This window comes from Actinopolyspora sp. BKK2, from assembly GCF_011291845.1.
GTDB lineage: Bacteria > Actinomycetota > Actinomycetes > Mycobacteriales > Pseudonocardiaceae > Actinopolyspora > Actinopolyspora saharensis.
The window spans coordinates 572,297-629,967 of record NZ_JAANTE010000002.1 but is presented as its reverse complement, the minus strand read 5'-3'; the positions used below and the strand labels follow the sequence as shown (position 1 = coordinate 629,967).

General features: G+C 70.4%; 48 protein-coding genes, 1 tRNA gene and 1 pseudogene. 21 read left to right on the top strand and 29 right to left on the bottom strand.

What is annotated here, in order from left to right; all coding sequences use genetic code 11:
* Nucleotides 1-382: 382 nt before the first annotated feature.
* Together G9Q41_RS06730 and G9Q41_RS06725 are read right to left on the bottom strand one after the other, a co-directional pair.
* A complete protein-coding gene (locus tag G9Q41_RS06730; protein WP_165631774.1) occupies nt 383-691 on the bottom strand; it encodes a nucleotidyltransferase domain-containing protein in 309 nt (102 codons plus the stop codon).
* Between the two features lie 46 nt (nt 692-737).
* Nucleotides 738-1,535 (bottom strand): exodeoxyribonuclease III, encoded by a 798-nt coding sequence (locus G9Q41_RS06725; RefSeq protein WP_165631775.1) that lies wholly within the window; start codon nt 1,533-1,535, stop codon nt 738-740.
* A gap of 192 nt (nt 1,536-1,727) precedes the next feature.
* Between G9Q41_RS06725 and G9Q41_RS06720 the strand changes: the two genes are divergently transcribed.
* Nucleotides 1,728-3,353, top strand: a complete 1,626-nt coding sequence (locus G9Q41_RS06720) for an adenosine deaminase (protein WP_165631776.1) — start codon at nt 1,728-1,730, stop codon at nt 3,351-3,353.
* A 70-nt stretch (nt 3,354-3,423) separates the two neighbouring features.
* Here the strand turns inward: G9Q41_RS06720 and G9Q41_RS06715 are convergent, their stop codons facing one another.
* The 6 genes from G9Q41_RS06715 to G9Q41_RS06690 form a co-directional block, all read right to left on the bottom strand.
* The gene (locus G9Q41_RS06715) at nt 3,424-3,957 is read right to left on the bottom strand and encodes a DUF488 domain-containing protein (RefSeq protein ID WP_165631777.1); all 534 of its coding nucleotides are present in this window, start codon (nt 3,955-3,957) and stop codon (nt 3,424-3,426) included.
* A gap of 156 nt (nt 3,958-4,113) precedes the next feature.
* The gene (locus G9Q41_RS06710) at nt 4,114-4,953 is read right to left on the bottom strand and encodes an SDR family oxidoreductase (RefSeq protein ID WP_092526347.1); all 840 of its coding nucleotides are present in this window, start codon (nt 4,951-4,953) and stop codon (nt 4,114-4,116) included.
* A 100-nt stretch (nt 4,954-5,053) separates the two neighbouring features.
* Nucleotides 5,054-6,634: a hypothetical protein gene (locus tag G9Q41_RS06705; protein WP_165631778.1), complete on the bottom strand. Its 1,581-nt coding sequence runs from the start codon at nt 6,632-6,634 to the stop codon at nt 5,054-5,056.
* Nucleotides 6,624-8,477 carry an NAD(P)/FAD-dependent oxidoreductase gene (locus G9Q41_RS06700; protein WP_165631779.1) on the bottom strand — a complete coding sequence of 618 codons (1,854 nt, stop codon included), beginning with the start codon at nt 8,475-8,477 and terminating at the stop codon, nt 6,624-6,626. The genes G9Q41_RS06705 and G9Q41_RS06700 overlap by 11 nt, the downstream gene beginning before the upstream one ends.
* Before the next feature lie 111 nt (nt 8,478-8,588).
* The gene (locus tag G9Q41_RS06695; protein WP_207630544.1) at nt 8,589-9,335 is read right to left on the bottom strand and encodes a TetR family transcriptional regulator; all 747 of its coding nucleotides are present in this window, start codon (nt 9,333-9,335) and stop codon (nt 8,589-8,591) included.
* A 191-nt stretch (nt 9,336-9,526) separates the two neighbouring features.
* The gene (locus G9Q41_RS06690) at nt 9,527-10,318 is read right to left on the bottom strand and encodes an AraC family transcriptional regulator (RefSeq protein WP_165631780.1); all 792 of its coding nucleotides are present in this window, start codon (nt 10,316-10,318) and stop codon (nt 9,527-9,529) included.
* 49 nt (nt 10,319-10,367) lie between these two features.
* Here G9Q41_RS06690 and G9Q41_RS06685 point away from each other — a divergent pair, with 49 nt between their 5' ends.
* Entirely contained in the window at nt 10,368-10,799 is a 432-nt protein-coding gene (locus G9Q41_RS06685; RefSeq protein WP_207630545.1) for a DUF2000 domain-containing protein, read from the top strand.
* Nucleotides 10,800-10,882: 83 nt separating this feature from the next.
* On the opposite strand, the gene G9Q41_RS06680 is transcribed toward G9Q41_RS06685, so the two are convergent.
* Nucleotides 10,883-10,954: transfer RNA gene (locus G9Q41_RS06680), tRNA-Val, on the bottom strand.
* 95 nt (nt 10,955-11,049) lie between these two features.
* Here G9Q41_RS06680 and G9Q41_RS06675 point away from each other — a divergent pair.
* Nucleotides 11,050-11,484 carry a thioesterase family protein gene (locus G9Q41_RS06675; protein ID WP_092526329.1) on the top strand — a complete coding sequence of 145 codons (435 nt, stop codon included), beginning with the start codon at nt 11,050-11,052 and terminating at the stop codon, nt 11,482-11,484.
* Between the two features lie 112 nt (nt 11,485-11,596).
* On the opposite strand, the gene G9Q41_RS06670 is transcribed toward G9Q41_RS06675, so the two are convergent.
* From G9Q41_RS06670 to G9Q41_RS06655, 4 genes are all read right to left on the bottom strand, one after another.
* Nucleotides 11,597-12,583, bottom strand: coding sequence for a hypothetical protein (locus G9Q41_RS06670; RefSeq protein WP_165631781.1), 987 nt, complete (start codon nt 12,581-12,583; stop codon nt 11,597-11,599).
* A gap of 295 nt (nt 12,584-12,878) precedes the next feature.
* Nucleotides 12,879-15,119: an MMPL family transporter gene (locus G9Q41_RS06665; RefSeq protein ID WP_165631782.1), complete on the bottom strand. Its 2,241-nt coding sequence runs from the start codon at nt 15,117-15,119 to the stop codon at nt 12,879-12,881.
* 6 nt (nt 15,120-15,125) lie between these two features.
* Nucleotides 15,126-15,719, bottom strand: a complete 594-nt coding sequence (locus G9Q41_RS06660; protein WP_347567456.1) for a helix-turn-helix domain-containing protein — start codon at nt 15,717-15,719, stop codon at nt 15,126-15,128.
* 390 nt (nt 15,720-16,109) lie between these two features.
* Nucleotides 16,110-17,330 carry an NADP-dependent isocitrate dehydrogenase gene (locus G9Q41_RS06655; RefSeq protein ID WP_092526317.1) on the bottom strand — a complete coding sequence of 407 codons (1,221 nt, stop codon included), beginning with the start codon at nt 17,328-17,330 and terminating at the stop codon, nt 16,110-16,112.
* Nucleotides 17,331-17,620: 290 nt separating this feature from the next.
* On the opposite strand from G9Q41_RS06655, the gene G9Q41_RS06650 reads away from it, so the two are divergent.
* The 4 genes from G9Q41_RS06650 to G9Q41_RS06635 all read left to right on the top strand — a co-directional run bounded on the left by G9Q41_RS06650 (nt 17,621) and on the right by G9Q41_RS06635 (nt 20,484).
* Nucleotides 17,621-18,451 carry a metal-dependent hydrolase gene (locus G9Q41_RS06650; RefSeq protein WP_165631783.1) on the top strand — a complete coding sequence of 277 codons (831 nt, stop codon included), beginning with the start codon at nt 17,621-17,623 and terminating at the stop codon, nt 18,449-18,451.
* 121 nt (nt 18,452-18,572) lie between these two features.
* Nucleotides 18,573-19,100: a hypothetical protein gene (locus tag G9Q41_RS06645; protein ID WP_207630546.1), complete on the top strand. Its 528-nt coding sequence runs from the start codon at nt 18,573-18,575 to the stop codon at nt 19,098-19,100.
* Between the two features lie 121 nt (nt 19,101-19,221).
* A complete protein-coding gene (locus tag G9Q41_RS06640; protein ID WP_092526308.1) occupies nt 19,222-19,416 on the top strand; it encodes a DUF1918 domain-containing protein in 195 nt (64 codons plus the stop codon).
* Nucleotides 19,417-19,638: 222 nt separating this feature from the next.
* A complete protein-coding gene (locus G9Q41_RS06635; protein WP_092526305.1) occupies nt 19,639-20,484 on the top strand; it encodes a DUF4253 domain-containing protein in 846 nt (281 codons plus the stop codon).
* Nucleotides 20,485-20,576: 92 nt separating this feature from the next.
* Here G9Q41_RS06635 and G9Q41_RS06630 read toward each other — a convergent pair whose 3' ends face one another.
* The 3 genes from G9Q41_RS06630 to G9Q41_RS06620 form a co-directional block, all read right to left on the bottom strand.
* Complete coding sequence (locus tag G9Q41_RS06630) at nt 20,577-20,870, bottom strand: DUF3017 domain-containing protein (RefSeq protein ID WP_092526302.1); 294 nt, start codon at nt 20,868-20,870, stop codon at nt 20,577-20,579.
* A gap of 172 nt (nt 20,871-21,042) precedes the next feature.
* On the bottom strand, nt 21,043-21,894 hold the full coding sequence (locus tag G9Q41_RS06625) for a bifunctional methylenetetrahydrofolate dehydrogenase/methenyltetrahydrofolate cyclohydrolase (RefSeq protein ID WP_092526299.1): 852 nt from the start codon (nt 21,892-21,894) through the stop codon (nt 21,043-21,045).
* A complete protein-coding gene (locus G9Q41_RS06620; RefSeq protein WP_347567457.1) occupies nt 21,875-22,900 on the bottom strand; it encodes a DMT family transporter in 1,026 nt (341 codons plus the stop codon). The genes G9Q41_RS06625 and G9Q41_RS06620 overlap by 20 nt, the downstream gene beginning before the upstream one ends.
* Before the next feature lie 309 nt (nt 22,901-23,209).
* Here G9Q41_RS06620 and G9Q41_RS06615 point away from each other — a divergent pair, with 309 nt between their 5' ends.
* Nucleotides 23,210-26,026 (top strand): TNT domain-containing protein, encoded by a 2,817-nt coding sequence (locus tag G9Q41_RS06615; protein WP_165631784.1) that lies wholly within the window; start codon nt 23,210-23,212, stop codon nt 26,024-26,026.
* A 597-nt stretch (nt 26,027-26,623) separates the two neighbouring features.
* Here G9Q41_RS06615 and G9Q41_RS06610 read toward each other — a convergent pair.
* Nucleotides 26,624-27,094 (bottom strand): universal stress protein, encoded by a 471-nt coding sequence (locus G9Q41_RS06610; RefSeq protein WP_245695908.1) that lies wholly within the window; start codon nt 27,092-27,094, stop codon nt 26,624-26,626.
* Between the two features lie 514 nt (nt 27,095-27,608).
* Here G9Q41_RS06610 and G9Q41_RS06605 point away from each other — a divergent pair.
* Together G9Q41_RS06605 and G9Q41_RS06600 are read left to right on the top strand one after the other, a co-directional pair.
* The gene (locus G9Q41_RS06605) at nt 27,609-28,526 is read left to right on the top strand and encodes an NmrA family NAD(P)-binding protein (RefSeq protein WP_165631785.1); all 918 of its coding nucleotides are present in this window, start codon (nt 27,609-27,611) and stop codon (nt 28,524-28,526) included.
* Between the two features lie 62 nt (nt 28,527-28,588).
* Nucleotides 28,589-29,383 (top strand): DUF1963 domain-containing protein, encoded by a 795-nt coding sequence (locus G9Q41_RS06600; protein WP_165631786.1) that lies wholly within the window; start codon nt 28,589-28,591, stop codon nt 29,381-29,383.
* 88 nt (nt 29,384-29,471) lie between these two features.
* On the opposite strand, the gene purH is transcribed toward G9Q41_RS06600, so the two are convergent.
* The 7 genes and pseudogenes from purH to G9Q41_RS06570 all read right to left on the bottom strand — a co-directional run bounded on the left by purH (nt 29,472) and on the right by G9Q41_RS06570 (nt 38,735).
* Entirely contained in the window at nt 29,472-31,043 is a 1,572-nt protein-coding gene (gene purH, locus G9Q41_RS06595; protein ID WP_347567477.1) for a bifunctional phosphoribosylaminoimidazolecarboxamide formyltransferase/IMP cyclohydrolase, read from the bottom strand.
* A gap of 42 nt (nt 31,044-31,085) precedes the next feature.
* A pseudogene (gene purN / locus G9Q41_RS22620) lies at nt 31,086-31,634 on the bottom strand (phosphoribosylglycinamide formyltransferase); the annotation flags it as partial.
* A gap of 240 nt (nt 31,635-31,874) precedes the next feature.
* Complete coding sequence (locus G9Q41_RS06590; protein WP_165631788.1) at nt 31,875-33,443, bottom strand: DUF6350 family protein; 1,569 nt, start codon at nt 33,441-33,443, stop codon at nt 31,875-31,877.
* Between the two features lie 189 nt (nt 33,444-33,632).
* On the bottom strand, nt 33,633-34,574 hold the full coding sequence (locus tag G9Q41_RS06585) for a DUF5336 domain-containing protein (RefSeq protein WP_165631789.1): 942 nt from the start codon (nt 34,572-34,574) through the stop codon (nt 33,633-33,635).
* 238 nt (nt 34,575-34,812) lie between these two features.
* Nucleotides 34,813-35,697: a succinate--CoA ligase subunit alpha gene (gene sucD, locus G9Q41_RS06580; protein WP_092526275.1), complete on the bottom strand. Its 885-nt coding sequence runs from the start codon at nt 35,695-35,697 to the stop codon at nt 34,813-34,815.
* 13 nt (nt 35,698-35,710) lie between these two features.
* Nucleotides 35,711-36,877, bottom strand: a complete 1,167-nt coding sequence (gene sucC / locus G9Q41_RS06575) for an ADP-forming succinate--CoA ligase subunit beta (RefSeq protein ID WP_092526272.1) — start codon at nt 36,875-36,877, stop codon at nt 35,711-35,713.
* A 163-nt stretch (nt 36,878-37,040) separates the two neighbouring features.
* Nucleotides 37,041-38,735 carry a hypothetical protein gene (locus tag G9Q41_RS06570; RefSeq protein WP_165631790.1) on the bottom strand — a complete coding sequence of 565 codons (1,695 nt, stop codon included), beginning with the start codon at nt 38,733-38,735 and terminating at the stop codon, nt 37,041-37,043.
* A 779-nt stretch (nt 38,736-39,514) separates the two neighbouring features.
* On the opposite strand from G9Q41_RS06570, the gene G9Q41_RS06565 reads away from it, so the two are divergent.
* Nucleotides 39,515-40,249, top strand: a complete 735-nt coding sequence (locus G9Q41_RS06565) for a M23 family metallopeptidase (protein WP_092527971.1) — start codon at nt 39,515-39,517, stop codon at nt 40,247-40,249.
* 299 nt (nt 40,250-40,548) lie between these two features.
* Here the strand turns inward: G9Q41_RS06565 and G9Q41_RS06560 are convergent, their stop codons facing one another.
* Nucleotides 40,549-41,046, bottom strand: a complete 498-nt coding sequence (locus tag G9Q41_RS06560; RefSeq protein ID WP_092526266.1) for a MarR family transcriptional regulator — start codon at nt 41,044-41,046, stop codon at nt 40,549-40,551.
* Between the two features lie 432 nt (nt 41,047-41,478).
* On the opposite strand from G9Q41_RS06560, the gene G9Q41_RS06555 reads away from it, so the two are divergent.
* Both G9Q41_RS06555 and G9Q41_RS06550 read left to right on the top strand, forming a co-directional pair.
* Nucleotides 41,479-42,405: an ABC transporter ATP-binding protein gene (locus G9Q41_RS06555; protein ID WP_165631791.1), complete on the top strand. Its 927-nt coding sequence runs from the start codon at nt 41,479-41,481 to the stop codon at nt 42,403-42,405.
* Nucleotides 42,402-43,997, top strand: a complete 1,596-nt coding sequence (locus G9Q41_RS06550; RefSeq protein WP_165631792.1) for a hypothetical protein — start codon at nt 42,402-42,404, stop codon at nt 43,995-43,997. Before G9Q41_RS06555 ends, G9Q41_RS06550 begins: the two co-directional genes overlap by 4 nt.
* A gap of 62 nt (nt 43,998-44,059) precedes the next feature.
* Here the strand turns inward: G9Q41_RS06550 and G9Q41_RS06545 are convergent, their stop codons facing one another.
* Nucleotides 44,060-44,371 (bottom strand): hypothetical protein, encoded by a 312-nt coding sequence (locus G9Q41_RS06545; RefSeq protein WP_165631744.1) that lies wholly within the window; start codon nt 44,369-44,371, stop codon nt 44,060-44,062.
* 211 nt (nt 44,372-44,582) lie between these two features.
* Nucleotides 44,583-47,081 carry a UvrD-helicase domain-containing protein gene (locus G9Q41_RS06540; protein WP_165631793.1) on the bottom strand — a complete coding sequence of 833 codons (2,499 nt, stop codon included), beginning with the start codon at nt 47,079-47,081 and terminating at the stop codon, nt 44,583-44,585.
* Between the two features lie 376 nt (nt 47,082-47,457).
* Between G9Q41_RS06540 and G9Q41_RS06535 the strand changes: the two genes are divergently transcribed.
* Complete coding sequence (locus tag G9Q41_RS06535) at nt 47,458-47,766, top strand: chorismate mutase (protein ID WP_165631794.1); 309 nt, start codon at nt 47,458-47,460, stop codon at nt 47,764-47,766.
* Between the two features lie 224 nt (nt 47,767-47,990).
* Here the strand turns inward: G9Q41_RS06535 and G9Q41_RS06530 are convergent, their stop codons facing one another.
* Nucleotides 47,991-48,782 (bottom strand): 3-hydroxybutyrate dehydrogenase, encoded by a 792-nt coding sequence (locus G9Q41_RS06530; RefSeq protein ID WP_092526246.1) that lies wholly within the window; start codon nt 48,780-48,782, stop codon nt 47,991-47,993.
* Between the two features lie 160 nt (nt 48,783-48,942).
* On the opposite strand from G9Q41_RS06530, the gene G9Q41_RS06525 reads away from it, so the two are divergent.
* The 6 genes from G9Q41_RS06525 (at nt 48,943) to G9Q41_RS06500 (ending at nt 55,470) form a co-directional block, all read left to right on the top strand.
* Entirely contained in the window at nt 48,943-49,260 is a 318-nt protein-coding gene (locus G9Q41_RS06525; protein ID WP_165631795.1) for a hypothetical protein, read from the top strand.
* 411 nt (nt 49,261-49,671) lie between these two features.
* The gene (locus G9Q41_RS06520) at nt 49,672-49,836 is read left to right on the top strand and encodes a hypothetical protein (RefSeq protein WP_165631796.1); all 165 of its coding nucleotides are present in this window, start codon (nt 49,672-49,674) and stop codon (nt 49,834-49,836) included.
* A 29-nt stretch (nt 49,837-49,865) separates the two neighbouring features.
* Nucleotides 49,866-50,903: a hypothetical protein gene (locus tag G9Q41_RS06515; RefSeq protein ID WP_165631797.1), complete on the top strand. Its 1,038-nt coding sequence runs from the start codon at nt 49,866-49,868 to the stop codon at nt 50,901-50,903.
* Between the two features lie 155 nt (nt 50,904-51,058).
* On the top strand, nt 51,059-51,697 hold the full coding sequence (locus tag G9Q41_RS06510) for a hypothetical protein (RefSeq protein WP_165631798.1): 639 nt from the start codon (nt 51,059-51,061) through the stop codon (nt 51,695-51,697).
* A gap of 447 nt (nt 51,698-52,144) precedes the next feature.
* Nucleotides 52,145-53,626, top strand: coding sequence for a serine/threonine-protein kinase (locus G9Q41_RS06505; RefSeq protein WP_165631799.1), 1,482 nt, complete (start codon nt 52,145-52,147; stop codon nt 53,624-53,626).
* 131 nt (nt 53,627-53,757) lie between these two features.
* Nucleotides 53,758-55,470 (top strand): serine/threonine-protein kinase, encoded by a 1,713-nt coding sequence (locus G9Q41_RS06500; protein ID WP_165631800.1) that lies wholly within the window; start codon nt 53,758-53,760, stop codon nt 55,468-55,470.
* 62 nt (nt 55,471-55,532) lie between these two features.
* Here G9Q41_RS06500 and G9Q41_RS06495 read toward each other — a convergent pair whose 3' ends face one another.
* Complete coding sequence (locus G9Q41_RS06495; RefSeq protein WP_165631801.1) at nt 55,533-56,423, bottom strand: LysR family transcriptional regulator; 891 nt, start codon at nt 56,421-56,423, stop codon at nt 55,533-55,535.
* 111 nt (nt 56,424-56,534) lie between these two features.
* Between G9Q41_RS06495 and G9Q41_RS06490 the strand changes: the two genes are divergently transcribed.
* On the top strand, nt 56,535-57,509 hold the full coding sequence (locus tag G9Q41_RS06490; RefSeq protein WP_347567458.1) for a DMT family transporter: 975 nt from the start codon (nt 56,535-56,537) through the stop codon (nt 57,507-57,509).
* Nucleotides 57,510-57,671 lie beyond the last annotated feature (162 nt).

Below are 57,671 nucleotides of genomic sequence, written 5' to 3'. Positions count from 1 at the left end.
GCAGATGCAGAAGTGCAGCCCGCAGACCGGGCATTTCGGCGGAGTCTTGTGCGCCAGCATGCGAACGCCTCCAGAGGCAGCGACACGGTTTTGTGTATCGGACGACGCACCCCGGTCCACGGTGGGTTGCACTCCCGACTAAACCACCGGACAGGTGAGGCCGACTCCCCGATTATCACCCGTTCGGGTGGGTACGCACCTCACGATTCGGAGTCCGTCGGCACGCCCGGAAAGCTCGCCGCTGCCGGTGTGCCGGCTTCGCGCACACGAGGACTCCGCGGACGCGGGCTCCACAGGCACGCGCGGTCACCGGCACGACCTGCCCGGTCCTCATCCGGCATGGCACCGCCGCCCAGTTCGGATCAGCACGGATCAGCGCTGATCAGGCCGCGTACAACTCTTCCCGGGTCTCCAGTACACGCTGCCGGAAGTACGGGTTCCGCAGACTGGAGGAACTGACCACGTCGACCGGCCTGCCCAGTATCCGTTCGAGTCCTTCCTTCAGGCCGAAGTACGCGCCGAAGTGGTCGAAATCCGGTCCCGCTTCGAACTCGACGAGGACGTCGACATCGCTGGAGACGGCATCGAAGGAACCGTCGACGGCCGAACCGAAAAGATCGAGGCGACGCACCGACAGCATCGAGCACAACTCCTCGATCTCCTGCCGCTTCTCCTCGATCAGCTCGTGCACGCCGCCGTCCACTCACCCCTTCGAGGGATGCTCGTCCCGGACGAGCTCAGAAGTCGTAGGAGACCGTCACCGGCGCGTGGTCGCTCCACCGCTTGTCGTAGGAGGGCGCCTTCTCCACCACCGCCTCGGTGGCGCGCCCGGCCAGCCCACCGGTGGCCACGTGGTAGTCGATCCGCCATCCGGAATCGTTGTCGAAGGCCTTCCCCCGGTAGGACCACCAGGAGTACGGCCCCGGCCCCTCGGGGAACAGGCCCCGGACCACATCGGTGTAGCCCGCCTCGTCGAACACCCTGCTCAGCCAGGTCCGTTCCTCGGGCAGGAAACCGGCCGACTTGCGGTTGTTCTTCCAGTTCTTCAGGTCGATCTCCTGGTGCGCGATGTTCCAGTCACCGCAGACCAGCACCTCCTTGCCCGCCTGCTCGGCCCGGGCGCGGAGCTCCTGCAGGTACGGCAGGAACTCCTCCATGAAGCGCTCCTTCTCGTCCTGCTTCGGAGTGCCCGCCTCCCCGCTGGGCAGGTAGAGACTGCCGATGATCACGCCGTCGAACTCGACCTCGGCGTACCGGCCGCTGGTGTCGAACTCCGCGGAACCGAAGCCGATCCTGCTGCTCACCGGCGCCGAACGACTGTAAACGGCGACTCCGCTGCGTCCCTTGTCCGAGCTCGGGGCGAGCAGGGTGTGCCACCCCTCGGGGGCGCGCACCGCGTCCGAGAGCTGGTCGTACTCGGCACGCGTCTCCTGCATGCACACCACGTCGGCTCCGGTGGCGGCGATCCACTCCACGAAGCCCTTCTTGGCCGCGGCGCGCAGGCCGTTCACATTCACCGTCGAGACAGTCAGCACGCCCCGAGCATAACCATGCCCACCGGGCGGCCCGGCCGCACGCCCACCCCCTCTCCCGCCAGGGGACTACCCGAGTGGGTGAAGATCTCCACGCCTCCTGGTGCGTCGGATCATCGTGCGCGAAGGTGATCGACTCGGATGGTCGCGAAACACCGACCCGCACCGACCTTCGAGCACACCGGAGGAACACGCATGAGCCCGACCGGCCGACTTTTCCGGCCCTTCTCCCGCGGCAGACACCACCACGGCAGGGCGGCCGGCATCGCGGTGGCCGCACTCGTCACCGCCACCTCGCTGCCCGCGATGACGGCGCAGGCGCAGGCACAGCCGCAGCAGGGCTGCGCCCCGTGGGACCGCGAGTGCCAGGTGAACCGGCACCTGGACGAGATCCGCTCCCAGCCCGAGCAGCTGACCGAGTTCGCCCGGCAGATGCCCAAGGGCGGGGACCTGCACAACCACCTGTCCGGGGCCATCTCCACTGAGTCGCTGATCCGCTACGCGGCCGAGGACGGCCGCTGCATCGACACCGCGACGCTGGCGGCCTCGAACGGCCCCTGCACCACGGGCCAGCGCCCGGCCTCCGACGCGGTGAGCGATCCGGAGTTCCGCAGGCAGGTCATCGAGGCCTGGTCCATGGAGGGCTTCGAACCGGGCGGCGCCGAGTCCGGCCACGACCACTTCTTCGCCACCTTCGGCAAGTTCGGCGCGGCCACCCAGGGGCGGGACGGCGACATGCTCGCCGAGGTGGCCGGAGACCTCGCCGAGCAGAACCAGTACTACCTCGAGACCCTGCTGTCCAAGCAGTCCGCGGAGCTCGGCGAGCTCGCCGAACGGGTCGGTTTCGCCCCGAAGACCACCGGCGACTTCCGCAAGCTGCGGAACGCGCTGCTGAGCAACGGTCTCGGCGAGCTCGAACGCGCAGCGCGCACCGACACCGCGCAGGACTTCGCCCGCTACCGGAACCTGCTGAACTGCGGGACCCCGGCGGCCCGACCCGGTTGCGAGGTGGAGGTGCGGCTGGACTACCAGGTGTCCCGGGCACACCCGCCGGCCAACGTCTTCGCGCAGCTGCTGCTCGGCTTCGAGCTCGCCCAGAGCGATCCGCACTTCGTCGGGCTCAACATGGTCCAGCCCGAGGACGCCGAGATCTCGCTGCGGGACTACACGCTGCACATGCGCATGATCGAGTACCTGAGTGCGCACTACCCCGAGGTCTCGGTGACGCTGCACGCCGGTGAACTGGTCCCGGGGCTGGTCAAGCCCGAGGAGCTGACCCACCACATCAACCAGGCCGTCAACATCGCCGGTGCCGAGCGCATCGGGCACGGTGTCGACCTGCGCCACGAGGACGACTGGCGCGCGCTGGCCAGGAGCATGGCCGAACGGGACATCGCGCTGGAAGCCCCGCTGACGAGCAACTGCCAGATACTCCGGGTGTGCGGGCCGCAGGAGCACCCGCTGACGTCGTACCTGAAGCACGACGTTCCGGTGGCGCTGTCCACCGACGACCCCGGGGTGTCCCGCAGCAACATCACGGCCGAGTACCGGCGCGCGGCAGCCGACTTCGGGCTCAGTTACTCGCAGCTCAAAAGCAGCGCGCGCAACTCGCTGGAATACGGCTTCCTCCCCGGAGAGAGCCTGTGGGCAGATGCGGACTCCCACAGGATGAAGCCCGCGTGCACCGTGGCCACCCCGGGCAGGGGCAACCTGCCCGCTGCCTGCGCGAAGCTGTTGAAGTCCAGCCCGAAGGCCGAGCTGCAGTGGCGCCAGGAGAAGGCGTTCCGCGCCTTCGAGGCCCGCTACGCGGCGCGCGCCTGACTCGCCACTTCGGCGGGGAACCGTTCGAACCGGTGCGGCGGGAGCCCGCGCGTTCCGCCGCACCGGTCGCTCACGGCATCCGCCAGTCCCCGTCGTAAACCAGCAGACCGTCCGCGCGCAGCCGCGCCGCCCCCATCGGGGAGTGCTCCCGCAGGCTGCCGTCGGGCATGAGGTGGGCGGCCTGGACACCGCGGGCCAGCATCACGTGATCGGCGATCAGGCGCCGGTGGCAGCGCCACCACACGCTCTCCGCGCACATGACCGCGGTGCTGGTCCGCGCCGCCTCCTCGAGCAGCTCCTCGAGCGCGGCGCGGAACTGCTCGGTGCGCATGTGCGCCGCGTAGGCGCGGAACGAGCTGTTCTCCCAGACCACGTCCGGCGAGTTCTCCGGCAACTTGCGGAACCCGCCGAGGCGTTTCTCCCAGCGGTAGTCGACCCCGGCCGCGGGCAACCAGCTCCGGAGCTCCGAGCGGTTGAAGTCGGGGTCGCGCCTGCTGCCCGGTGCGCTGCGCACGTCCACGACTGCCGCGACCCCGGCCTCGTCCAGCGAGCGGGCGAACTCCTCGCGAGAGGCCGTGCCGTGTCCACAAGTGATCAGCCGCATCACCGCTCCCAACCCGGTTCGCCGCCACCGGCGGCGTCCCGGGAAAGACTACCCAGCGAAGGCACGCCCGGCCGAATGAGCGAGAAGAGCGCGTCACACCGCCCGGGAACCCGCCGATCGACCACCTTCGGGCCCCGGGCGGAACAGCCTCGATGATCACCCCGGGTCGGAGCCGTTCAGCAGTCCGGAACGAACGGCGGCCACGACACCGCCGTCGACGAGGAGGTCGGTGCCGGTGACGAAGCTCGCTTGCGGACCGAGCAGGAAATCGGCCGCCGCGGCCACGTCCTCGGACGTTCCGAGCCGCCCGGCGGCGGAGGCGTCGAGCATCGCGCGCACCGCACCGCGCTGCTCCGAGTCCAGTTCCTGCTGCACCATGGGTGTCGAGATGACCCCGGGGCTGATCGAGTTGACCCGAGCGCCCCGGCCACCCCAGGACACGCTGGCCCGTTGCACCCTGAGCTGGTTGGCGCGCTTGGCGAGCCCGTAGGCGCGGCCGGGCTCGGTCACCACTTCCGGCGCGGCGCAGGGGAGACGGAGCAACTCCTCGGCCGGAGTGCTGGCCAGCGCCTGCTCCTGCTGCTCGTCGAGGGACGTCTCCATGTGCCCGGCCATGCTGGAAACGACGACGGCCGAACCGCCCGGGGCGATCACGCTCTCGAACGCCTCGAGCACCAGTGCCGCTCCGAGCAGGTTCACCCGCAGGATCGGCTCCGCCGAGGACTGCGCCGGGGAGAGCCCCGCGGTGTGAGCCAGCCGGGTGACCGGTCCCAACTCGGCGGCAGCACGGGCCAGTTCGGCGACCGACTCGTGCGAGGAGACGTCCACCCCGCGCGCGGTCACGTCGTGTCCGTCCGAGCGCAGCGACTCGGCTGCCGACTCCAACGCGTTCTCGTCGAGGTCCGCGAGCAGCACACGTCTGCCGCTTCCCATGCGGCGCGCCACGGCCCGCCCCATTCCTCCGCTGCCGATCACGGCCAGCACTTCCTCGTTCATGATCACCTTCCTCGTCGGTGAAACTCCCCGGCGATGAAAATTCCCGGCGGTGAAACTCCCCGGCCACCGCCCCACCGTTCTCCCCCGCCGCGATCCGGGATCACGGGCTCGGTCGCAGCACCCCGACCAGCCCGTCGGTCGCGATGAGGAGAGACCCGTCCGGGGCAACGGCCAGATCGGCGAACGGACGCGGCCGGTCGCTCGCGGCGGGCCGCCCGCCCGACTCGGCACTGTCCACAACGGACGAGCTCCCGACGTCCAACTCGTGTGCCGTCCTGCTCGCTCCGGTGGCGAGGCAGCACCGGACCAAGCGCCCGCGCTCGACCTCGAGCACGAACAGCGCTCCCCCGCTGACGGCGATGCCCTGCGGCCTTCCGAATCCTTCGGCCACGACCACTGGTTCGTCCGCCAGGCGCAGGACCCGCCCGGTGTGCTCCTCGCCGACGTAGCAGTTCCCGTCACCGTCCAGCGCCACGCCGACCGGGTGCTTCAGTCCGGCGGCGAGCTCCGTGACCTCGTCCGCCTCGTCGACGGCCAGGACCCGTCCCGTCTCCGGGATCGCGAGCACGACGCGTCCTCCCGAATCGGCGGCGATTCCGGTGGGCGCGCCGAGTCCGCGGGCCCGCCTCCTGGAGGACCCGTCCCCGGGGTCGTAGGCGTGAAGCTCGCCGGTCGCCGTGACGAGCTGGAGGAGGTCACCGGTGGCGACCACGTTCCGCACCACGGAGGGGAGGTCTCCGGTGACCACCGCGACCGGGGCCACCTCCCCCGAGTCGGTGAGAGTCCCCAGGCTGAAGTGATCGGCGAGGTAAACCTTCCCCCTGCGATCGGCCGTGACCCCGAACGGACCGTTCAGTCCGCCCGGAACGACCGTGCTGGTCCGGCCGTCCTCGCCGATGCAGGTGATGCTGCCCTGGACGAAGCTCGACACGAACATGCGGTTGTCCGCGTCGAAGGCCGCGTTGTCCAGCCCCGGGACACCGGTGGTGAAACTCGACGTCCGTCCCGTGGCGGGGTCGACGCGCGTGACTGCTCCCTCCGGGCCGCAGGACAGCACCAGCAGCTGTCCGGCGCGGTCGAAGCGCACGGCGACCGGAAGGACCACGTCCTCAGTCACGACTTCCGGCTCTCCCCCGTCCGGGGAGATCCTCCAGACCTGGTTGGTCATCATGTGCGGGTAGTACAGCCAACCGTCGGGGCCGCACTGCAGCGCGTTGCCGTAGTTCAGCCCTCCGGTGATCCGCACCGGCTCCCCGCCGCCGGGGAACAGCTCGAGCAGTTCACCACCGGCGCGCATCTCGCTGACGAAGAGTCGTTCGCCGAGTCGGGCGACGCCGTTGGGGTTCCGGAGATCCTCCGCGACGACCGCGCATTCCCCTCGCGGAGTGCGTCGCCACACCCGCCCGGGGACCACGTCGGTGACGTACATGTTCCCGTGCGCGTCGAACACGAGGTCGTCCGGAGTCCGCATCGGACCGCCCGGCGGCACCACGTCCTCGACCGCACCGGAGGTCGTGTCGACCGCGCTGATCCCGCCGCGGAGGAACTGGGCCACGTACAGCAGGCCGTCGGGGCCGAAGGCGATCCCGTTCGCGCCGCGCAGCGGGCTCGGGTCGTTCAGTCGGGTCGGTTTCCGACTCGAGTGCCGCCCGTCCGAGGACACGTCTGCCTCAGCTCCCATCCGAATCGTGGTTCTCCGCGGGGTACACCAGCACGTCGGCGAAACCGTCCTCGGCGCGCCACCGCCGCAGCAGCTCCGCGAACTCGAGCTCGTCCGGCCGGTAGAAGCTGCGCACGACCGAGGAGTGGCCCTCGTTGTTGTAGTAGCCCGGGGTGCACTCGTCCAGCGCGCTGTCGACCCCGGCTTTTCGCCGCATCTCGTCGACCCAGGCCTGCTCCGCCGCGGCGGTGGGTTCCACGTAGGCCGCGCCGCGCTTGGCGGACTCGGTGATCATCGCGGCGATGTGGGTGGCCTGGTCGTCGAGCACGTGCGTGAAGTTGGGCGCCACTCCGTTCTGCGAGGGACCCATGCAGAACAGGTTGGGGAAGCCGTGGCTGGTGAACCCGTGCAGCGTGCGCATGCCGCCGCTGAAGTGCTCGGGCAGCGTCACGCCGTCCCGGCCGTGCAGCGGCAGGCCGGAGGCGGCGGGGTGGGAACCACCCACCTGGAACCCGGTGGCGAAGACGATGCAGTCCACCTCGTACTCGACGCCGTGGCTGACCGGACCGCGCTCGGTGATGCGCTCGACACCGCGTCCCCCGGTGTCGACCAGCGTCACGTCGGGGCGGTTGAAGGCCGGGTAGTACTCGTCGTTGAAGGTCGGGCGCTTGCACTCGTAGCGGTACCACGGTTGCAGCGCCCGCGCGGTCTCCGGGTCCTCCACGAGGGAGCTGACCCGCTCGCGCACCTGGTTCATCTTCCTGAAGTCGGCGATCTCCCGGACGAGCTCGTGCTCCTGCTCGGTGAGCTCCTCCTTGCCCGCCTCCTCGGCGACCTGCCGGTAGTGCAGGGCGAGGTCGCTCCACCGGTCGGCCACCATGTCGCGGTCCTGCTCGGCCCGGTCGCCGCCGAGCACGGCGAGGAAGTTGTTCCTCCTGCGCTCGTGCCATCCCGCGGTCAGTCCGGCGGCCCACTCGGGGTCGGTGGGCCGGTTCGCGCGCTCGTCCACCACGGACGGAGTGCGCTGGAAGACGTACAGGTGGGCCGCGTCCTCGGCCAGGGCGGGCACGCACTGGATCCCCGTGGCCCCGGTGCCGACCACGGCGACGCGCTTGTCCGCGAGTCCGTGCATACCGCCGGTCTGGTCCCCTCCGGTGTAGGAGTAGTCCCAGCGGCTGGTGTGGAAGGTGTGCCCGCGGAAGGTGTCGATGCCCGGTATGCCCGGCAGCTTCGGCCTGCTGAACGGGCCGCTGGAGAAGATCGCGTACCGCGCGGTGATGTTGTCGCCGCGGTCGGTGGTGACCCTCCAGCGACGCAGCGACTCGTCCCAGCTCGCGCTGGTCACCTCCGTCCGGAAGCACGCGTCGCGGTAGAGGTCGAAGTGCTGGGCGATGCTCCTGGTGTACTGGCGGATCTCCTCGCCGCGCGCGTACTTCTCGCTCGGCACGTAGCCGAGCTCCTCCAGCAGGGGCAGGTAGATGTAGGACTCGATGTCGCAGCGCACACCCGGGTAGCGATTCCAGTACCAGGTTCCGCCGACGTCGCCGGCCTTCTCCACCATCCGGATCGAGTCGAATCCGGACTGCCGCAGCCGCGCTCCCGCGAGCAGTCCCCCGAAGCCCGCCCCGACGATCAGCACCTCCACGTCGTCCTCCAGCGGTGCGCGGTCGGGTTCGGCGTCGACGTAGGGGTCCACGGCGTAGTAGCCGAAGTCGCCCGTGGGCGCAAGGTACTGGTTCGATCCGTCCGGGCGGATCCGCCGGTCGCGCTCGGCCCGGTAGCGGGCGCGCACTTCCTCAGGGTCGAAGCCGAGTCTGACGGGGTCCAGCGGATCCGCCGCGGGTGACCGGTCCTCGTTGGTCATGCGTTCAGTCCTTCTCGTTCGGGGCTCGCTGCGGTCCCGCCGCGGCGCTCGACAGGCTGCGCCTGCCTCCGAGCCGGGCCCGTTCGGGCAGCGTGCGGCGGTTCTCGCTCACTAGTGGTGGGTCACCGGGGCCAGCCACAACCCGACGACGGCGTCGATCAGGCCGTTGGCGAAGCTCTCCCAGTCCGCGTGCAGCGTGGGCGTTCCCTCGGCGATGGCGCGTTCGCGCTCGACGCACATGTGCGTGGTCAGGTGCCGGCCCATGTTCCAGCGCTCGGTGCGCACGTTCTCCGGCAACTCGGGCAGGCACCGGTTCAGCCCGTCCAGGGCGAACCACAGCGAGGGGGAGCTCAGCGAGTCCTCGTGCGCGATCTCGTGGAGCGTCGGGTCGGCCGCGATCTGCGCGGCGAACCGCGCGTACCACGTCGGGCCGCCCGACTCCGCCAGGTGCTCGGTCATCGGGCGCACCAGGCAGGCGACCCAGTAGCGCAGGCTCGCGGAGTCGCCCGGGGTGGCCACCATGCTCGCGCGCAGGTGCTCCATCCGCTCGCCGTGCCCCCGCACGATCGCGCGCACCAGCTCCGTCCTCGTGCCGAAGTGGTAGGTGACCGCGGCGCTGTTGCCGAGACCGAGCTCCTCGCTGATCCGGCGGTTGGAGACCACGTACATCCCGTTCTCGGCGAACAGGCGCTCCGCCGCTCTCAGGATCGACTCCCGAGTTGCCGCGCCGCGCTCGTCCCGCGCCGTCCTGCTCGCCACGGACATCACCTCACCGCCGTCGCACACCTCGTCCCCGAGCTCGCTGCGGCGGACTCCGACCAGCGTCCGGCTCCGCCCCGGCTCGTGACCCGGCGACATCTTTCAATCAGCTAATTTAATCAGCTGATTGAATCCAGTCAAGCAGTTGATTGAAAACTGTCCCGGTGCGCTGCCCCCGACCGAGCTCGCCGAGGAGCTCGGGCTCCGCTCGACGAGGCGTGGCCCCGGGTGGAGGCGCCGGGTGGGAGGCACCCAGGTGGAACCCGCGTGCCCACGCGGGGCTGCCGCGCTCAGCCGCGGGCGAACCGCGCGGGACTCGTGCCGAGGACCCGCTTGAAATGCCTGGTCAAATGGGCCTGGTCGTAGAACCCCGCCGCCGTGGCGGCGAACCGGGGAGCCATCCCGCCCAGCAGCAGCCGCCGGGCCAGATCGACCCTGCGGCCGGTCAGGTACTGGTGCGGCGGAGTGGCGAACTCGCCGCTGAAGGCCCGGACCAGATGAGTGGGGTGCGCGTGCAGCACGTCCGCCGCCTCCCGGAGCGTGAGCCCGTCGACAAGGTGCTCGTCCAACAGCTCGCGCAGTCGCACGGCGAGCTTCGCGCGATCGACCGGTTCCGCCGTCCCCGGGCGACCGGTCAGGTGCAGGCGCAGCCGCTCGGTGACGAAGGCCAGCCTGCTCTCGGCCTCCAGGGGTTCGCCGGGCGGAAGCAGCGAGTCGTGCAGCTGGTGGATGCGGTGCCGCAGCAGCGGGTCGTCGATCGTGGGATCGTCCACCGCCGCGCCGACGAGATCCTCGCCGAACCGGGTCGAGTCCAGGTAGAGCACCCGTTTCCTGAGGCCCTGCGGGGTCATCGGGGTGCCGTTATGCGGGACGTGCGGCGGCAGCAGGGTGACCAGGCTCCCCAGCGCGCCGTGCTCGTGGCGGTGCAGGTCGTACCGCACCGTCCCGTCGTCCACCAGCAGCAGCGTCCACGAGTCGTGGGCGTGCATGGGATAGGAGTGCTCGACCAGGTGAGCGTGATAGACCTCCGCGATCCCGCCCACCGGGGGACGCCACGCCGCCACGCCCGAGCTGGTGACCATGCAAAGAACGTACAAGACCCGCCCGCGGGGCACCGGCGACGATTCCCCCATGACGCGAGAGGATTCCCCCGTACGGTTCAACACGAAGATCGCCGTGCTGCTGCGCGACGACCTGGCGACCTGGCAGCGGCTGAACGTCACGGCGTTCCTGGTGAGCGGCTTCGGAACGCGACTGCCGGAGGTGATCGGCGAACCCTACCGGGACGCCGACGAGAACGAGTACCTGTCGATGTTCCGGCAACCGGTGCTGGTCTTCGAGGGCGCGGCGGAAACCATCACCCGAGCGCACTCCCGCGCCGTCGAGCGGGGCATGCCCGTGGCGGTGTTCACCTCGGAGCTGTTCGCCACCGGCAACGACCAGGACAACCGCGCGGCGGTTCGGGCGGTTCCGCGGGAGAAGCTCGACCTGGTCGGAGTGGCCCTGCACGGACCGCGCAACGCCGTGGACAAGGCGCTCGGGCGATCCCGGATGCACCCCTGAGCGGCGTTCCGGCGCGAAGCGCCGACCTTCTGGGGATGCGAAATCCCGGAGCGATCCGGGATCGGACTTCGAAGTGGAGTGAGTGCGCGATGCTGGGATCGAACCAGCGACCTCTACCGTGTCAAGGTAGCGCTCTCCCGCTGAGCTAATCGCGCCCGTCCGGCTGCCGCCGAACACGAAACATCTTACCGGCCGTGACGATCATCCTTGACACGGGGGTGGGCACTGACGGGCACGTTAGGCTCCCCACGTGTCCGACTTTGCCGATCCTCCGCCCAAGCGCAGCGATTTCGGTGTGCTGTGGCCGATAACCACCCGCTGGTCCGACAACGACGACTACGGTCACGTCAACAACGTGACCCACTACTCGTGGTTCGACACCGCCGTGAACGGCTGGCTGATGCGGGCCACGGGCACCGACATCCGCAGGCTCCCCGCGATCGGCGTGGTCGCCGAGACCGGCTGCCGCTACCTGTCCGAAGTGAGCTTTCCCGACGAGATCGAGGTCGGCATCGGTCTGCGCAGGCTGGGCAACTCCAGCGTCACCTACGGGCTCGCCGTGTTCGGCAACGGCAGTGAGCAGCCCGCTTCGCTGGGCAGGTTCGTGCACGTCTACGTGGACCGCGAAACGCGCATCACCGTCCCCGTTCCGGAGGAGATCCGCGCGGCGCTGCGGCAGCTGTAGCGCTCGGCTCCCCCGGCGCCGCCGGTCGTGGGCGGAACCGCGGCGGTCCGCCACTCGCCGGGGCCCTCCTCCTGCGGAGAGGTCCGGCGAGCGGGAAAACCGCGCGGGAGGGTCAGCCGGCCAGGGCCCCCGAACGGAGCGCCGCCAGGGCGAACGCCCCACCGAGGACGACCACCGGCGCCACGACGGCGAGCGCTGCCAGCACCCTGGTCCGCCGCGCCAACCACGCCGTCGCACCGAACCCAGCGGCGGCCAGCAGCGCGAACAGGGCGACGGCGACCGCGTGCGGGACGAGCACCTCCCACTGCTCCCACAGCGCCCACAGCGCCATGCCGGCGAGAACCCCCAGCGCGGCCGAGACACCGACCGCCAGCAGCAGCATCGGCACGGGCCTGGTGATCCCGCTCAGCCGCATCATTCGCCCCAGGAACCACGCCTGCACCACCAGGACGGCGGCGAGGACGCAGTAGAGGGAGACCACGAGGCCCCAGGACTCCTGCTGCGGAGACATCGCCATGCCGAGCACGGCGAGTCCTCCGAACCTCAGCACCGTCCAGGCCACCAGCACGAAGTTGACCCCCAGCATCACGGCGCTCACCACCGCTGCCCAGGAAGCGCGCAGGGGTGGCCGCGGGGCCTCGGAAACGCGCGGTGCGAACCGCGCCACCAGCGCGTGCCCCGCGGCGGCCACCAGCGGATACACCGGCACCTCCGCCAGCGTGACCGGGTTCGGCCCCACCGGCGAGCGCAGCAGCACCCCGGAGAGCGGAATCAGCACCGCGGAAGCACCGATGCTCACCAGCAACGTCGGCCCCGGCCTGCTGAAGCCGCACAGCCTCAGCGCGCGAGCCGTGAACCACAGGTGTCCCACCACTACGGCGCCTGCGAAGCAGTAGAGCAGGATCCTGAGGAGCACCTCGCCCGCACCTGGCTGCTCCGACGCGGCCACCACCTCGAAGACGTCCTGCCGGGTGATCCGGCGCAGCGCCCGAACGAGCAGTACGAGATTGAACCCCAGCAGCGCCGCGGTGCCCACCGCTCCCGGCGCGGGGGTTCCGCGTCTTTCCGGGTCGTCGTCGGCGACGTCGTGATTGTTCATCCCCGGAACTGCACCAGCGACCGCCCCGGACCGCGCAGAGCGAAACTACTCATCCTCGCCCGATCCGCCCTGAGAGATCCTGACCAGTTCCTCCGCGGGGCCGGTGGTCTCGTGGTTTCCGGCCGCGGGGCCGGCGCTGCCCGGTGTTGCCCTCCCCCTGTGGATGGTTCCAGCCGGTGTGGAGAACCGCCGGTCACAGGCAAAACTGCGAAGACCACGCGAGCAAGGTGGCCCGGCACCGAAGGGATGCTTCGGCACCGGGCCACCGATTCACTCGCGGATGGAGATCCGAGGGTCACGAGCCGATCTCGGCCCGCTTCCGCTCATCGGAGCCGGTCTCGCCGCCCGCATCGTCGACCTCGGCGAGCGCGGATCCCTCCACATCGAGGGCGGGCAGCCACCGCAGCCAACCGGGCAGCCACCACGCCGCCCTTCCGAGCAGCGCCAGCGCCGCGGGCATGAGGACCATGCGGACCACGAAGGCGTCCACCAGGATGCCGACCGCCAGGGCGAAGGCGATCGACTTGATGGTGGCGTTGCCAGCCGGGACGAAACCGGCGAACACCGAGAACATGATCAGCGCCGCGGCGACCACGACCGGAGCCGCCTGCCGGAAGCCGTTCACGATCGCCCCGCGCGGGGCGTGGCCCTTGTGGTAGGCCTCGTGCATCCGGGACACCAGGAAGATCTGGTAGTCCATCGCCAGCCCGAACAGGATGCCGATCATCAGGATCGGGGTGAGGCTGATCAGCGGCCCGGTGTCGTCCAGGTTGACCACGTTGCTCAGCCAGCCCCACTGGAACACCGCCACGGTCGCGCCGAGCGCGGCCCCCAGGGTCAGCAGGAAGCCGAGCACCCCGACCAGCGGAACCAGGACGGAGCGGAACACCAGCACCAGCAGGATCAGCGCCAACCCCACGACCAGCACCAGGTAGATCGGCAGGGCCTGGTCCAGGGCCTGGGCCACGTCGACGCTGACGGCGGTGGTTCCGGTCACGTAGCTGTCGGCTCCGCCGATGTCGGCCAGCTGGTCGCGCAGGTCCCCCACGAGCTGTTCGGTCTCCTGGGTGGAGGGGCCGGACTCCGGGATCACGGTGAGCATGGCGGCATCACCGCTCGCGTTCGGCACCGGGGGCGTGACGGTGGCGACGTCGTCGAGCCCGGAGATCGCACCGCTGGCCTGCTGCGCGGTTCGCGGTGCGCCGTCGCCCTCGAAGAAGGCCACGAGGGGACCGTTGACGCCCGGGCCGAAGCTGTCGGCCAGCATCTGCTGCGCCCTGGCCTGCGTGGTGCCCTCGGAGGGGGTTTGGACCAGGGTGGTCTGCATGGAGGCGGCCGGGATCGCCACGACGCCGAGCGCCACGAGCGAGATCAGCAGCGCGGGCACGCGACCGCGGGTGACCGCGTTGATCCACTTCTGGTGGAAGCTCCGATCGTTCGCGGATTCGCTCGCGTCGGTGCTCGCGGACTCGGCCGTGGCCTCGTTCGCGGACTCGGCAGCGACTGCCGGGGCGGTGCGCTGCTTGCGGGGCAGCACGCGGTGACCGAGGTAGCCGAGCACGGCAGGCACCAGGGTCAGGGCCACGAGCACGGCCACGACGATGGTCGCCGCCGCCGCCAGCCCCATCTGGGTGAGGAAGGGGATTCCCACCACCGACAGCCCGGCCAGGGCGATGAACACGGTGATGCCTGCCGTGAGCACCGCCGAGCCCGCGGTGCCCACCGCGGTGGCCACGGAGGTGCGGAGGTCCGTGCCGCGCCGCAGTTCCTGCCGGTGCCGGTTGATGATGAACAGGGCGTAGTCGATGCCGACCGCCAGGCCCAGCATCGTTGCCAGGATGGAGGTGGTGGACTGCAGCTCCATGAAACCGGTGGCGATGCTGATGCCCAGCGCACCGATTCCGACGCCCACTCCTGCGGTGACCAGGTTCATCCCCGCGGTCACCAGCGAACCGTAGGTCAGCGCGAGGATCACCAGGGCGGCGATGACGCCGATCGCCTCCGCGGGGCCGCCGACCGAGGGTGTGGCCATGACGGCCTGGCCGCTCACTTCGACGGTGAACGGTCCCTGGTCCGCCTGGTCGACGGTGTCCAGCAGCGCCTCGCGCTGTTCACTGGTGACCTCGCCCATGGCGGCGTCGTAGGTGACCGTGCTGTACGCCGTGGTCCGATCGGGGCTGATCGTCGGCGAGTTCGGGTTCAACGGGTTGCTGGCCGTGGTCACCCCGGGCTGCTCGGACAGCTCGGAAACCAGGCTCTTGATCTCGGCGACGTTGGCCGGGCTGGTCAGCTGCTGCCCGTCCGGGGCCCGCAGCACGACCTTGGCGGTGACCCCGCCGCCCGAGTCGAACTCCTCCTGCAGCTTGTCCTGGGCGATGGTGGATTCCTGGCCGGGGATGGAGAAGCTGTCCGAGGTGGGTCCGGACAGCGTCGCCGCTCCCACGCCCGCTCCGGCGAGGGCCACCAGCCACACCAGGACGACGAGTAACCGGTGCCGATGGGCACCGGCTCCCAGTCGGTACAACAGACGTGCCATGTGAAGTCAGTCCTCCAGCGGTTCGGAACCGTACGAAGAAACATCGGCGCCGGCGTGGCCGAGCGCGTCGAAGCAGGTGGCGATGATCCGGGGGCGCCACGTGGTCTTGTCGCCTTCGCGGTTGGCGGTCAGCGTGAGCACGGCCAGCGCGCTCAACGCACCGACGACCCGGATGAACCGTTCCGTGCTCTGCTCATCCGGATCGAGGACGAAGATCTCGTGGATGAGCATGTCCTCCCCGTCGAGCATCACGGGGTGGTCCCCCGGGGCCGTGATCGGCCGGAAGGCCAGCGAGACCAGGCCTGGCCTTTCCAGGGCGACGTCGGTCAGCAGTTCCAGCGCACGCCGGTCCCGATCCGGACCGGGCCGCAGCCGGGTGACGTCCTCGAACACCAGGCGGGCCTGCGCGCGCCCCGTCTCCAGCGCGGCCTCGTGGATCGCTTCCTTGCTGGGGTAGTGGTGCAGCAACCCCGCCTTGGACAGGCCGACCGCCTCGGCCAGCGCCTTCAGCGATGTCTGGGCGAATCCGTGCTGGGCGAACAGCTCGGCCGCGCGGTCGAGGATCTGCTCGTCCACCTGCTCCCGGAACGGTCTTGTCACGTCCGCGATGCTACGCGAGTTACCGACCGGTTCGGTCGGTAAAGCGACCGAATCGGTTTGTGATGCTGCTCCCAGTTCGAGTACCGAGACGCGAGGGGCACCCCCGTCCGCGGCTCAGGGTTCCGCGCAGTTACAGGCAGAACTGGACCGGACACGAGGCGCGGCCGGTCCCCGCACCGGTCCTCCAGTCGCGGGCGAGATCGGGCGACGACATGAGAAACGCCGCCCCACCGTGCGGTTTCCCCGCACGCCGGGACGGCGTAGTCATCCCTCCGACGCGGCGGCGCACCTGCGGCGCACCGCGTCGGACACGGCCGTCCTGCCGATCCGGTCACCGGCGGAAGGTTCCGCCGAGCCAGCGGCGGTCCAGGACGACCCCGGAGGCGAACCTCAGCGCTGAGCCATCTTCTTCTGCAGGTTCTCGTCCAGCGCGTTCAGGAAGTCCTGGGTGTTCAGGTGCCCCTGGTCGCCACCGACCAGCAGCGCGAGGTCCTTGGTCATCTTGCCGCTCTCGACGGTCTCGATGACGACCTGCTCCAGCGCCTTGGCGAACTCGACGACCTCGGGGGTCGAGTCCAGCTTGCCGCGCTGCTGCAGCCCGCGGGTCCACGCGAAGATGGACGCGATCGGGTTGGTGGAGGTCTCCTGACCCTGCTGGTGCCTGCGGTAGTGCCTGGTGACCGTGCCGTGCGCGGCCTCGGCCTCGACGGTTCCGTTCTCGGTCATCAGCACCGAGGTCATCAGGCCGAGGGAACCGTAGCCCTGGGCGACCGTGTCGGACTGGACGTCACCGTCGTAGTTCTTGCAGGCCCAGACGTAGCCGCCCTCCCACTTCAGCGCGGTGGCGACCATGTCGTCGATCAGCCGGTGCTCGTACTCGAGCCCGTTGGCCTCGAAGTCGGCCTTGAACTCGTTCTCGTAGATCTCCTCGAACACGTCCTTGAACAGACCGTCGTAGGACTTGAGGATCGTGTTCTTGGTGGACATGTAGACCGGGTAGCCCCGCTCGAGGCCGTAGCGGAACGAGGCCCGCGCGAACTCCTCGATGGAGCGCCGGTAGTTGTACATGGCCATCGCCACACCACCCTCTTCGGGGAAGTTGGCGACCTCGAGCTCCATCGGCTCGGAACCGTCGGCCGGCGTGTAGGTCACGGTCACGGTGCCCGCGCCGGGAACCTTGAAGTCGGTGGCCTTGTACTGGTCGGCGTGCGCGTGCCTGCCGATGACGACCGGCTTGGTCCAGGTCGGCACGTACCGCGGGATGTTGGAGATGACGATCGGCTCGCGGAAGATCACGCCGCCGAGGATGTTGCGGATCGTGCCGTTCGGGCTGCGCCACATCTTCTTCAGTCCGAACTCGTCCACGCGGGCCTCGTCCGGGGTGATGGTGGCGCACTTGACGCCGACGCCGTGCTTGGAGATCGCGTTGGCCGCGTCGACGGTCACCTGGTCATCGGTGGCGTCCCTGTTCTCGACGCCCAGGTCGTAGTAGTCGAGGTTGATGTCCAGGTAGGGGTGGATCAGCTTGTCCTTGATGAAGGACCAGATGATGCGGGTCATCTCGTCGCCGTCGAGCTCGGCGACGGTTCCGAGTACCTTGATCTTGCTCATGTGGCGGGGTGCTCCTCTCGCACGAGAAACGCAAACGGTACAAGCGTACTGCTAAACGGGCCGACTGTGAGCCCCACCCGTCGCAGCTCCCGCCTCCGGCAGACGTTCCACCACCCGACACGACCCTGCGCAGCAGGCCGCCCCAGCCCCGCGGAACCACCGATCCCGTGAGCAACGACACAACAACGCCACCGGGTTCTCCCACCGCAGCCGGTTTTCCGGCGCGGGTCCCCCGGCGACGTCCACGGGGACGCTACGCTCGACACGTACCGTGATCTTGGAGGAACCTCGTGGCGACCGGACCCACCCACGCGATGAGCGGACTCGCGGCATGGGCCGCCGTGACGGCGTCCGCCGGTTCGCACACCATCGGTCAGCTCACCCCCAAGACCTGGGTGGTGGGCGCGACCCTGGCGACAGGGGCCGCGCTGCTGCCGGACATCGACCACCCGAAGTCCACCGTGGCCCGCACCTTCGGCGGAATGTCGCGCGGCGTCTCGGCCGCCCTGAGCGGGTTCAGCGGCTTCATGTACCGCCTGACCCGGACCCAGCACGACAGCGACCGCTCGGGCACGCACCGGGGCTTCACCCACACCATCGTGTTCGCGATACTGGCCGGGCTGATCACCACGGCCATCGTGCAGAGCAGCAACGGCGCCGCCCTCGGCGTGCTGATGTTCGTCTTCGCCGGGCTCACCGTCCGGGGGCTGATGAACAACTGGTCCCCGCAGAGCGACGCGCTGCTGATCGCGGCCGTTTCGCTGACGCTGACCATCGTGTGCTGGGCCTGGAGCGGCAACCAGCCGCACGACGCGGCCGCGTTCGGGGTAGCGGTCATGATCGGGTGCGTGGCCCACTTCATCGGCGACGCCATCACCGAGCAGGGCTGCCCGATGCTCTGGCCCACCCCCCTCAAGGGCCAGACCTGGTACCCCGTCGCCCCTCCGAAGGCCCTGCGGATGAAGACCGGGGGCAAGGTCGAACTGGCGATCATCGGCCCGGGGCTGACCATCGCAGCCACGATCCTGTCCGCCGTGGTGCTCTACCGGGTCGGCGCCGTCCCGTGGCTCGCCGACCTGGGACTTCCGCCGAAGGTGATGGCCTGGATAACACCGAGCTGACCCCCGCTCCGCCGTCCCGCGACCGGTGTCGGAACGCGCGAAGGCACCTTGCCCGGGCCGGGGAGTCGGTAGGCTGCACGAGGCGGGAGGACTGAGAACCCGCGCCGACGACGGAGGACCCATGCGTATCCGCAGCAAGCTCGTGATGCTCGTTCTGGCCCTTCCCATGCTGACGGCCACAGCGGCGTGTGGCGAGTTGCAGGAGGCCCAGCAAGGCGTGCAGAACGCCCAGGAGGGCATCGACCAGGCGCAGAAGAGTCTGGACACCGCCCAGACCTGCGCCAAGGCCACCGGAGCCGTGCAGTTCGTGCCGAACTTCTCCGATCCGCAGCAGGCCCAGGAGAAGGCCCGCAGCAAGGCCGAGGAACTCGGCAACCTCGCGAACCGGACCAGCGACCAGGCACTGCAGCGAGCCCTGCGCGACATGCAGAGTTCCGCCGAGCGAGTGGCGTCCGGAGAAGTGACCATCGACAACAGCGCCGAGTGGACCCAGCAGAAGCTCGCGCACGCTCAGCAGGTGCTCGACATCTGCTCCGGCGGTTCCGGTGGTTCCGGCGAGTCCGGTGGTTCCGGCGAGTCCGGTGGTTCCGGCGAGTCCGGCGACTCAGGTGGCTCCGAGGGCGGTGAAGGCGGCGAGGGCGGCGACTGAGCCGTGCGCGTCCACCCGCGAAGTCACCCGGCTGATGTGGGCTACTCACTCGACGGAGACCTGCGAAATGTGGCACCGGTCACCTAGCCTGGAGGCACGACCCGTCAGGAGGTGACTACTCATGAAGGCCGCCACAGGAGAACGGTTCTACGTGCACAGCCGCACGGTCGAGCAACCCGATCGCGCCGGGGTGATCCTCGAGGTCCGCGGGGAGAACGGGGAGCCCCCGTACCTGGTCCGCTTCGACGACGGACACGAACGGCTCGTCTTCCCCGGAGGGGACTGCGAGGTGGAAGGACATCCGGCGGGAGCCTGAACCGCGTGCTCTCCGAACAGCTCCCCGGACCGTCCGGAAGCACTTCAGGCTCCTCCGGTCGAGTGACATTCACTCCTTCGAAGGAGGAAAGGTCAGGTACCACACATCGAATCAAGGTCCTGCGTTCGGAGTTCACCCCGTCGGAATGGCACACTGATCGCCAAAGCGATGATCCCGACCCGCCGCTCGCGGCGTGTGGCCGCTTGGTGAGGAGGCGGTGCAGTGCCATGGGAACCCCCGAAGGACGAAACCGCGGCGGATCCGTTCGCAACGCTGCGGATCGGCTTCGCAGGCCGGGTCGAGCTACCGGCCGGTGAACTGCTGGCCGAGCAGTCCACCAGGATCGACGGAAACCACGATCCCGGACCGCTCTGCTGGATGAGCAAGGAGCCCCCCTCCGCACAGCTGTTGGCAACACTGCGCGCCGAGAGCAGCTACAACGGGCTGTGGCCACTGCTGCTGGTGGACGACACCGAGCTGTACGGCGACCGCTGCACCGTCGGCGTGGTCACTCCGGAGCCGCGGGCCCACATCGACAAGTGGCAGCCCGAGCAGGTCATGAGCAGGATCTGGGACGGCCTGTGCCAGGTCGACTCCGAACTCGGCCCAGCCTACGACGCGGAGAGCCTCGCCCCGTTCGGGCACTCCTGCCCCGGCCTCGCGGCGCCCGGCGACCTGCTGGCCGACCCGACCGTGCTCGCCAACCAGCTGACCCAGCGGCTGCTCGAGGAGCAGACCCGGCTCGGCCTGGTACCGGCCCCCCGCGGGGCCGACGTGCTCACCGTGCTCGGGTGGTCGGGAGCCACGAACCACGTCTCCCGCTCGGCCGGGCTGTCCGCGATGCTGCGCAGCTGGGAGAACCGCTTCGGGGCCCGCGTGCTGCGCCTCGGTCCCGACCGGCTGGACCTCAGCGTGGCGGCCCCGCCGATCCGCGCCGAACACGCCGCGGCCGTGGCAGCGGAGCACTGGACGTTCGCCCCGGACCGGATCATGCAGGACACGGGCAGCATCTCCACGTACGCCGAGGAGATACGCGGCCGCAGGCAGTGGACCTTCTGGTGGGACTGATCGGAAGTTCGGCGGCTCGTTCCGCGCGGCAGTACCGACTGCTCGGGTGGTGGTGAGCTGCTGACGCCGCTCGACGGACGGAGCCCGGCCCGTCAACCCGCCAGGGGGCCACCCTTGATCGTGACGGCCACGAACACGATGACCGCCCCGAGCGCCCCGTAGAGCACCACGTCCACCGGGCGACTCCGGATGGCCAGCAGACCGACCCGCTCCGAGGACAGCCCGGCCCTGAACACCGCGGCGAGCAGGAAGGCACCGCCGAGCAGGGTCGCGCCGTCCCTCCAGTGCGACATGGCCACGCGCAGCAGCCCGAGCAGCGCGACCAGCACCACGAGCGCGAACCACAGGTGCACCGAGCCGCGTCCACCGACGAACCGGTCGAACATCGTCCCTCTCCGAAGCCGTTCGCAGGACCTGATCAGTGGGCCGGGGAACCGACGGCTCGCCCGAACCGGGCACTCGCCCCCGGAGCGCGGATTCCGGAACGGGCGCTCGACGCCCGTGGAACGTGGGAACCGCCCGGGGCAGCTCCCCACGTCCCGCGAGCGACTCGCCCGATCACTCCGCCGCGCGCTCCGCGGCCTCGACCACGTTGTTCAGCAGCATCGCGCGGGTCATCGGACCGATACCGCCCGGGTTCGGCGAGAGGAAACCGGCCACCTCGGCCACGTCCGGGTGGACATCACCCATCGGGCCGCTCTCACCGCGGGTCACCCCCACGTCGAGAACGGCGGCACCCGGCTTGATCATGTCCGGTGTGACCAGGTTCGGCTTGCCCGCCGCGGCCACCACGACATCGGCCCTGGCCAGCTCGGCGGCGACGTCCTTGGTCCCCGTGTGGCACAACGTGACGGTCGCGTTCTCGCTGCGCCGGGTCAGCAGCAGCCCCAGGGGCCTGCCGACGGTGATCCCGCGCCCGAGGACCGCGACGTGGGCCCCGTTCAGCTCGACGCCGTAGCGGCGCAGCAGCTCGACGATCCCGCGCGGGGTGCACGGCAGCGGGGCCGGCTCCCCCAGGACCAGCCTTCCGAGGCTGACCGGGTTGAGCCCGTCGGCGTCCTTGCGCACGTCGACCCGCTGCAGCAGGGCCCCGGTGTCGAGGTGATCGGGGACCGGCAGCTGGACGATGTAGCCCGTGCACGCCGGGTCGGCGTTGAGCTCGTCGATCACGCCCTCGAGCTCGGCCTGACCGATGTCGGCGGGCAGCTCCTTGCGGATCGACTCGATGCCGACCTGCGCGCAGTCGTTGTGCTTGCCGCGCACGTAGGAGTGCGAGGCGGGGTCGTCGCCCACCAGCACCGTGGCCAGCCCCGGCGTGCGGCCCTGTTCCGCGAGCGCGGCCACCCTGGGCCGCAGCTCGTCGAAGATGGCGTTCTTGGTGGCCTTACCGTCAAGAATCGTGGCGCTCACGGTTGGTTATCCTCGCAGATCTCGCACGGGAGGACACTCCACCCCTTTCCACGGAGGCCACGGCGACCGCGAACAGCGCCAGGCAGATCCCCAGCACGGTCCCCACGTCCACGTGCGAACCGCTCACGGGCAGCAGCAGGTCCAACGCCAGCGCGCCGATCAGCTGCCCGGAGACGATGCCCATGCTCAACAGCAGCACCCCGGTGTAGTGCACCAGGATCGCCGAGCCCGACACGACGAATATCCCGAGCAACCCGCCGATGTACAGCCAGGGGGTGGCCGGCCACTCGACGGGGAAACCGTGCAGCACGATCTCCACTCCAAAGGCCACCAGCAGCGCGACCGTCCCCGTCCCGAAGTTCAGCGTGGCAGCCGACACCGCCGAGTCCGCCGTCTGCTTGACGAGGCCGTTCATGGCCTGCTGCCAGGCCACCCCGGTTCCCGCGAGCACGGGAAGCAGCACCAACCAGCTCACGTGGGCCGCGCCCAGCCGGGCCGATACGGCGACGACCACGGCCACCAGGGCCAGCAGCGCACCGAGCACCCGCGGAACGGTCAGGTGCCGGGTGACTCCCGAGCCGAGTCCCAGGCGGTCCACCACGAGTCCACTGGCGACCTGCCCTCCGACGGCACCGACGGTGAACAGCGCGACGCCGAGCAGGCTGGCGGCCACGCTCTGGCTGAACACGAGGAAAGCACCGCAGACACCGCCGACGCACTGCCAGGGCCTGATCCCGGTGCCGGCGCGGATGGTGCGCGCGAGCCTGCCGAAGCCGCGGCGCGCGCTCGGGGTGACGGCCACCACGACGAGCAGCACCGTCAACCCGCCCCCGAAGGAAACCACCGAAGCGGCCAACGGGTCCCGCAGCTGGGTCCCCAGCGCACCGTTCACCCTGGACTGCAAGGCCAGCAGGAAGCCCACGGCGGCGGCCCCCAGCACGCCGAGAGCGCGAACGAGCAGTTCGGAACCGGGACTGCGGGAGCGAAGAACGGTCTCGGCACTCACGCGACGACCGTAACGGCTCGCCCCCTCGCCGACCGCGCGGTTGTGACGGATCTGCCAATCGCTCCGCGCGGTGGGTCCCGACTCGACTCACCCCACTCCCCGATCGAGCGATAACGACCGCGAAGGGGTGTCCCGCCGAGCCCGTACTGGGCAGAGTGTGCTCACGAAACCTCGTCCGGTCCGCGCGAAGTCCAATTCGTTTCGACCAGCGGAAACCCGAAAGCCGGGCGACGTCTCCGGGCGTCGATCGAGTAACGTCAACGTGGGGTGGAGTCGGAGGGCCCGGTTGAGAGGGGGAGGATGACACCCATGTCGCGCCCGACAGCGATCAGCCCGGAAGAGCAGGAACAGATAGCACGCAGGATCGGGGTCCTGCTGCTGCAGGAGGCCCCCGAGGACTGGCAACAGGTTACCGTGGAGTACCGCGCCACGGGCGAGTATCACGACCTGCTCGCGGAAGTGACCCTGCAGGACGGCGATAGCCGAGCATGGGAGCCGCCGGAGGAGCTGAACGGAATTTTCGAGCACCTCCGCGAGGGGATGTACAGGCCCGACGTCGGCACATGGCTCAGCGCGCTGTACACAGTGGAGCGCCCGTCGAGCTACCGGATCGACATCAACTTCGACGAGGAACCGCAGTGGCAGCAGCCGCTGCCTCCCGAGTCCTACGCCGAGGAGCTGCGCCGCTACCCGCGTTCCGAGGACAACATCCCGGACTGGATGAGCGCGCGGCTGTCGAGCGTGCAGTCCTCGGACGCCCTCGCGCAGCCCTCGGACGCCCTGCCGGTTCGGGAACCCCGCCGTCCGGAGTCCGAAGCGCCGGGACGGCCCGAACCGCACGAAAGTGCCCCAGCTGGTGAGGAAGCCGCGGGCCCCCGTCTGATCACGGCGCGCGTGTTCGACGACGTGGACGAGCAGGGGCGTCCACTCGTCCACGGTCGTCCTCCGCTCTCCCCGCAGGAGAACGAACCACTGCTGCGCTACCTCGAAAGCGCTCCCGTGGTGCTTCCCGCGGAGAGCTACGGGCCGGACCTGCTGGATCCGAACCGGCCCGAGGCCGTCCCGGACAGCTGGCACAGCGACGGAACCTGGCTCTGGCCGGGCGCCGTTCCCTACTACCTGGCGCAGTACGGCATGCCGCCGCAGCCCGAACTGGTCCAGCACATCCGCTCCGCGAGTTTCGCGGTCGTCGAGCTCGATCCCGCCGTGCGGGAGGCCGCCGAAAGGGCCGCCCGCGCCGCGGAGACCACGGCCGAGGCCGAGCGCTCCGCGAACATCCCGGACACCCCCGAGGGGCTCCCGCTGGGGAACGACGGCGCCGCCCTCGACGGCAGCGGTGGGACCGAAGCCGTCACCACGACCATGGCGGCCACCCCGGAGCAGGCCGTGCCCCACTTCGCCGAGCGACCGGACGAGGACGTTCCGGAGAGCTCTCCGGAACGCGCGGAGGAGGACTTCCACCGGGAATCGATCTCCGAGGCACCGGCACGTTCGTACGACCCGCTCGCGGAGTCCCCGGGAAGCTCCCCGTTCACGGCGGAAGAGCGCGCTGAGCCGAGGTCCGCTCCGGAGGACGAGGACCCGGTCGTCCAGGAGGAACCGCGTTCCTTCGACGAGGTAGTCGCCGCCTCCCGCCACGGGCGCGCCGACGATCAGGAGGAGGACGCGGAGACGATCTTCGCGCAGCTGCGCGAGCGGTTCGACGAACTCGGGGTTCATCCTTCCGAGTACAGCCTCGGGGTCCGTTCGGCAGAAGTCCGGTCGCTGTTCGACGAGGACCCCGACTGGATCGTCACGAGCCCGGAGGACGACGAGGTGATGCGCTTCGTCCGCCCCGACCAGGCCTGCGCCTATCTGCTCGGCAGCCTGCTGCTCGACGGCTCCGCGGACTCCGCCCCCGTTCCTCCCCCGTCCGAGTCGGACTCCGTCGAGGAACCCGCCGTCCGGGAGGAACCCGCCGTCCGGGAGGAGGCGCGTCCCTCCCCCGCGGATGAACTGCTCGGAGCTCCCGAGAGCGCCACCGAGGCGCGGGAGGCGACTCCCGTCGAGAACGACGAGCGGGCCGAACAGGCGGAGGCGGCTCCCGCCGAGTCCCCGCTGGGAGAGCTGCCCAGGCGGCGCGGCGCCACCGATGCGGAGCCCGCCAACGACTCCGGGGGGAACTTCCTGTTCGCGGCCACCGAAAGCCGGGACGACGCACCTCAGCAGCCCGGCGGGCCGGAGCCCTCCTCCGCCGCTGCCGGAAGCGATTCCGGAGTTCCCGCCGCTCCCGCGCCCGAGGAAATCGCGGCCGAGGCCCCGCAGGCCGCTCCCTCCGAACCGGAGCCCCTGGCGGAGCGGACACCCGAGCAGGACAGCGATGCGGCGGGCACTCCTCCGCCCGGGCAGATGCCCCCGCCGCTGCCGAAGCGGCCCCCTCGTTCCGAGCAGTCGGGAGCTGCCGAGCAGCCCGCTCCCGGTCAGGCCGCTCAGCAGCCTCCATCCGCCCCGCCGCAGGCCGCTCCCGGTGCGGAGGGTCAGCAGCCTCCGGGAGTTCCTCCGGCAGCACGGCCGGGCGGAGCCGCTCCACCGCCGCCTCCGCGCCCGCCGCACCCGAACGCGCCCGGAGCTCCGGGGCAGCCACAGCCGGGGCCGGGTGCGCAGGGGCCCGCTCCGGGGCAGGCCCAGCCGCCGCAGAACGGGCAGCAGCCTCCGATGGGTGGGCAACAGCCTCCGCAGCAGGGAGCTCCCGCCGCACCGCAGCCACCTCGTCCCGGCGGGGAGCAGCCCATTCAGCCGCTCCGGGGCGAGCCGCCGCTGACGTTGTACCGCAGCAGGCAGAACATGATGCTGCAGCCGGGTGCCGAGGTGGACCGCTTCGGTGATCCGGAGGGCAACGTCATGTACGCGATCCGCACTCCGTACAGCCAGCGTTCGCTGCCGCCGCAGTGGGCGAGCCGGAACTACTTCGCCTACCGCGTGCAGCGTCCCGTGCAGGTGCTGTGCGGCACGGCGGTTCCGTGGTTCGAACAGCCCGGGGGCGGTACCGCCTACGTGCTTCCCGCCTCGGTCAACGAACTGCTCGCGGACGGCACTCTGGTGGCGTTGAGCGGCAATGAGGCGCGGCGTCCTCCGATGGAGGGCTGACGGCCCCGAGCCGACCGGTGGCGCGCGGTCGCGGGAGGACGTTCCGCCCCGCGACCGCGCGCAGCGTGCTCCCGGACCACGTGCTGGAGCGTTTCGCGCGAAACCGTACGAATCCCGGACCACTACCCGACCTCGGGGCACCCGCAGCCGGGCGCCGACCAAGGTTCCGCCCGGGACCACCTACGCCAAGCCAGTCCCAGAAAAGCCTCCCCCCCAACGCGAGCGCTTCAGCCCACGCAGAACGAGAAGCTCCGGTGCGTGAGTCGGATGCATTGCAAGGCCGGGCCGCTCGCCGCGTAGGTCGCTACTCAAGAGCGTGCCCAACACAGCAAGGCGCCGACTCACGTGCCGGCTGACGGCCAGCCACGCAACTCGAGTTCCCGGAAAACCTGAGCTCTCGGAAACCCGCCGCTCCAACGCGAGCGCTTTGATCCTGCGCAGTCGGCACCGCCGCGGGTTCTCAGTCGAGTGCCCGGCGAGGACGGCACCGACGTTGTGTAGGTCGCTACCCGATGTCGGGGCACCCGCAGCCGGGCGCCGACTGAGGTTCCGCCAAGTGACCACCCAAGCAGAAGGCCCCGCCGACTCTCCTTCTCTTCAGGGGACGACAACAACGGGCCGCACAGCCTCAACCACCAACGTCGCGGGCACTGTTCCGAGCAGTCCGCCGCGTCTGCGGGAGCGGCCGACGACGATGAGGTCGGAGCGGTACTCCTCGGCCACCTGTTCCAGTCCCACTGCCGGGTCACCCCGGTGGTGGACGAAGTCCCAGTCGATGTCGATCCATTTCAGGTGGGTGACCAGTTCCTGCTTCAGATCGGCCACGAGGCTCTCGGCGGCTTCACTGGCCACGGCCACGCCCATCGGTGACCAGTAGGCCACTCCTCCCACCGCTTCGACGTAGACGAGCACCAGACGAGACCGCTCGCGCCGAGCAAGGCCCGCCGCCCATGCCGCGGCATGAAAGCTGGCCGGGCTACCGTCCATCCCTACGACGATACCGCCCAGCCCGTCTTTGCCGATCTCGAAACTCGGCTCCGTGTGATCCATGGAGTCGTTTTCGGCCACGCCCGGATGGTAGCCCTCGCCCGTTTCCGGACAGTGCCGGTACGACATATTCGACATTCGCCGCGTCGCCGACATCGGCGCCCCGGCGTGGCTCCCGGGGAGCGGGACGGCCGGGCACACCCGCGAAGCCGTGGCCGTCCCGCGCGGTGTTCGAAAACGACACCGCAGACGTCCCCGTGTTCCCCGGACCGGTGCCGCAACCCCGAACTTCCGGCACCGGTCACCACGGCGACGACCGTCGTCCACACGCCGCACCCGACACGGCGTGCTCCCCGTGAGGGTGGCCGGCCCCCGACGCCGGCCACCGAATCGTTCGAACGTCTGTTCGAACAGGTCCAGTAAACCGCACCCGAATGCCCGGGTCAAGACGATCACTCGAACTGGTGATCGAACACCGCGGAGCTGCTTGGGACTCGCTCACCGAGATCACGAAACGACAACGAAGTCTTCGATCGGCTGTCCACATCTGACGGAATGGTGGAACGGGGACCCCCTAGCCGCGGGAGGACGTCGAGTGACCGAGAAGGACGCACACCTGGTGATCGGTTCGAACGGCTTCCAGGGGGGCGCCGTGGCGCGCGCCCTGCGAGCGGGAGGTCACGAGGTCAGGGGGTTCACGCGGGGAAGTGGTGCGCCGAACCGGGGAACCGACGGTGTCCCGACCGCACACGGCGACCTGGCCGACCGCAACGCGGTGCGCGAGGCGTTCGAGGGAGTAACCCACGCCTCGGTGGTGCTCCCGCTGGTGTTCGACGTGGCAACGATCGAGACCTACGCCAACAACATCGTGACAGCCGCCCGCGAGGCGAACGTTCGTCGGCTGGTCTACAACACCAACACACCGGTGCCGGACACCGACACCTCGTACGCGGCCTACGACACCAGACGAATCGCGGAGGCCATCCTCCGCGACAGCGGACTACCCGTGGTCACCTTGCGCCCGCCGGTGTACCTGGACAACATATTCAGCCCCTGGAACGGTCCCGAACTGGCCGGGGACGGCGTGCTGTCCTACCCGCTGCCCGCCGACCTGCGGGTCTCCTGGCTGTCCCACGACGACCTCGCCGCAGCCACGGTCGCCGCGCTGCACCGGGAGGGCCTGGAGAACACCACGCTGCGCATCGGCGGTCCGGAAGCGGTCACCGGCGCCGAGCTCGCCGCGGAGTTCTCCCGGGGAATGGGCCGGCGGATCGTCTTCCGGCCGCAGGAGGTCGGCGAGTTCGAGAGCAGGCTCGGCCGGGTGATGGGCCCGGAAGCAGCTTCCGGCGTCGGCGGTATCTACCGCTGGCTGGCCGAGGAGCCGGACTCGGAACTGTTCGTCGCCGATCACGACACCGTGCGGCGCGAGCTCGGGATCACAACGACACCGATCGCGCGGTGGGTCGCCGCCCAGCCCTGGCACATCTGGCTCCAGGGAACGGGCACCACCTGACAGCAGCGCTCTCGATCCCGGGAAGTCCCGGCTCTGTCGGAGGTGGATGCGAAAGTAGCTCCATGATCGATCCGGAACAGCGACGCGAGCGCATGACCCGGAACCTGGCCCGCCACGTGAACACCTCACTGGCCGAACGAATCACGGCTTTCGCGCACACCGGGGTCGAGATGTGCTCGAACAGCGACATCGGCGAACCACTGGGCCTCTCCCGCTTCGGTGGCGACGCGCTGCTACCCCCGGGCACCGGATGGCCGTACGATTACAAGCTCCCGGAAATCCCGCTCGAGCTGGCCGTGGTCGTCGACCTCGCGGTCGTCGGCCCGATGCATCCCGACGGACTGCTGCCCCACCACGGCGTGCTCAACTTCTTCGCCAAGTCGGGTTATAGCTGTGGTGCCAAGGTGATGCACGCGGATCCCGCGACCGCCGTGACGACCTCCCCGCCCGAAGGCGTCCAACGTCACGCGGAAGAAGCACTGAACGGACGCGCCGTGCTCACGGCTCCGGGCGACGAGGATCTCGAAAGACTGGCGCCTGATCTGGCGCAGGAACTCGAGGACCTGGAATCGAGCGGCCAGTTGAACTACGCGCACAAGTCAATCGCCGAGAGCGACAGCGGCGACCCGAAAAAGGACGAGCGGTTCTTCGGCCACCTGATGGGCGGATTCCCGAGCTGGCAACAGGCCACGATGTTCCACGGCCCCGAAAAAGCGCATCTGCTGCTCGAACTGAGCGGCGGAAACCGGCACTTCGACTTCGGCGGCCCCTCCAACTCCCTCTACATCGTCATCAAGGAACAGGACCTACGCGCGGGCGACTTCGACAAGGCTTATGGAGCAACGCAGTGCCGCTGAGCCTCTGACGAATCGGCGGCGGCTCCCCCGGAGAGGGAGACCGCCGCCGACCCCGCGAGCGAACATCGCAAGGCGCGCGGGAACCCGCTCAGTGGGCGAAGTGCCTGGTCCCGGTCAGGTAGAGCGGAACGCCGGCGGCGGCCGCCGCCGCGCTCACCTCCTCGTCGCGCACCGAACCACCGGGCTGCACCACCGCGCGCACCCCGGCGTCCAGCAGCACCTGCAACCCGTCCGGGAACGGGAAGAAGGCGTCCGAAGCCGCCACCGAGCCACGCACCCGGTCCCCGGCGCGGGAGACCGCGAGCCTGGCCGCGTCCACGCGATTGACCTGACCCATCCCGACACCGACCGTGGCGCCGTCGTCCGCGAGCAGGATCGCGTTCGACTTCACCGCGCGGCAGGTGTGCCAGGCGAAGGCCAGGTCCCGCAGCGTGGCCTCGTCCACGGGTTCTCCGGCGGCCAGCGTCCAGTTGGCCGGGTCGTCCCCGGAGGCGTCGATCGCGTCGGCGCCCTGCACCAGCAGTCCGCCCGAGATCGCGCGCATCTCGACCCGCCCACCGCGCGGCGGCTGAGTGGTCAGGATGCGCACGTTCTTCTTGCGCGTGAGCACTTCCAGCGCGCCCTCGGCGTAGCTCGGAGCGACCACGACCTCGGTGAACACCTCGGCGATCTGCTCCGCCATCGCGACCGAGACCTCGCTGTTCGTGGCGATCACGCCCCCGAAGGCGCTGACCGGATCGCACTCGTGCGCCTTGCGGTGCGCCTCGGCGACGTCGCCGCCTTCCGAGACCGCGATCCCGCAGGGATTGGCGTGCTTGACCACGGCGACGCAGGTCCGCTCGTGATCGTGCGCTGCCCGCCAGGCCGCGTCGGCGTCCACGTAGTTGTTGTAGGACATCTCCTTGCCGTGCAGCTGCGCCGCCGCGGCGAGACCGGTCGCCTCCCCGCCCGAGACGTACAGCGCGGCCGGCTGGTGCGGGTTCTCGCCGTAGCGCAGCGCGCTGCGCCGCTGCCACGTCTCCCCCATCCAGCCGGGGAAGCTCTCCTCCTCCGGGCTGTTCTTCCCGGTCATCCAGCTCGCGACGGCCACGTCGTAGGAGGCGGTGTGCCGGAAGGCCTCCGCGGCCAGCTCGGCCCGCTCGGTGAAGTCGAAGCCGCCGTCGCGGACTCGTTGCACCACCCAGTCGTACTTGTTCGGTTCCACCACCACGGCCGTGCTCGCGTGGTTCTTGGCCGCCGCGCGCACCATGGCGGGGCCACCGATGTCGATGTTCTCGACGACCTCCTCCGAGTCCGCCCCGGACTCGACCGTCCGCGTGAACGGGTACAGGTTGACCACGAGCAGGTCGAAGGCGGGAATGTCGAGCTCACTCAGCTGGTCGACGTGTTCCCGCTTGCGCTGGTCCGCCAGCAGCCCGGCGTGCACCCGCGGGTGGAGGGTCTTGACCCGACCGTCCAACGCCTCGGGGAACCCCGTGACCTCCTCGACCGGGGTCACGGGCACACCGGCCTCCGAGATCGTCCGGGCGGTGCCGCCGGTGGAGACGATCTCCACACCGGCCGCGTGCAGACTGGTGGCCAGTTCAAGCAGACCCGCCTTGTCCGAGACCCCGATCAACGCGCGCCGAACCGGCCGCCGTTGTTGCGAGTTCGTGGTCACGCCGATACTCACCTTTCGTCCCCGCACGGTCCAGCCGTGCTCTGCCAGCCGTTCCAGCGTTCGCACCAGCGTCCGCCGTTCCTCGGCCTTGATTCGTTCGTGCAGAGTCCGCTCGTCGTCATCGGGAAGCACCTCGACCGCCTGCTGAGCCAGGATCGGTCCGGTGTCCACCCCTTCGTCGACGACGAACAAGGTACAGCCGGTCACCCGGACGCCGTATTCCAGCGCGTCGCGGACGCCGTGCATACCGGGGAACGAGGGCAGCAGCGCGGGGTGGCTGTTCAGGTAGCACCCCCCGAAGCGGGCGAGGAAGTCGGGGCCGACGAGTTTCATGAAGCCGGCCGAGACCACCAGGTCCGGCTGGTGGGCAGCGCACTCCTCGGCGAGGGCCCGGTCCCACTCCTGCCTGTCCGAGTAGTCCTTCAACCGGCAGGTGAACGTGGGAACACCCGCGCGTTCGGCCCGTTCCGTCCCGGTCGTACCAGTGCGGTCCGCGCCCACCGCGACCACTCGCACCGGATAGTCCGGGTCTTCGACGGCGTCCAGCAACGCCTGCAGCAGGCTGCCGGAACCGGAAACCAGGACGACCACCCGCACGGGGCGGGACGGTCGAAAAATCCGAACGCCGGATTCAGCTTCCTCCGGCGACACGTTCTGCTGCTCCGTGGCGGTGGGGAGTGGGGCGCTCAGTGTGCACTCCTGACGACGGCCTGAGGGTTCCGCTTGATGTCACACGCAGACTAAGCGCCCTGTTCACGACTCTCACAGGCAGGTCCCCACCCGAGTGGTGTCGCCCTCAGCACTCTCCGTGTTCCGGCCCGGCGGGATCGCTCAGCCGGGACCGGCCTCGGAGGTCGCGGCCACGCCGTACGGGTCCGCGCCGCTTCCCGTGGAGGAATCGTCCCCGCGCACGCCCACCGGAACGGCCTCTTCGGACTCCGGAGTGCCCGCGTCGTCGACCTCCTCGACGTCCCGATCCGCATCCGGATCCTCCACTTCGAGCGGTTCCTCCTCGGAGGGATCCGCTTCGGCGGGGCCCTCGTCCTCCGGCGGACCCTGACCCTCCGGAGGCTCCGAAACCTCGGCGGACTCCTCCGCGGGATCCCACTCCGCGGACTCGTCCCGCTCCTCCGAACCGCTGCGCTCCGGGCCCGCCCACGGGGCCCCGACCGCGTCCTGCTCCCGGTCCGCGGGACTCCGCGCTCCGAGCAGCCACACGGTCGAGCCACCCCCCGTGGCCACCCATCCGACCGTGGCCAGGGCCGCGAGCACGGGACGCAGCCCGAGGGGACCGTGACTCCCGCCCAAACCGCCCCCGGCCAGCAGGGCCAGCGAGAGCACGAACAGCGCCACCGGCACCGTCGCGAGAGCGAGCACGCGCATCCTGCCGTCCTCCCGGGTGGTGCCCCGCGTGCAGTGCACCCCGAGCGCCACCCCGACGAGCGCGGGAACCGCGAGCACCCCGGCCAGCCACCCGGGCGGGGGCTCCGCGGGCAGCACGCCGAACAGCGGCAGCACCGGAAGCGGCTCCGGCAGCGCCCCTCCGAACGGGGTGAACGTGGTCTCGCCCATCGTGAAACCCGCGCCGGTGGCGAAGGACCAACCACCGACGACCGCGTTCGGCACGTACAGCACCGCGAGCAGGGACGCCCCCAGGCCTGCTCCCACGCTGCCCAGCTCGGCCGAACGCTCCTGCAGCTCGGGCAGGCTCGCGCAGAAAGCGCCCAGGAACACCAGCGCCCCGGCCGCGACCACCAGGGCCGAGGCCAGCACCCCCGCGCGCAGGGCCAGCCACGTCGGGCGGGAGAGGCGCTGCCACAGCAGGTAGAGGACCCCGCACCTGTCCACGGTGCCCACGAAAGCCGCGAGAGAGGCTGTCGCGCCGCAGTGGGCGAAGGCCCGCCACGGGGCGGCGCGCACCGGCGAACCGTCGGTGCCGAGCAGCAGGGCGAACGAGAGGCCGAGCAACGCGTGGGACAGCCCCATCACGACGATCACGGGCAGCAGCTGTTCCGGCTTGCGCAGTCGTGCCCGCCGCGCCACCTTCGCGGCGGCCCACGCGATCAGCGTCGCCGCCAGCGCGGTGGGCAGCAGCGGCAGCGCCGTCAGGGGCGCCCCCTGGATGTGCAGGGGGATCTGGAAAGCGGCCAGCCACCCCGGCACGGCGGCCACGAGCACGGCGGGCCAGGCGAGCTCGGCCCGCGGGGCACTTCCCACGACGCACCAGAGCAGCACGACCACTCCGAGGTAGCCGGACACCAGTACCAGCACGGACGCCAACAGCGTCTCGCGGATCGCGCGCACCCACTGCCGGGCGGTGACACCGGGCTCGGCAGCGTTGTTCTGGGCAGCGTCGTCGTTCTGAGCAGCGTCGATCTGAGCGGAATCGAGTGCCGTCACACGATCGAAGGTGTCAGTCACGCACCGAGCGCTGGCGACGACGCGCCGTCGCAGCCCCCGAAAGGGTGATCACGGAAGTGTGGGGGAAAGCCCCGCCACCTCACCCGACGGACTCAACCAACACGCGATCGAGGAATCGCCCGTGCGACGACCGCGGCCGGTCGCCGCACGGTGCGGAACCCGGTGCCTTCAGCTCGGAGGCTGCTGCCCGGGATGGGGCATCTGCTGAGTGCCCTGCGGACCTCCCGAGGGATCCCCCTGCTGCTCCTGGGAGGACTGCTGCTCGTGAGGATTCGGCCTGGCGTAGGGGTTCTGCTGGCCACCCTGGTAGGGCTGCTGGGCGAACGAACCGGGCTGGGCGTACTCCTGCGGCTGCGCGGGCTGCGGTTGAGCCGGTTGCGGCTGGGCAGGCTGGGGTTGGGGCGGCTGCGCCGGCTGGGGCTGCCCGAACTGCCCGGGCTGGGCCACGCCCTGACCGGTTCCCGGTGCGAAACCGCCCGACTGGGGGTTCCAGCCGCCCTGCTGCGGTGCCCCCTGCTGCGGTGCCCCGGGCTGGGCCGGGTAGGGGCCGCTCTGCGGGTTCCACCCGCCCTGCTGGGGCTGTCCCTGCTGGGGTTGGCCCTGCTGGGGCTGTCCCTGCTGGGGTTGGCCCGGTTGCCCGGCCGGCCCCGGGTGGGCCACCTGCTGGGTGGCTCCCCCGCCCACGGCGGGCGGTGTGAGGATCCGGTACTCGAACAGCAGCAGCCCCACGACGGAAACCGTCTGCAGCAGGACCAGCAGCACCAGCACGACGGAGGCCGGTCCCCCGCCCGCCCACGGAGCCGCGGAGGTCCACGCGAGGATGAGCGCCTGCAGCAGCGCCAGCGTCGCGTACACCGCGAGCGGAACCATCGCGACGACCGAGCTCGGAACCCGGGGAAGCAACCACATCCCGGCCAGCACGGCAGTGCCGATCACGGCGGCTCCGACCGTGCCGGACAGCATGGTTCCCGCCGAACCGAAGAATCCGAGGAGCCAGCTGATCAGACCGAGCGCGACCGCGGCGAGCGCGAGGATCGACTTCGCGTCCAGCTCGAACTTCGCCCGCTCCGCCGCGGCGGGTTGCTGGGGTGGGGGGTAGGGCGCGGGCATGGGAACTCCATCCTGACCGGAGAATCGTTAGACAGCGGTTCGGCGGTCATTCGTTCGAGGGGCGCGCCGGAACCTCGATCACGACGCTACCGAACCCGCGGGAACCGCGTCACAGGAACGCGCCACCCGAGCCGCCCCGGTGACGCGAACACGCGACACGGCCCCGTGACGCGGAAACGCCGCCCGTCGCACCCGCGTGCGGGCCGACGGACGGCGTGTCCGTCCCACGGCGCGGTGCTCAGCCGTTGATGATCGAACGCATCAACTTGGCGGTCGCGCTCGGCGTCTTGCCGACCTTGACCCCGGCTGCCTCCAGCGCCTCCTTCTTCGCGTCCGCCGTGCCCGCGGAGCCGGAGACGATCGCGCCGGCGTGCCCCATCGTTTTGCCCTCGGGGGCGGTGAAGCCCGCGACGTAGCCGACGACCGGCTTGCTGACGTTCTCCTTGATGTACTCGGCAGCGCGCTCCTCGGCGTCACCACCGATCTCACCGATCATGACGATCGCCTCGGTCTCCGGATCCTGCTCGAAGGACCGCAGCGCGTCGATGTGGGTGGTCCCGATGACCGGGTCGCCACCGATGCCGACACAGGTGGAGAAACCGATGTCGCGCAGCTCGTACATCATCTGGTAGGTCAGCGTGCCGGACTTGGACACCAGGCCGATCTTGCCGCCCGAGGTGATGTCGGCCGGGATGATGCCCGCGTTGGACTTGCCCGGCGAGATCACACCGGGGCAGTTCGGACCGACGATGCGGGTCCGGTTGCCGGTCGCATTGGCGTGCGACCAGAAGTAGGCCGCGTCGTGCACCGGGATGCCCTCGGTGATCACCACGGCGAGGCCGATCTCGGCGTCGATCGCCTCGATCACGGCTTCCTTGGCGAACTTGGGCGGCACGAACACCACGGAGACGTCGGCCCCCGTCTCGGCCATCGCCTCCTTGACGCTGCCGAAGACGGGCAGCTGGCTGCCCTCGATCTCGACGCTCTGCCCGGCCTTGCGGGCGTTCACACCGCCGACGATGTTCGTTCCGGAACGCAGCATCCGAGCGGTGTGCTTGGTGCCCTCGGAACCGGTGATCCCCTGGACGATGACCTTACTGTTTTCGTTGAGGAAGATTGACACAGCAGCTCGCCCCTTATTCGCCCGCAGCCAGCTCGGCGGCCTTGTCGGCCGCGCCGTCCATGGTGTCGACCAATGTGACCAGCGGGTGGTCGGCCTCGGCCAGGATTCGCCTGCCCTCCTCGACGTTGTTGCCGTCGAGCCGGACCACCAGCGGCTTGGCCGCCTCGTCGCCGAGCATCCTCAGCGCCTGGACGATGCCGTTCGCGACAGCGTCACAGGCGGTGATGCCGCCGAAAACGTTGACGAAGACGGACTTCACGTCCGGATCGCCGAGGATGACGTCCAGTCCGGCCGCCATGACGTCGGCGGAGGCTCCCCCGCCGATGTCGAGGAAGTTGGCGGGCTTGACGTCGTTGTGCTCGGCACCCGCGTAAGCGACCACGTCCAAAGTGGACATAACAAGACCGGCACCGTTGCCGATGATGCCGACCTCGCCGTCGAGCTTGACGTAGTTGAGGTCCTTGGCCTTGGCCTTGGCCTCCAGCGGGTCCTGGGCACCCTCGTCCTCGTACTCGGACTGCTTGGAGTTCCGGAACGAGGCGTTGTCGTCGAGGGTGACCTTGCCGTCGAGGGCGATGACCTTACCCTGCGGATCCTTGACCAGCGGGTTGATCTCGAACAGGGTCGCGTCCTCGGCCACGAACGCCTCCCAGAGCTGGGCGACGATGGTGGTGACCTGATCGACGATTTCCGCCGGGAACTTGGCCGCCTCGACGATCTCGCGGGCCTTGGCCTCGTCCACACCGTGGATCGGGTCGATCGGAACCCTGGCCAACGCGTCGGGATTGTTGGCCGCGACCTCCTCGATCTCCACGCCTCCCTCGACCGAGGCCATCGCGAGGAAGTTGCGATTGGCGCGGTCGAGCAGGAACGAGAGGTAGTACTCGTCCGCGATGTCGGAGGCCTCGGTGACCAGCACTTGACGCGTGGTGTGGCCCTTGATGTCTAGCCCGAGGATCGCCTCGGCCTTGGTTTCGGCCTCGGAAGGGGTCTCGGCCAGCTTGACACCGCCGGCCTTGCCTCGACCACCGGCCTTGACCTGGGCCTTGACGACCACGGGTCCGCCGATTTCTTCCGCGACTGCCTTGGCCCCGTTGGGATCATTGGCCACGGAACCGGGCAGTGTCGGTATTCCGTGGGAAGCGAAGATCTCCTTCGCCTGGTATTCGTACAGGTCCACGCGACTCTCCTGCGACGTCGGTGTCGGACTCCGGTAACCATATCGACCTGCGAGAACGACAGAAGCAGCGCATGCGGTGAACTCGCTCACCCTCAACCGGGCACGACCTGGCGATTCCCTCCGTGCGGTGCTGCGGGAGTCGCACGGAGCGGTCAAGCTCACATCAAGAACGGGAGCGCGCCGCCCGGACCGCCGTCCCGAGGGCCAGCACGACACCGGCCAACGCGCACCACAGCCCCGCCCCGGGAGCTGATTCCGGCACCCCGGAGGACGTCAACGGGGCCTGCAGCGCACGCATCGCGAGCACCAGCGCGCACCCGACCAGCAGCCCGGCGGCGCGCTCGCCCCGCGCCAGGGGGACCAGCACCAGCGCCGCCAGCACGGCCAGCACCGCGCAGAGCAGCCCCCACGAGGCGATGCCGAACTCGGCCAGGATTCCGAGCGGGGCGTAGTCCGGCGCGGTCAGCACCGGGAGCGTGAAGGCCGCGACCGTGAGCAGTCCGAGCAGCACCGCGGGCGCGATCAGCACGCGGTCGGCGCTCGTCTCGCTCAGGTCCACCTCGTCGCGCTCGATGCCGCCCGCCAGTCCGGCGCAACAGGCAGCGGCCCCGGCCAGCAGGATCGCGGCGACCGTCAGCCACGTGCCGAGGCCGAGCAATTCGGCTCCGGTGGCGCGGGCCACGTGCAGCACGATGTCCAGGCTCGCGGCACCGGCCAGCACCACGATCACCCAGGCCACCGCCAGCGCGGGACGCGCCGCCCTTCCCCGGCGGAAGAGCAGGGCGGCACCGAGCAGCGCGAACGCGCAGCCGGCGACCAGGGGCTGGCGCAGGTTCACGTACTCGGCCAGGCCGACTTCCCCCTCGGCAGTGCGCAGCTGGGGGGACAGCGCGGCGACGACCGCCAGCGCCCCTGCGAGCACCGCCAGGATCCCGGCGGCCACGGACAACCTGTCGTGCCCGGGCAGCTCGATCTCGGCGGAGGCGGGCGCGCTGTCGACCACCCGTCCCGCGGGCAGGGCCAGCACCGCGAAGGCGACCACGGCCACCAGCTCGAAGACCGCTCCCCAGCCGATCGACAGCTCCGGGTCGAACAGCACGGCTCCGAGCACGGGGACGGTCGTTCCCGCGAGGGCGGCCGCCGAACCGAGCAGCCCTCCGCGCGCGGTGTCCGCGTCCACCGAGCTCACGGCGACGCCCGCGACGAGCGGGAGGGTGATCGCCAGCAGCAGGTCCCCCGCGAAGACCGGCACGGAGGTGTCCGGCCCCGTCCCGGTGAGCACGAAGGGATCGGTGGAGACGAAGCGGGCGAGCAGGGCGCCGATCGCACCCAGCACCGCGGTGCACAGCACCCCGGCCAGCAGGCCCTGTCTCCTGCCCGCGGGACTGCCTTCGCTCGCACCGGCGGGGCCGCGAGCGGTCCAGGCGAGCACTCCCGCAGCACCGATCAACACGTGCCCGGCCGACAACAGCCAGGCACCGCTCGAGGGCGCCAGCGGGTGGAGGCTCTCACGCAGGAACAAGGCGGGATCGGTGACCAGGCCGGGCTCGACCAGCAGTTGGACGTCGTCCAGCAGCGCGCTCGGTGCGAACGCCCCCGCGGCGATCAGCACTGCGCGCGCCGCGGCCGGACGGCCCGAGCGGAGGAAGAGCGCGGACAACGCCGGAAGTAGCAGGCCGAGCAGCAACAGCACCGGCCAGGAGGTGTAGGCGGGCGAAACCGACGGCGAGACCACACCGAGCAGCGGAGCAGCACCGATGCACAGGGCCGCCACCGCGGCGACCCCGGAGGCCGTCCGCAGCACCCGCAACGAGCGGTTCCCCGCTCCGGCGGGAGCACTGTCCGCTGTGGTCCTCATGTCCGATTTTCCGGGTCGACCGGACCCGACCGCGGCATCGGGCTCGGCTCCGGGCTCTTGACCGGAACGGGCATTCACGGCATCGACGCTAACAAGCTCGAGACCCCGGGGCGGGCACGCCCCGAGGGCCCGCGCAACGCAGCGAGCCCCGAAATCATCTTTTCGAGCGAGGGTCTTTCAGCACTCCACACGAGAGTCGGACACTCAGCGTTCCAATTGGACACTTTTCGTGTTCATTACCGCCGAGCCACCCCCGAACACGTCAACGACCACACCGCGAGGCGATCACACCGAGTTGTGACTTGAGACACTTTTCGGTACCCTCGCTCAACCTCGGCGTGCTCGGCCGGATCACGAGCGCGATGCTAATAGGACAGTCCTGCCATCGCGGGAAAAACGCAGGCAAGACCACGTTCGGATCGCTGGATGACACAGCGGGAAAGCCGTTCCGGAACGACGGGCGAAGCAGCGCGCCTCCCACGTGCCGAGCCGCAGCGGACTCGATCGGGATTTGCCCCTAGGGGACTCCCTTGGTTAATGTCCCGGCGTCCGTTGTCACAGTCAGATCACGAACAGGGACAAATACCGGTTACCCCGACGACCGGACCGGGTCTCCCCAACCCGGCCCTGTGGTCCGACTCCCCGAGACGGAAGGTCAAGCATTGACTCGATACCGCTCCCCCGGCGGTCAGACAAACGCCCCGGTAAAACAGCACGACTCGGACGAGGTGTCCACTAAGGACCAATTCCGCAAGCACCGGACCCCGACGTCTTCCTCGGTGTGGCGCGGACGAATCGTCGTCGCGGCCGTCGCTGCAGGCGCCTTCGCAGCCGCCGGACAGGCGATGGCTTCCGAACAGGACCAGTCCGACTCCCAGCAGGACGACTCCACACCGCTGGCTTCCAGCCAGGAAGCCGCCGCCTCGTTGGGAACCGCTACCGAGGACAACAGCACGGGGACCAAGGGCTCGGACGGCGCTAGCGCGGGCGTCGGCGGGGCCGCACCTTCCCCCGAGGTGCTGCCCGTGGCACGCACCGCCAACACCGACGACGAAGTCCGCAAGATAGCCAAGAGCCAGCGCGTCGAGCGCGCCCGCGAAGCGGCCATCCGCGAGGCGCAGCAACCCGACTACGTCGCCCCGGCGGAAGGCACGTTCACCTCCGGATTCGGCGGACGCTGGGGAACCACCCACTACGGCATCGACATCGCCAACAGCAAAGGCACCAAAATCGCCTCCGTCGCCGAGGGCACGGTGATCGAAGCCGGCTCCGCGAGCGGATTCGGCCTCTGGGTGCGGGTGCAGCACACCGACGGCACCATCACCGTCTACGGCCACGTGCACAGCATCACCGTGCAGGAGGGCGAGAAGGTGGAGGCAGGCGACCAGATCGCCACCATGGGCAACCGCGGCTTCTCCACGGGAACGCATCTGCACTTCGAGGTGTGGAACCAGAGCGGCAAGAAGATCAACCCGCTGCCCTGGCTCAACGCCCGCGGTGTCAGCCTCACCTGAATTCGAGAACGGCGGCTCGGTTCACGCAGCGGTGCGGGGGGGCGGAACCTCGGTCGGCGCTCGGCCGCGGGGGCGCGCCCATCGAGCAGCCGCGGAACTCCCCGCGCAAGGCTTCGCGTCCAACGCGAGCGCTGTGAGCCTGCGCGACCCGACCGACCGCGGGTTCTCGCGCCGCACGAGGGGGACGTTTCGCGCGAGACCGCACGCCCCCGGACCGCTACCCGACCTCGGGGCACCCGCAGCGAGAGCCAGCGAGAGGTTCCGCCAAGCACCCCGTCAAGCAAACCGAACCGCCGACTCTATTTCTCCCGCCCCTCCTGAGCACGCCACTTGTCCATGAGCTTGGGCAGCTCGGCGCGCAGGAACTCGAAGAAGCGTCGCGTCTCGTCCAGCCTGCTTCCGGCCGCCGTTTCCGCCCCGAGCGCGGAAACACCCTCCAGCAGGGTGTTCTCCCAGTGCTGGAACTGCTCGTCGCGTTGCGCGAACGCCTCGTACCACATGTCGTCGCGGACGGTGTAGTGATCACGCCTGCTGCCCGGTTCGCGTTCGCGCACGACCAGCCCCACTTGGATCAGGTAGCGCACGGCCCCGGAAATCGCCGCCGCGCTGACCTGCAGGGAGCGGGCGAGCTCCGCCGCCGTGCAGGACCCCTCGTCCGTCACCAGCAGCCGGACGAACACCCGCGCGGCCATACGGGGGAACCCGGCCTCGCTGAAGTCCAGGGCGAAGCGCTCGACGAAGCGCGCCACCTCCTGCTCGTCGCGCCCCTGCGCGGGATTCGGCGTTGTCTCGGACATCCGGAACCTCCCGCAGTGCTCGCTCAGCCGCCCGGACAGCTGATTTACCGATTTGCCAAAGTTCACTGCTTTGTGAAAACAGTGTAGCTTAACAGCGGGTGGCAGCGGGCGAGCATCCGAGCGCATCCGGAGCGTTCCGGAGCAGCCGACGCCGAACAGCTGTGTTCATACTATTCACGAATTTGTGAAAGTTGTGTATCATCGCCACCGTGATACCTGAGGTCGCCACAGCCACTCGGGTGGGACACCCCGGAACCGGGCTCTACTCCTCCCGGGCCGGCGCGCGCACGGCGGACCCCGATCCGCCGACGAGCGCGACAGCGCCACGTCAACGGACCGCGCCACGCTGGCTGAACCGGCGCTGAACCGGCGCGGGACCGAAAGCGCCGACACGCGAACAACCTCCCGAACGGGTATCCCGGAGGAATCGACATGAATTCCGCACCCCCGGCTATCTCCGTCGCCGGACTGACCAAGAACTTCGGAGCCACCCGAGCGCTCGACGGACTCGACCTCGAGGTGCGCTCCGGGGAGGTCCACGGCTTCCTCGGCCCCAACGGAGCGGGCAAGACGACCACGATCAGGATCCTGCTCGGCCTGCTCCGAGCCGACTCGGGAACAGCGGGCCTGCTCGGTGGGGACCCCTGGAACGACGCCACCGCGCTGCACCGCCGGATCGCCTACGTCCCCGGCGACGTGACCCTCTGGCCGAACCTCTCCGGCGGTGAGGTCATCGACCTGCTCGGGCGGCTGCGCGGCGGGATCGACACCCGGCGCAGGGCCGAGCTGCTCGAACGGTTCGACCTCGATCCGCGCAAGAAGGCACGCACCTACTCCAAGGGCAACAGGCAGAAGGTCGGGCTCGTGGCCGCCCTGGCCTCCGAGTGCGAACTGCTGATCCTGGACGAGCCGACCTCCGGGCTGGACCCGCTGATGGAGGAGACCTTCCGCGAGTGCGTCCGCGAGCAGCGGCGGGAGGGGCGCACGGTCCTGCTGTCCAGCCACATCCTGTCCGAGGTCGAGGCGCTGTGCGACAGGGTGACGATCGTCCGCGCGGGCAGCACGGTGGAGTCCGGCACGCTGTCCGAACTGCGCCACCTCACCCGCACCTCGGTCACCGCCGAGCTCTCCGCTCCCCCCGAAGGCCTGGAGGATCTCCCCGGGGTGCACGACCTCGTCGTCGACGGCGCCCGGATCCGCTGCGAAGTGGACACCCCCGCGCTGGACGAGCTGCTGCGCCGACTCACCCGGATCGGCGTGCACGACCTGACCAGCCAGCCACCCACCCTCGAGGAGCTGTTCCTGCGGCACTACGAGCAGGACTCCGGGAACGCGACGCAGCAGGAGGTCCCCCGATGAGCGGAACCGCCGGAACGGGCGCGCTCGTCAAGCTGATCCTGCGCAGGGACCGGATACGCATCCCCGCGTGGATAGCCGGGGTGGCGGTCTTCCTGCTCGGCAGCGTGGCCAGCTTTCCCACCGCGTACGGGACGGCGGCCGAGCGGCAGGCCCGGGCCGCCCTGATGAACAACCCGGCCACCGTGGTGCTCACCGGCCCCGGTTTCGGGCGGGAGGACTACACCTACGGCGCGATGACCGCCAACGAGATGGGCGGGATGACGGCCGTGCTCATCGCGTTGATGAGCATCCTGCTCGTGGTGCGGTACAGCAGGCACGAGGAGGAGAGCGGACGGACCGAGCTGCTGCGCTCGGCCGTCGTCGGCCGCCACGCCCCGCTCGCCGCGGCGCTGATCACGGTGCTGGGGGTGAACCTCGTGCTCGGGCTGGTGCTCGGCCTCGGCCTGCCGGCCACGCTCCCCGAGCTGGGCCTCGCCGGGTCGCTGCTGTTCGCGGCGGGGCTCACCTCGGTCGGCTTCGTGTTCACCGCCGTGGCCGCCGTGACGGCCCAGCTGATGGAGCACGGCCGCGCCGCGAGCGGCCTCGCCGGAGCCCTGCTGGCCGCGTGCTTCGCCCTGCGCGGGGCGGGAGATCTCGGGGACGGAACGCTGTCCTGGCTGTCCCCCATCGGTTGGGCGCAGCGCACCCGGGCCTACGTCGACGGGACCTGGTGGCCGCTGATCCCGGCGCTGCTGCTGACGGTCCTGCTGGTGGTCCTGGCCGGCACGCTCCGCGCCCGCAGGGACGAAGGGGCCGGGCTCGTCCGGGGCGGCCTCGGCAGGACGTCGGCCTCCGGTTCGCTGTCCGGCCCGTTCGCACTGGCGCTGCGGCTGCAGCGGGGGGCGCTGACGGGGTGGACGGTCGGATTCGTCCTGTTCGGCGCCTTCGTGGGGACCATCGCCGAGCAGGCGGCCAGGTTCGTGGCCAGCAACGAGACCGCGCAGCGCTTCTTCGAGCAGCGCGGGCAGGCGGACTCGGCCGAGACCATGATCGCCACCTACGTCTCGTTGATGGCCATGGTCGCCGGCGGGTTCGCCCTGCAGTCGGCAGGCCTGTCCCGCGCCGAGGAGTCGGCGGGACGGCTGGAACCCCTGCTCGGCGGCACACCGCTGTCCCGAGCCAGGTGGGCGGTGGCGAGCCTGGCCGCCACGATCACCGGCAGCGTGCTGGTGCTGGGCGGGGGCGGCCTGGGCGCGGGCCTCGTCCGCGCGGCGGCCAGCGGGGACGGCAGCGACGCGCTCCGCGTGCTCGCCGCTGCCCTGGCGCACCTGCCCGCGGTGTGGGTGCTGGCCGGGATCGCCACGCTCCTGTTCGGACTGGTGCCCGCGGCGAGCGGACTCGGCTGGCTGGTGCTGGCCTGGGCGGTGTTCGTGGGGATGTTCGGACCGCTGCTGCGGCTGCCCGACTGGCTCGCCGAGGTGTCGCCCTTCGCGCACACCCCGATGCTGCCCACCGGCGATCCGGAAGCCACCCCGCTGATCGCGCTGACAGTCACGGCGGTGGTCCTGATGGTGGTCGGGGTCACCGCGTTCCGGCGACGCGACGTCGCGTGACCGAGGCCCGGCACGACCCGCTCCGGCCGTGCCGACGGCAGCGGTGGGGGTCGGCGGTGGGCTCAGCAGCCCCCGCCACCTCCGCCTCCGCCGGATCCACCACCAGCTCCGCATCCGCCGCCTGCGCCACCGCCTGCACCGCCTCCTCCGGGAGCAGCACCGCCGGCACCCGCACCGGGAAAACCCATTCCGGTGGTGTGGACGTGGTCCCCGCTTCGGGAGGAACGGCGGTCCCCCGCGGGAGGTCCCCAGGTGGGAGTCCGCTGCTTACCGCGCTCGACCATGAGCTCCCGAACCATGACGATCACCGTGACGGCCAGGAACAGCGCCAGGGCCAGCACGGGGATCCCGAGCACGAACAAGTTCTGCGGCATGACGGACTCACCCCACTGCGACGACACGTGTTCGAGACCACGAACCATACGCGCACGTCCGCCGATTCGGGGCGAATCAGACGATTCGCAACCCGGTTGTCGTAACCGGTCCCCGCGACACCCGCCTCGGGGGAAGTTCCGCGCGCGTTCCCGGAACGGCTGCGGATCGACGTGCTCCGCGCGGGAAGATCCGCGGCGCGGCGGGCTCCGATCAGAGCTTGACCAGGGGAACGCTGCCGATCAGCATCAACCGCAGGGTCCCGGAGTCGCCGAAGTCGATGGTGGCGGTGGCGCGCACACCTTCGCCCTCAGTGGACAGCACCGTGCCCAGCCCGTACTTGTCGTGGTTGACCCTGTCCCCCTCGGACAGCTTGATCGGCACCGTCTTCTTCCAGTCGGAGGAGCCGGAAGCTCGCTCGGCCGCGCCGCCGGACCTCCGGCCGTCCGCACCGTCCCTCGGTGACCAACTGCTCCGTTCACGCGGTGCCGAGCGCTCGTGCTCGACCCTGCGCCACTCCACCAGGTGCTCGGGGATCTCGGTGATGAACCGGGACGCCGGATTGGTCATCGGCTGTCCCCACGCGGAACGCATCAGGGCGCGGGACACGTACAGCCGCCGCTTGGCGCGGGTGATCCCCACGTAGGCGAGCCGCCGCTCCTCGGAGAGCTCGGCGGCGTCGCCCAACGCCCTGGTGTGCGGGAAGATCCCGTCCTCCCAGCCCACGGCGAAGACCACGGGGAACTCGAGCCCCTTGGCCGTGTGCATCGTCATCAGCGTGACCAGACCGTCCCCGTTCTCCGGCAGCGCGTCCGCGTCGGCGACCAGCGAGACCCGCTCCAGGAAGGCCCCGAGGGAGTCGTCGGGCAACCCCTCGTCCGCGTCCTGCTCGGGGGCCTGCTCGGGGCCCTGCTCCGCGGGTGCAGCTTCACCGGCGGCGGAGTCCCCGGAGGGCTCGGCCGCGGAATCCCTGGCGGCGGCCCGCGTCTCGCCGAACTCCCGCGCCACGGCGATCAGCTCATCCAGGTTCTCCACCCTGCTCGCGTCCTGCGGATCCTCGCTGCTCTCCAGCTCGGCCCGGTATCCGGTGCGGGCGAACAGGGTTTGCAGCAGGTCGGCGACCTCGGTGGTGGGCACGAGCTCGCGCAGCTCGTCCAGCAGGTCCACGAAACCGGCCACCGCACGTGCCGCGCGCGAGTTCAGCCGCGTGATCTCACCGCGCGCACCGTGCCGCAGAGCCGTCGCGAAGGAGATCCGCTCCTGGTCGGCGTACTCGGACAGCATCGTCTCCGCGCGCTGGCCGATCCCCCTCTTGGGAACGTTGAGCACCCGGCGCAGGCTCACGGTGTCCTCCGGGTTGTCCAGCACCCGCAGGTAGGCCAGCGCGTCGCGGATCTCGCGGCGCTCGTAGAAGCGCACCCCGCCGATCACCCTGTAGGGCAGACCGAGGCGGATGAACACCTCCTCGAACACGCGCGACTGGTTGTTGGTGCGGTAGAACACCGCGATGTCGTTGAAGGTGGCCTCACCCGAGTCGACCAGCCGGTCGATCTCGGCGGCCACGAAGGCCGCCTCGTCGTGCTCGTTGTCGGCCACGTAACCGACCAGGGGGTCGCCCTCACCGGCCTCGCTCCACAGCCGCTTCTCCCTACGGCCCGTGTTCGACCTGATCACCGAGTTGGCCGCGGACAGGATCGTCTGCGTGGAGCGGTAGTTCTGCTCGAGCACGATGGTGTGCGCCTGCGGGTAGTCGCGCTCGAACTCCTCGATGTTGCGGATCGTGGCGCCGCGGAAGGCGTAGATCGACTGGTCGGCGTCTCCGACGACGCACAGCTCACCCGGGGGCGTGCCCTCCGCGCTGGTCTCCGTGCCGACCAGCTCGCGGACCAGGGCGTACTGGGCGTGGTTGGTGTCCTGGTACTCGTCGACGAGGACGTGGCGGAACCGACGCCGGTAGTGCTCGGCCACGGCCGGGTGCTCCCGCAGCAGCGTGACGGTGCGCATGATCAGGTCGTCGAAGTCGAGCGCGTTGGACTCGCCCAGCCGCCGCTGGTAGGCGGCGTACACCTCGGCGACCTTGCGCTCCAGATCGTTGCCCGCTCGCTCCGCGGCGGTCTCCGGGTCGACGAGCTCGTTCTTCAGGTTGGATATCTGCCCGGCCAGGGTGCGCACCGGGTAGCGCTTGGAGTCCAGTTCGAGATCCCTGCTGACCAGGGTGATCAACCGGCGCGAGTCGTCCGCGTCGTAGATCGAGAAGTTGCTGGAGAGCCCGAGCACGTTCGCCTCGCGACGCAGGACGCGCACGCACATCGAGTGGAAGGTCGACACCCACATCGCGTTGGCGCGGCGGCCCACCAGCTCGGCCACGCGTTCCCGCATCTCGACGGCGGCCTTGTTGGTGAACGTGATCGCCATTATCTGCCCGGGGTGCGCGCCGCGCGCCTCCAGCAGGTGGGCGATCCGGTGGGTGAGCACCTTGGTCTTTCCCGAGCCCGCCCCGGCCACGACCAGCAGCGGTGATCCGCTGTGCAGCACCGCCTCCCGCTGCTGCGGGTTCATCTCGTCGAGCAACGGTTCTCCCGTCCGTTCCTGCAGCGCCTCGCGCGCGCGGCCGTGTCCCCCGGCGGGGGCCTGCTCCCCCGATCTCGCCGGGGAGTTGGTTCCCTCGGAGTGACCGGGGCCTTCGGCGGGGACGTCGAACAGGGTGCTCATCGGTAGTTCAGAGTACCGCCCGCCCCGGCGGCCACCGACGACAACCGCACCGGAACACCTCGGCCGCGCGCCCCGGGCGCAACGGGATTCAGCGGCGCGTTGTTCCACAGCTCCGCCCGGACGGTCCTCCCGGACGGGACGAACGCGCCCGGAGGAGGTCTCCCCCGAACGGCGGAACACCGTCGCCTTGGCCGCGGAGCGCCTCGGTGTGGCACACTGGTCGTGTGCTTACGCGGCTTTACCAGTTTTTCTACGGGCGCAGGACTCCGGCGCCCGTAGCTGTGTGAGCTCCATATCCACGACGCCCCGGAGTCCTCGGACCCGGGGCTTGCGCGTATCCGGGTCGAGCTCCAGGGCCGACGACCCGGAGGACGAAGTGAACACGCCTGTGGACAGCGATCAGAGCAACGCCGAGACGCCCGAGTCCGAGTGGTCCGCCGAGGAGAGTTCCGGCGAGAACCTTCGGGAGGAGATCGACCACCTCGACGAGGAGATCCTGCGGCTGGTCAAGCGCCGCGCAGAGGTGTCCCACCGCATAGGCACCGAGCGGATGGCGGCCGGAGGCCCCCGCATCGTCTACAACCGCGAGATGGACGTGCTCGCGCGCTACCGCGAGCTCGGCCCCGAGGGGCGTGAGCTGGCCATGATCCTGCTCCGGCTCGGCCGCGGCAGGCTCGGCCACTGAACCCCGTCCCGGGAATCGAGCGGTGAACCCGTTCGCGTCCACCCGCGCAGCCGGCACCGCCGCGAGCTCGCGGACGCGTGGCCGGCGCGGACGTCCCGACGTCGGGCGGTGGTGCTGCCCGACGTCGGGGCCCGCGGCCGGGTGCCGCTCCGGGGTTCCGCCGGCCGCGCCCGGCGAGCCGGGCCGAGAACTCGCGGACCCCGGCATCTCAGTGCTCCGGCACCTCAGTGCGCTGCCCAGCCACCGTCCATCGGAAACGAGGAACCGGTGACGGAAACGGCCGAATCACCGCACAGCCAGACGGCCAGTTCGGCGACCTCCTCCGGCTCGACCAGCCGCTTCACCGGGGTCCTTGCCAGCAGCACGTCGTCGATCACCTGTTCGCGCGGCACCCGGTGACGCACCGCGTGCTCGCTCACCTGCTGCTCGACGAAGGGCGTGCGGACGTATCCCGGGCAGATGCAGTTCGACGTGACCCCGTGCTCGGCCCCCTCCACCGCGACGGTCTTCGACAGCCCCTCGAGCCCGTGCTTGGCCGTGACGTACGCGCTTTTCAGCGGGGAGGCCCGCAGCCCGTGGACCGACGATATGTTGACGATGCGCCCCCACCCCCTGCGGTACATCCCCGGCAGGGCCGCGCGGATGATCCGGAACGGCGCCTGGACCATGACGTCCAGCAGCAGCGAGAACATCTCCGGCGGGTACTGGTGCACGGGAGCCACGTGCTGGAGGCCGGCGTTGTTGACCACTATGTCGGCCTCCTCCCCCAACCCGGCGACGGCCTCGGGTTCGGAGAGGTCCACGACGGTGTGCCGGGCGCCGATCTCGGAGGCGACCTCCTCCACCGATTCGGCCGCCCGGTCGGCGAGCAGCACCTCGGCACCCGCCGCCGCCAGTCTTCTGGACACGGCCGCGCCGATCCCGCTCCCCGCCCCGGTAACGAGCGCCCGTTTGCCCGCCAGTTCTCCCGCGGATCCCGCTCGTGGCCGGAACGCGGCAGCCGAGCTGTCACCCATATCAGCAAACTAGTGGTGATTCCGGCGCTGTCCAACAGCCGCACAGGGGTTTTCACTGCGGCATCCGATGGTCGTCCCACCGGCTCAGGACGAACGGGAAACACCTTCCCCGGGGAAATCCGTTGTACCCAACGGGCGCGGCAGCGGGCAGACTGAACGCATGGGCACGATTGTCGATGTTGTCGCTTTTCTGGTCACTCTCCTGGCCGTGCTGGCCGCGGCGGGGCACGCGGGTTATCTCGCCCTGCTCTCCAACGCGGCCCGGAAACGCCCCGGCGGGCAGAACGCGGTGAACTTCACCAAGAAACGCGCTCCCGTCGCGGGAGTGACGCTGGGGCTGGGCCTGCTGGCCCTGCTGATCTCCAGTGGCGGTGTCGCGGCCGACGTCTTCGCGATCCTGCTCGGTGGCGGAGCGGGCATCGGATCGATGACGGCGCTGCGCAGCACGCAGGCCGACTTCCACGCGGGGCGCTACTGAGGCGGGGTTCTCGGCTCGGTTCGCCCGGGCGGTGCGGAGGGCAGCGCGAACCGCTCGGGAACGCCCCGCGAGTGGCCGCGCCACCGGTCTGCGAACCGGTCCCGCCGGAGCAAGCGCTCGTCCCGGACCGAACCGGGGACCCCACCGTCGCTCGGTCCCCGGTGGACACGAGCGGGTTGTCCGCCCCAAGCGTGCCCGCGCTCGCCCATCCGTCGTCCGCCGCGACCGCGCCGGTGACGGCTCCTCTCCACGGGGGCGCCAGCGGTCACCGCGCGAACACCCATCGGCGCCCCGCTCCCGCTCGGGGGACGCGTTGCTCAGGAATGCGAGCAGCCAACCGAGCGGTAATCACCGATCGTGCCTAGGCCGACCCGTTGCGCAACGGATCACGGTTGCCTCTAGCCTGTCTCCATGACCGCCAAGCAAGATCGTCCTCCCGCTGCGCCCGGGCACGAGCTCGTGGCCACCGGCCGTCCCGGCCACGTCGACTCCGATGACCCGGGAACCGGCGCAGAACGCCGCCACGGTTCGACGCGCCGACTGCCCGGCTCCCTCCGGAGCGCGGGCGCGGTCTGAACGCGAGACGGGACGGAAAGTCGGTTGCGATGGACAGCGCCAAGCCGAACGGCTGGTCGGGAGAGCTCGACGACGCTCCCGAGGAAACCCCCGCTCCGCGGGGCGGCGCCCCGGAACGGCGGTGCGTGCGCCTGACGGAGTGCCGCGCGGCGAGAGCGGGAGCGCCGCCCGCCGGGTCCTCCTCCGCGGAGGAGGACGTGCTGCAGAAGTTCGACCTCGGCATGGTCCCGGCGTCGGTGACCCCGCCGCAGAGCTGGCGACGAGCCGGCTGGTTCGCCGTGCTGTCCTCCGCGGCCACTCTCGGCGGGATCGTGCTCGCCACGGTCGCCCTCGCCCCGCAGCAACCGATCCACCACACGGCCGAGGTGCCGCACATGCCGCGCGGTGACGACTACCCCCGCCCCGCCGCGCTGAGCGATCCGAGCGTTCCCGGCGGATGCGTCCCGGTTCCCCCGCCGCGCACACCGCGCTCCTCCTCCGAGTCTTCCCCCGCGGACCCGAGCACCTCGTCGAACAGCACCGACGTCCGGGCCGTCTCCCCACGACACGGGGATTCGGAGCTCCCCTCGGGGGAGCAGTTCGCACCGCAGTCCACCGAGAGCGACTCCGGATCGCCGGAAGCGGGGCCGGACGCGGACTCGCCCCCGGACCGACAGGTACCGACGAGCACGGGCAGCACCAGCTCGCGCCCCACTCCCGCGGAGTCCGCCACCGCACTGGCGGAGCAGCAGCACACCGCGACGACGAGGTGGTCCCGGATGCGCCGGCTCACCGAGCGGTACTTCTCCGAGATCGCCGCGGGCGATCTCCGCAGTGCCCACCGCATGACGGGAGGAAGACTGCGCCGCGCGGACTTCGCGGAGTTCTCCGCTCCCTACCGGGGCGCGGAGGAGATCGAGATCGTGGCCACCACCGCGGCCACGGACAGCACGGTGACCGAGCTGCGCATCGAACGGGACGGGACGCCCCGGACCACCCACCGGCGCCTGAGATTCGACGAGGACCGACGCCGGGTGATCGCCGACGTCCCGCTGTCCGACGGCGCTCCCTCCGGCCGGTCCTCATGAGCCGCCGCTCGGGTGGAGCGCGACGGCCGCTCCCACCGAGGCGGCGAGCTCGACAGCAGCAGGAACCGCCTGGACAACACCACCTCACCGGAGGGGAGGACGACATTCCGGCAGCACCGGAGCGGGAAACCGCGCAGCGCCCGGAGCGGCCTCAGGTGAACGGAACCGCCGGCCGCTCGACGTCCGACACGCGCTTCCCGCGCTCGGCGCGAGCGGCGGCCGGGGCGCTGGCCGCGTTCCTCGCTCTGGGGGGCGCCGGGATCATCGGCACCGTGCTCTCCGAGTCGGTCACGCGCCCGTCGGGGTGGACCGCCCGCAAGGGGGCGGCCGGTTCCACCGCGCTCCGGGTCGACGTGCTGTTCGAGCAGGCCGGCTGGTCCCCACCACGACTTCCGCCCGAGACACCCCGGTCATCCGCGAGCCGGACGCGGGCCGCGGACTCCTCGGCCGATCCCCCGCCCGAAAGCGCGCGGGAGTCCACCGGGGTGGTGCGCGAGTTCTACCGTCTGCTGAGCAGCGATCCGGCACGGGCGCTGAGCCTGGTCTCGGCGAGCCTCACGGACCGCCAACGCCTCCGGATAGCGCGCGGTTGGCGTGCGCTGAGCTCGATCCGCCCGCAGGAGATCGTCCCGACCGGGAACGGAGAGGTGCTGGCCACCGTGGCGGCGCGCGACGAAGCGGGGACCGGCATCGCGCTGCGGCACTCCTTCTCGATCACCCGCGGCAGCGACCCGCGGATCTCCCGGGTGCGGCTGCGGGCGGCCCGGCTGCAACGCGCCGGCGAGCGGGGCTGAACGGCCCCGCTCCATCCCCGCACGGAGCGCAGTGAGCGGCTTCACACGCTTCCGCCCGGCGCACGCGGCTTTCACGCACGAAGACGGGACGGCTACCGCCAGAACACGTTCCGGCCGGTATTCTCACAACGATGCGGCAACGACCGCCACATCTCCGGTGCCTGCCGGTCCGGGAGGAGTGGGTGGGATCCGCCGTCGACACGAGCACAGCGACGCCGCCGTGCTCCGCCGATTTCGAGAACTTCGGGCCGCGACCGGTTCCCCGTGGACTAAGCTGCCGCATCACGGGCGGTCGACTTCGGTAGCCGGCCGGGCCCGCACAGTGAACGTGTACATGTCGGAGGGCCGCGCACGGCCCGCGAAAAATCCACCGATCCCGACGAACCACCGGACCGGCACAGCCGGCTCGGCAGGGAGTGGGACCGAGAGCAGTACGGGGAGACGTCGGTGAGCGACGAAGGTCGCCTGGTCGCCGGACGCTACCGGGTGCAGCGGCGCATCGGCAGCGGCGCGATGGGTGTTGTGTGGGAGTGTGTCGACGAACGCCTGCAGCGCACGGTCGCGGTCAAGCAACTGGTGATGCAACCCGGCCTGGAAGCGGCCGAGGCGGAAGAAGCACGGCAACGGGCGATGCGCGAGGGGCGCATAGCGGCGCGGTTGCAGCACCCGCACGCGGTGTCCGTCTACGACGTGGCCGAGGAGGAGGGGCAACCCGTCCTCGTGATGGAGTACCTCCCCTCCACGAGCCTGGCCGCGATGATGTCCGAGCACGGCCCGCTGCCCCCACGTGAGGTCGCCCGCATCGGTGCCCAGGTGGCGGACGCCCTCGGCGCCGCGCACGCGGTCGGGGTGGTCCACAGGGACATCAAACCGGGCAACGTCCTCCTCGGCGAGGACGGCACGGTCAAGATCACGGACTTCGGCATCTCGCGGGCGCAGGGAGACATCTCGGTCACCCAGACCGGGATGCTGGCTGGCACCCCCGCTTATCTGTCCCCCGACGTGGCGTGCGGCAAGGAACCCAGCGGGGCTTCCGACGTGTTCTCCCTCGGGGCCACGCTCTACGCGGCCATCGAGGGGCGTCCGCCGTTCGGGCAGAGCGAGAACACCCTCGCGCTGCTGCACGCCGTGGCAGCGGGCAAGGTCGAGCCCCCGCAGCAGGCGGGCCCGATGACCGACCCGCTCATGGCCATGTTGCAGGCCAACAACGAGGACCGCCCGGACATGGCCCAGGTCAGGCAGATGCTGCAGGCCGTGTCCGAGGGGCAGGCCGTCACCTCGGTCCCGAGCAGACCCGTTCCCATCCCGCCCGCGATGTCGCCGGGCACGGCAGCGGCCACCGAAACCACCCCCGCGAACAACGGGGGCGGCACCATGGTCGCCGGTTCCCCGCAGGAGGACGATCTCTACAGCGGTGGGGACACCCGCGCGACCAACGCCTACCTCGGCTCGGACACCCGGGCGGACTCCGCGGTGAACAAGCGCCGCGGCAAGGGGCCGCTGGTGGCCGCGGGCGTGCTGCTCGTCGCGGCCGTCGCCGCGGGGATCCTGGTCGTGACCTCGTTGCTCGGCAACGACAGCGGAGGTGACCGGGTCACTCCCGCCGGCGGGGAGACCAGCAGCGAGCGCACCACCACCTCCACGACCACCTCGGAGCCGACCACCTCGGAGCGGCAGTGGGGCGGCTACACCGAGGACGAGGACTACTACGAGACCACCCGGGAGCAGGAGACCACGGAGGAAGAGGAGACCAGCACGACCACCTCCCCGACGGAGACCTCCACGTCGACTCCGAGCTCCGAATCCTCGACTTCCACCACTGAAACGCAGGAGACGGACACGACGACAACCACCACGGACACGGACGCGGGCAGTACCGTCGACGAGTCGACCGATTCTCCGAACGGAGCGGACTCCAGCGCTGAGTGAGTCGGTTCGCCAACCGCCTTGCGGGGGCTCGTCGTTCACGCAGTACGGTTGGACCCGTCGTGTGACGCTGGCCCGTCCGCGGGCCCAACCAGTCCATCCAGTCACCGACACCGCCAGTACCGGGGAGAGCTGTGAGCGACGAAGGTCGTCTGATCGCGGGACGCTACCGGCTGCACAAGAGCATCGGCAGCGGTGCGATGGGGGTGGTTTGGCGCGCGGTCGACGAGCGCCTGCAGCGCACCGTCGCGGTCAAGCAGTTGTTGCTGCAGCAGGGGCACACCGAGGCCGAGACCAGGGAAGCCCGCGAGCGTTCGATGCGCGAGGGCCGCATCGCGGCCCGGCTGCAGCACCAGAACGCCATCGCGGTTTTCGACGTGGCCGAGGAGGACGGGCAACCCGTCCTCGTGATGGAGTACCTGCCCTCCACCAGCCTGGCCTCGCGGATCTCCGACGGCGGGCTGCTTCCCCCGGTCGAGACCGCGGGCATCGGAGCTCAGGTCGCCGGGGCGCTGGCGGCCGCGCACCTGGCCGGGATCGTGCACCGGGATCTCAAGCCGGGAAACATCCTGATCGGTGAGGACGGCACCTCCAAGATCACCGACTTCGGCATCTCGCGCGCCGTGGGCGACGTGGCCGTGACCAAGAGCGGGATCCTCGCCGGCACCCCGGCCTACCTCTCCCCCGAGGTGGCGCTGGGGCGGGATCCCGCTCCCGCCTCGGATGTGTTCTCCCTCGGTTCCACGCTCTACGCCGCCATCGAGGGACATCCGCCGTTCGGGATAGACGACAACGCCATCAGCCTGCTCCACCGGGTTTCCCGCGGCCAGGTGGAGTACCCGCGTCACGCCGGGCCGATGACCCCCGCGCTGATGGAGCTGCTGCGTGCCGATCCGGTGGAACGTCCCACCATGGCGCAGGCCAGGGACATGCTGCAGGCCGTGCACGACGGCAGACCCGTTCCCGGTGTCCAAAGCAGACCTCAGCCCCCAGCAGCACCACCGCCCCACCCGGGCGGCAATCCCTCCCCGTCGCCTTCACCCGGGATGATGGGGCCCTCCGCTCCGCCCCCTCCCGCGCAACAACCTCCCTCGGCCGCTCGACAGCAGCAGCCCACCGCGGCCGCCCCCGCCGCCGGTCCCTCCGCCGCGTCTCCAGCCGCATCTTCCGCTGCCTCTCCGCCCGCGGCGAGTCCCCCCACGCGAGTGGGATCCCCCGCGCGCAGCGGGGTTGATTCCCCCCGGGTCAAGCGGGCGCTCATCGGATGGGCCGTGGCCGTGGTGCTGGCCGCCCTGGTCGGAATACTGGTCGCCAACGCGGTCGCCTCGGAGGAGAGGAACGGTTCTCAAGCGGTTTCCGCCGGAACGCGGAGCAGCTCCGTGAACAGCTCCGGCCCGGCGAACGAGGCCGAGTCCTCCGCGAGCGCGGAGAGCAACGGGACCACGAGCACCACCTCCACCGAGACCACCACGAGCACCACCGAGTCGACGAGCTCCTCGAGCCCAAAGTCCGCGAAATCCTCGAAGACCTCGAAGTCCGTTTCGGACAAATCCCTGGCCCGGACCGTCCGCAAGTACTACGCGAAGGTGACCGAGGACACCGACGCGACGTGGAAGATGCTCGGTCCGCAGCTCAAGTCGGTGGGCAAGGAGGACTACGAGGAGTTCTGGGACTCCATCGAGGACGTCAAGATCGTCAACGGACCGCGGGTCGACGGGGACGACAGGGTGCATGTCGTGCTGCGCTACAAGCGGGAGGACGACAAGAGCAGCACCGAGAGGCACGTCCTCGGCATGATCGTCCGGGGCGGAGAACCGCTGATCAACACCGACAGCGGGGTCAGCTGACGGACCCCGGCGGCTGAGCAGCCCTTCGGGGCGTTCCGCGGCGGCAGCGAGCGCCACCGCCCTCACCCGGCCGCTTTGGAAAGCGTCTCCAGCAGAATCCGCGTGCTGGACAGCCGCGCCACCGATTCCCGCACCGCGACGTGGATCCGTCGGACCGGCTCGGGTTTGCGCAGCGAGCGCACCGCGACGTTCGGGTGCACCGGGTCCAGGCCGAGTCGCGGGATCAGCGACACCCCCAGCCCGGCGGCGACGAACCCCTGCGCGGCCTGCGGACTGTCCGGTTCCAGCGTGACGTTGGGCGTGATCCCCGCGGCGGCGAAGGCGTCCTGGAGCGATTCGGCGCAGGGCCCCTGCGTGAACGACTCCTGGACCCACGACTCCCCGGCGAGGCTGCCGAGGTCGACGGGGTCCTGCGCGCACAGCGGGTGCCCCTCCGGGAGCACGAGCCGGTAGGGTTCGTCGATCAGGTGGGTCACGCGAATCCCGCTGAGCGCGGGAACCTCCCGCCCGACCACGAACACGGCCACGTCGGCCGCCCCCTCGACGAGCTGTTCCAGCAAGCCGTCCTCCCGCATGCCCAGGTCGAGCCGCACGTCCGGGCAGCGCGCGCGGAACCCGGCCACGGCGGGAGGTATCAGGGCGATGCCCGCGCTCTGGAAGAAGCGGACCCGGAGCACGCCGGTACGCCCCGCCCGTCGTTCCGCCAGCTCGGCCTCGGTCTCGGTCAGGATCTCGGAGAGCTTCCTGGCCCGTTCGGCGAGCATGGTGCCCGCCTCCGTGGGGCGGATCCCGCGCCCGGCCTTCTCGAACAGCGGCAGGCCCGCCTCGCGTTCCAGGACCCCGAGCTGCTGGCTGACGGCCGAGGGCGTGTAGCCGAGGTTGTCCGCCGCCGCGCTCACCGAACCGCTGTTGACCACCGCACGCAGCACCTGCAGCCGTCGGACGTCCAACACGTCCACGACCCTACAGCAGAACTGAAAGGTCGGTGAAGCAAAATCCACTTGTCCTAATCGGTAGGGACCAGCATGGTGGTTCCCGGGCCGAAGCCGCCCGGGAGCACGACCGTGGAGGAGATCTTGAACAACCGCGCCAATTACGTGCGGCTGATCGTTCTCGCCCTGCTGTGGGGGGCGAGCTTTCTGTTCATCAAGGTGGGGCTGCAAGCGCTGTCCCCGACCCAGGTGGCGTTCGCGCGGATCGCCCTCGGGGCCGTGGTGCTGACGGCGCTGTGCGTGCTCGGCGGTGGACGCCTGGTCGGGTTCGGCTCGAAGCAGGAACGCCGCCTGTGGCGGACCATCGCCGTGGCCGCGGTGTTCAGCAACGTGGCGCCCTGGATCCTGTTCGGACTCGGTGAGCGCACAGTGGACTCGGGCCTCACCGGCGTGCTCAACGCGACCACACCGCTGTGGACCGTCCTCTTCGGCCTGCTCTACGGAACGGAGCGCTCACTTCCGGCCGCCCGGCTGCTCGGGCTGCTGCTCGGCTTCTCCGGGGTCGTGGTGATCCTGGCCCCGTGGCAGGGCGCCGGCGGCCTGCTCGGCTGGGGCGTGCTCGCCTGCCTCGCCGCAGCCGCCAGCTACGGCATCGGTTTCGTCTACATCGGTCGGAGCCTCAGCGGTGCCGGGCTGTCCGGCCGCCCGCTGCCCCCGCTCACGGTGGCCGCCATGCAGATGACGGCCGCCACCGGGATCGCACTGCTCACGCTTCCGGTCGGCGGGCTGGCACCGATCAACCCCGCCCCGCTTCCGCTGCTGGCGGTGGCCGCGCTCGGGGTGTTCGGCACCGGAGTCGCCTTCGCGCTGCACGTCCGGATCATCTCCGACGAGGGGTCCACCACCGCGTCCACGGTCACTTATCTGATGCCCGCCGTCTCGGTGGTGCTCGGCTGGCTGGTGCTCGACGAGGCCTTCGGTCCCCGCATGCTCGCGGGCATGGTCGTCGTACTGCTCGGGGTGGCGCTGAGCAGGACCAATGCCCGCAGCCCGCGCGGGAGGAACCGCGCGGCCGCGGCCGAGCCGAGCGAGCCCGCCCGCAGCTGACCCGGTGAGCGTCATCGGCACCCGGCCCCCTGCCCCCACGCGCGAAACGTTCTCCCTGGGACGGCTCCAGTGACAGGCGCTCCCAGCAGAAGGGCCGCTACCCGATGTCGGGGCACCCGCAGCCGGGCGCCGACCGAGGTCCCGCCACCGGCACCGCCACGC

Bases quoted from the DNA above. Each gene is read 5' to 3' on its own strand.
- G9Q41_RS06585 (WP_165631789.1), bottom strand. From the start codon at position 34,574: ATGCCCGCGCCCTACCCCCCACCCCAGCAACCCGCCGCGGCGGAGCGG.
- G9Q41_RS06695 (WP_207630544.1), bottom strand. From the start codon at position 9,335: ATGTCGCCGGGTCACGAGCCGGGGCGGAGCCGGACGCTGGTCGGAGTC.
- G9Q41_RS06560 (WP_092526266.1), bottom strand. From the start codon at position 41,046: ATGTCCGAGACAACGCCGAATCCCGCGCAGGGGCGCGACGAGCAGGAG.
- G9Q41_RS06700 (WP_165631779.1), bottom strand. From the start codon at position 8,477: ATGACCAACGAGGACCGGTCACCCGCGGCGGATCCGCTGGACCCCGTC.
- G9Q41_RS06520 (WP_165631796.1), top strand. From the start codon at position 49,672: ATGACCGCCAAGCAAGATCGTCCTCCCGCTGCGCCCGGGCACGAGCTC.
- G9Q41_RS06690 (WP_165631780.1), bottom strand. From the start codon at position 10,318: ATGGTCACCAGCTCGGGCGTGGCGGCGTGGCGTCCCCCGGTGGGCGGG.
- G9Q41_RS06640 (WP_092526308.1), top strand. From the start codon at position 19,222: ATGAAGGCCGCCACAGGAGAACGGTTCTACGTGCACAGCCGCACGGTC.
- G9Q41_RS06655 (WP_092526317.1), bottom strand. From the start codon at position 17,330: ATGAGCAAGATCAAGGTACTCGGAACCGTCGCCGAGCTCGACGGCGAC.
- G9Q41_RS06705 (WP_165631778.1), bottom strand. From the start codon at position 6,634: ATGGGAGCTGAGGCAGACGTGTCCTCGGACGGGCGGCACTCGAGTCGG.
- G9Q41_RS06615 (WP_165631784.1), top strand. From the start codon at position 23,210: ATGTCGCGCCCGACAGCGATCAGCCCGGAAGAGCAGGAACAGATAGCA.
- G9Q41_RS06670 (WP_165631781.1), bottom strand. From the start codon at position 12,583: ATGAACAATCACGACGTCGCCGACGACGACCCGGAAAGACGCGGAACC.
- G9Q41_RS06685 (WP_207630545.1), top strand. From the start codon at position 10,368: ATGACGCGAGAGGATTCCCCCGTACGGTTCAACACGAAGATCGCCGTG.
- G9Q41_RS06545 (WP_165631744.1), bottom strand. From the start codon at position 44,371: ATGCCGCAGAACTTGTTCGTGCTCGGGATCCCCGTGCTGGCCCTGGCG.
- G9Q41_RS06515 (WP_165631797.1), top strand. From the start codon at position 49,866: ATGGACAGCGCCAAGCCGAACGGCTGGTCGGGAGAGCTCGACGACGCT.
- G9Q41_RS06555 (WP_165631791.1), top strand. From the start codon at position 41,479: ATGAATTCCGCACCCCCGGCTATCTCCGTCGCCGGACTGACCAAGAAC.
- G9Q41_RS06540 (WP_165631793.1), bottom strand. From the start codon at position 47,081: ATGAGCACCCTGTTCGACGTCCCCGCCGAAGGCCCCGGTCACTCCGAG.
- G9Q41_RS06710 (WP_092526347.1), bottom strand. From the start codon at position 4,953: ATGAACGAGGAAGTGCTGGCCGTGATCGGCAGCGGAGGAATGGGGCGG.
- G9Q41_RS06665 (WP_165631782.1), bottom strand. From the start codon at position 15,119: ATGGCACGTCTGTTGTACCGACTGGGAGCCGGTGCCCATCGGCACCGG.
- G9Q41_RS06715 (WP_165631777.1), bottom strand. From the start codon at position 3,957: ATGCGGCTGATCACTTGTGGACACGGCACGGCCTCTCGCGAGGAGTTC.
- G9Q41_RS06525 (WP_165631795.1), top strand. From the start codon at position 48,943: ATGGGCACGATTGTCGATGTTGTCGCTTTTCTGGTCACTCTCCTGGCC.
- G9Q41_RS06720 (WP_165631776.1), top strand. From the start codon at position 1,728: ATGAGCCCGACCGGCCGACTTTTCCGGCCCTTCTCCCGCGGCAGACAC.
- G9Q41_RS06630 (WP_092526302.1), bottom strand. From the start codon at position 20,870: ATGTTCGACCGGTTCGTCGGTGGACGCGGCTCGGTGCACCTGTGGTTC.
- G9Q41_RS06645 (WP_207630546.1), top strand. From the start codon at position 18,573: ATGCGTATCCGCAGCAAGCTCGTGATGCTCGTTCTGGCCCTTCCCATG.
- G9Q41_RS06550 (WP_165631792.1), top strand. From the start codon at position 42,402: ATGAGCGGAACCGCCGGAACGGGCGCGCTCGTCAAGCTGATCCTGCGC.
- G9Q41_RS06600 (WP_165631786.1), top strand. From the start codon at position 28,589: ATGATCGATCCGGAACAGCGACGCGAGCGCATGACCCGGAACCTGGCC.
- G9Q41_RS06530 (WP_092526246.1), bottom strand. From the start codon at position 48,782: ATGGGTGACAGCTCGGCTGCCGCGTTCCGGCCACGAGCGGGATCCGCG.
- G9Q41_RS06570 (WP_165631790.1), bottom strand. From the start codon at position 38,735: ATGAGGACCACAGCGGACAGTGCTCCCGCCGGAGCGGGGAACCGCTCG.